General features: G+C 29.1%; 53 protein-coding genes, 1 rRNA gene, 1 riboswitch and 1 other annotated feature (1 of these 56 running past the window's edge). Of the genes, 51 read left to right on the top strand and 3 right to left on the bottom strand.

Going from position 1 to position 57671, the window contains the following annotated elements:
• The 9 genes from rrf (at window position 1) to IC175_RS16670 (ending at window position 7004) form a co-directional block, all read left to right on the top strand.
• A 5S ribosomal RNA gene (gene rrf, locus IC175_RS16630) occupies window positions 1-117 on the top strand.
• A 121-nt stretch (window positions 118-238) separates the two neighbouring features.
• Window positions 239-430 (top strand): DUF378 domain-containing protein, encoded by a 192-nt coding sequence (locus IC175_RS16635; RefSeq protein ID WP_227436395.1) that lies wholly within the window; start codon window positions 239-241, stop codon window positions 428-430.
• Between the two features lie 159 nt (window positions 431-589).
• The gene (locus IC175_RS16640) at window positions 590-1999 is read left to right on the top strand and encodes an aminotransferase class I/II-fold pyridoxal phosphate-dependent enzyme (RefSeq protein WP_227851744.1); all 1410 of its coding nucleotides are present in this window, start codon (window positions 590-592) and stop codon (window positions 1997-1999) included.
• A gap of 97 nt (window positions 2000-2096) precedes the next feature.
• The gene (locus tag IC175_RS16645; RefSeq protein WP_227436391.1) at window positions 2097-2786 is read left to right on the top strand and encodes a dTMP kinase; all 690 of its coding nucleotides are present in this window, start codon (window positions 2097-2099) and stop codon (window positions 2784-2786) included.
• A 2-nt stretch (window positions 2787-2788) separates the two neighbouring features.
• Window positions 2789-3724, top strand: a complete 936-nt coding sequence (locus tag IC175_RS16650) for a DNA polymerase III subunit delta' C-terminal domain-containing protein (RefSeq protein ID WP_227851745.1) — start codon at window positions 2789-2791, stop codon at window positions 3722-3724.
• Complete coding sequence (locus IC175_RS16655; protein ID WP_227436386.1) at window positions 3721-4614, top strand: stage 0 sporulation family protein; 894 nt, start codon at window positions 3721-3723, stop codon at window positions 4612-4614. The genes IC175_RS16650 and IC175_RS16655 overlap by 4 nt, the downstream gene beginning before the upstream one ends.
• A gap of 76 nt (window positions 4615-4690) precedes the next feature.
• Entirely contained in the window at window positions 4691-5443 is a 753-nt protein-coding gene (locus IC175_RS16660; RefSeq protein WP_227436384.1) for a tRNA1(Val) (adenine(37)-N6)-methyltransferase, read from the top strand.
• Window positions 5444-6277: a 16S rRNA (cytidine(1402)-2'-O)-methyltransferase gene (gene rsmI, locus IC175_RS16665; protein ID WP_227436381.1), complete on the top strand. Its 834-nt coding sequence runs from the start codon at window positions 5444-5446 to the stop codon at window positions 6275-6277.
• Between the two features lie 22 nt (window positions 6278-6299).
• Window positions 6300-7004 carry an HDIG domain-containing metalloprotein gene (locus IC175_RS16670; protein ID WP_227436379.1) on the top strand — a complete coding sequence of 235 codons (705 nt, stop codon included), beginning with the start codon at window positions 6300-6302 and terminating at the stop codon, window positions 7002-7004.
• A 186-nt stretch (window positions 7005-7190) separates the two neighbouring features.
• On the opposite strand, the gene IC175_RS16675 is transcribed toward IC175_RS16670, so the two are convergent.
• Window positions 7191-7619, bottom strand: coding sequence for an Lrp/AsnC family transcriptional regulator (locus IC175_RS16675; protein ID WP_021386461.1), 429 nt, complete (start codon window positions 7617-7619; stop codon window positions 7191-7193).
• A gap of 37 nt (window positions 7620-7656) precedes the next feature.
• On the bottom strand, window positions 7657-9087 hold the full coding sequence (locus tag IC175_RS16680; protein ID WP_227436377.1) for a nicotinate phosphoribosyltransferase: 1431 nt from the start codon (window positions 9085-9087) through the stop codon (window positions 7657-7659).
• A 131-nt stretch (window positions 9088-9218) separates the two neighbouring features.
• Here IC175_RS16680 and IC175_RS16685 point away from each other — a divergent pair, with 131 nt between their 5' ends.
• The 21 genes from IC175_RS16685 (at window position 9219) to IC175_RS16785 (ending at window position 30629) form a co-directional block, all read left to right on the top strand.
• Window positions 9219-9803 (top strand): nucleoside recognition domain-containing protein, encoded by a 585-nt coding sequence (locus IC175_RS16685; RefSeq protein ID WP_227436375.1) that lies wholly within the window; start codon window positions 9219-9221, stop codon window positions 9801-9803.
• Window positions 9804-9818: 15 nt separating this feature from the next.
• Window positions 9819-10340: a spore maturation protein gene (locus IC175_RS16690; RefSeq protein WP_227436373.1), complete on the top strand. Its 522-nt coding sequence runs from the start codon at window positions 9819-9821 to the stop codon at window positions 10338-10340.
• 65 nt (window positions 10341-10405) lie between these two features.
• Window positions 10406-10654: a binding site (T-box leader), on the top strand.
• Between the two features lie 82 nt (window positions 10655-10736).
• Window positions 10737-12674, top strand: a complete 1938-nt coding sequence (metG, locus tag IC175_RS16695) for a methionine--tRNA ligase (RefSeq protein WP_227436371.1) — start codon at window positions 10737-10739, stop codon at window positions 12672-12674.
• A gap of 29 nt (window positions 12675-12703) precedes the next feature.
• Window positions 12704-13474 carry a TatD family hydrolase gene (locus tag IC175_RS16700; RefSeq protein ID WP_227851746.1) on the top strand — a complete coding sequence of 257 codons (771 nt, stop codon included), beginning with the start codon at window positions 12704-12706 and terminating at the stop codon, window positions 13472-13474.
• Between the two features lie 265 nt (window positions 13475-13739).
• Window positions 13740-14171 carry a phosphonate C-P lyase system protein PhnG gene (phnG, locus tag IC175_RS16705; RefSeq protein WP_227436367.1) on the top strand — a complete coding sequence of 144 codons (432 nt, stop codon included), beginning with the start codon at window positions 13740-13742 and terminating at the stop codon, window positions 14169-14171.
• 14 nt (window positions 14172-14185) lie between these two features.
• Window positions 14186-14761, top strand: coding sequence for a phosphonate C-P lyase system protein PhnH (gene phnH / locus IC175_RS16710; RefSeq protein ID WP_227851747.1), 576 nt, complete (start codon window positions 14186-14188; stop codon window positions 14759-14761).
• Between the two features lie 2 nt (window positions 14762-14763).
• Window positions 14764-15849 carry a carbon-phosphorus lyase complex subunit PhnI gene (locus IC175_RS16715; RefSeq protein ID WP_227436363.1) on the top strand — a complete coding sequence of 362 codons (1086 nt, stop codon included), beginning with the start codon at window positions 14764-14766 and terminating at the stop codon, window positions 15847-15849.
• Between the two features lie 18 nt (window positions 15850-15867).
• Window positions 15868-16737, top strand: a complete 870-nt coding sequence (locus IC175_RS16720; RefSeq protein ID WP_227436361.1) for an alpha-D-ribose 1-methylphosphonate 5-phosphate C-P-lyase PhnJ — start codon at window positions 15868-15870, stop codon at window positions 16735-16737.
• Window positions 16730-17602 (top strand): ATP-binding cassette domain-containing protein, encoded by an 873-nt coding sequence (locus IC175_RS16725; RefSeq protein ID WP_227436360.1) that lies wholly within the window; start codon window positions 16730-16732, stop codon window positions 17600-17602. Before IC175_RS16720 ends, IC175_RS16725 begins: the two co-directional genes overlap by 8 nt.
• A 40-nt stretch (window positions 17603-17642) precedes the next feature.
• Window positions 17643-18356: a phosphonate C-P lyase system protein PhnL gene (locus IC175_RS16730; RefSeq protein WP_227436358.1), complete on the top strand. Its 714-nt coding sequence runs from the start codon at window positions 17643-17645 to the stop codon at window positions 18354-18356.
• Entirely contained in the window at window positions 18357-19526 is a 1170-nt protein-coding gene (locus IC175_RS16735) for an alpha-D-ribose 1-methylphosphonate 5-triphosphate diphosphatase (RefSeq protein ID WP_227851748.1), read from the top strand.
• A gap of 3 nt (window positions 19527-19529) precedes the next feature.
• Window positions 19530-20366: a PHP domain-containing protein gene (locus IC175_RS16740; protein ID WP_227851749.1), complete on the top strand. Its 837-nt coding sequence runs from the start codon at window positions 19530-19532 to the stop codon at window positions 20364-20366.
• Window positions 20367-21362, top strand: coding sequence for an ABC transporter ATP-binding protein (locus tag IC175_RS16745; RefSeq protein ID WP_227436351.1), 996 nt, complete (start codon window positions 20367-20369; stop codon window positions 21360-21362).
• Between the two features lie 17 nt (window positions 21363-21379).
• The gene (locus IC175_RS16750) at window positions 21380-23068 is read left to right on the top strand and encodes a putative 2-aminoethylphosphonate ABC transporter permease subunit (protein ID WP_227851750.1); all 1689 of its coding nucleotides are present in this window, start codon (window positions 21380-21382) and stop codon (window positions 23066-23068) included.
• 11 nt (window positions 23069-23079) lie between these two features.
• Window positions 23080-24147, top strand: a complete 1068-nt coding sequence (locus IC175_RS16755; protein WP_227436348.1) for a putative 2-aminoethylphosphonate ABC transporter substrate-binding protein — start codon at window positions 23080-23082, stop codon at window positions 24145-24147.
• 357 nt (window positions 24148-24504) lie between these two features.
• Window positions 24505-25035, top strand: a complete 531-nt coding sequence (gene rnmV, locus IC175_RS16760; RefSeq protein ID WP_227436345.1) for a ribonuclease M5 — start codon at window positions 24505-24507, stop codon at window positions 25033-25035.
• 161 nt (window positions 25036-25196) lie between these two features.
• Window positions 25197-26066 (top strand): 16S rRNA (adenine(1518)-N(6)/adenine(1519)-N(6))-dimethyltransferase RsmA, encoded by an 870-nt coding sequence (gene rsmA, locus IC175_RS16765; protein WP_227825271.1) that lies wholly within the window; start codon window positions 25197-25199, stop codon window positions 26064-26066.
• Window positions 26067-26131: 65 nt separating this feature from the next.
• Entirely contained in the window at window positions 26132-27418 is a 1287-nt protein-coding gene (locus IC175_RS16770; protein ID WP_227851751.1) for a hypothetical protein, read from the top strand.
• Between the two features lie 149 nt (window positions 27419-27567).
• Window positions 27568-28683 carry a M20/M25/M40 family metallo-hydrolase gene (locus IC175_RS16775; RefSeq protein WP_227851752.1) on the top strand — a complete coding sequence of 372 codons (1116 nt, stop codon included), beginning with the start codon at window positions 27568-27570 and terminating at the stop codon, window positions 28681-28683.
• A gap of 185 nt (window positions 28684-28868) precedes the next feature.
• On the top strand, window positions 28869-29765 hold the full coding sequence (locus tag IC175_RS16780) for a cation diffusion facilitator family transporter (protein WP_227436337.1): 897 nt from the start codon (window positions 28869-28871) through the stop codon (window positions 29763-29765).
• Between the two features lie 69 nt (window positions 29766-29834).
• Window positions 29835-30629 carry a hypothetical protein gene (locus IC175_RS16785; RefSeq protein ID WP_227436335.1) on the top strand — a complete coding sequence of 265 codons (795 nt, stop codon included), beginning with the start codon at window positions 29835-29837 and terminating at the stop codon, window positions 30627-30629.
• 77 nt (window positions 30630-30706) lie between these two features.
• Here the strand turns inward: IC175_RS16785 and murC are convergent, their stop codons facing one another.
• Window positions 30707-32059, bottom strand: coding sequence for a UDP-N-acetylmuramate--L-alanine ligase (gene murC, locus IC175_RS16790; RefSeq protein WP_227436333.1), 1353 nt, complete (start codon window positions 32057-32059; stop codon window positions 30707-30709).
• Between the two features lie 218 nt (window positions 32060-32277).
• On the opposite strand from murC, the gene purR reads away from it, so the two are divergent.
• The 21 genes from purR to mazG all read left to right on the top strand — a co-directional run.
• On the top strand, window positions 32278-33156 hold the full coding sequence (purR, locus tag IC175_RS16795) for a pur operon repressor (protein ID WP_227436331.1): 879 nt from the start codon (window positions 32278-32280) through the stop codon (window positions 33154-33156).
• Window positions 33157-33311: 155 nt separating this feature from the next.
• On the top strand, window positions 33312-33590 hold the full coding sequence (spoVG, locus tag IC175_RS16800) for a septation regulator SpoVG (protein WP_003421453.1): 279 nt from the start codon (window positions 33312-33314) through the stop codon (window positions 33588-33590).
• Between the two features lie 210 nt (window positions 33591-33800).
• Entirely contained in the window at window positions 33801-35180 is a 1380-nt protein-coding gene (gene glmU, locus IC175_RS16805) for a bifunctional UDP-N-acetylglucosamine diphosphorylase/glucosamine-1-phosphate N-acetyltransferase GlmU (RefSeq protein ID WP_227436330.1), read from the top strand.
• A gap of 94 nt (window positions 35181-35274) precedes the next feature.
• Complete coding sequence (locus tag IC175_RS16810; protein WP_054271950.1) at window positions 35275-36225, top strand: ribose-phosphate diphosphokinase; 951 nt, start codon at window positions 35275-35277, stop codon at window positions 36223-36225.
• Between the two features lie 827 nt (window positions 36226-37052).
• Window positions 37053-37138: riboswitch (cyclic di-GMP riboswitch) on the top strand.
• Between the two features lie 157 nt (window positions 37139-37295).
• Window positions 37296-37787 (top strand): type II secretion system protein, encoded by a 492-nt coding sequence (locus IC175_RS16815; protein WP_227831530.1) that lies wholly within the window; start codon window positions 37296-37298, stop codon window positions 37785-37787.
• A 154-nt stretch (window positions 37788-37941) separates the two neighbouring features.
• Window positions 37942-39618 (top strand): GspE/PulE family protein, encoded by a 1677-nt coding sequence (locus IC175_RS16820; protein WP_227831529.1) that lies wholly within the window; start codon window positions 37942-37944, stop codon window positions 39616-39618.
• Between the two features lie 11 nt (window positions 39619-39629).
• Window positions 39630-40838: a type II secretion system F family protein gene (locus IC175_RS16825; protein ID WP_227436325.1), complete on the top strand. Its 1209-nt coding sequence runs from the start codon at window positions 39630-39632 to the stop codon at window positions 40836-40838.
• A 15-nt stretch (window positions 40839-40853) separates the two neighbouring features.
• The gene (locus IC175_RS16830; RefSeq protein WP_227436323.1) at window positions 40854-42566 is read left to right on the top strand and encodes a PilN domain-containing protein; all 1713 of its coding nucleotides are present in this window, start codon (window positions 40854-40856) and stop codon (window positions 42564-42566) included.
• A complete protein-coding gene (gene pilO / locus IC175_RS16835) occupies window positions 42559-43467 on the top strand; it encodes a type 4a pilus biogenesis protein PilO (RefSeq protein ID WP_227831528.1) in 909 nt (302 codons plus the stop codon). Before IC175_RS16830 ends, pilO begins: the two co-directional genes overlap by 8 nt.
• Before the next feature lie 26 nt (window positions 43468-43493).
• Window positions 43494-44060 carry a prepilin-type N-terminal cleavage/methylation domain-containing protein gene (locus IC175_RS16840; RefSeq protein ID WP_227483599.1) on the top strand — a complete coding sequence of 189 codons (567 nt, stop codon included), beginning with the start codon at window positions 43494-43496 and terminating at the stop codon, window positions 44058-44060.
• Between the two features lie 38 nt (window positions 44061-44098).
• Window positions 44099-44626, top strand: coding sequence for a prepilin-type N-terminal cleavage/methylation domain-containing protein (locus IC175_RS16845; RefSeq protein WP_227436318.1), 528 nt, complete (start codon window positions 44099-44101; stop codon window positions 44624-44626).
• Between the two features lie 20 nt (window positions 44627-44646).
• Complete coding sequence (locus IC175_RS16850) at window positions 44647-46185, top strand: hypothetical protein (protein WP_227483598.1); 1539 nt, start codon at window positions 44647-44649, stop codon at window positions 46183-46185.
• A 105-nt stretch (window positions 46186-46290) separates the two neighbouring features.
• Window positions 46291-47373 (top strand): type IV pilus twitching motility protein PilT, encoded by a 1083-nt coding sequence (locus IC175_RS16855; RefSeq protein WP_227835014.1) that lies wholly within the window; start codon window positions 46291-46293, stop codon window positions 47371-47373.
• On the top strand, window positions 47354-48136 hold the full coding sequence (locus tag IC175_RS16860; protein ID WP_227851753.1) for an A24 family peptidase: 783 nt from the start codon (window positions 47354-47356) through the stop codon (window positions 48134-48136). Before IC175_RS16855 ends, IC175_RS16860 begins: the two co-directional genes overlap by 20 nt.
• A gap of 198 nt (window positions 48137-48334) precedes the next feature.
• Window positions 48335-48889: a prepilin peptidase gene (locus IC175_RS19730; RefSeq protein WP_413927253.1), complete on the top strand. Its 555-nt coding sequence runs from the start codon at window positions 48335-48337 to the stop codon at window positions 48887-48889.
• Between the two features lie 13 nt (window positions 48890-48902).
• Entirely contained in the window at window positions 48903-49463 is a 561-nt protein-coding gene (gene pth, locus IC175_RS16865; RefSeq protein ID WP_227436306.1) for an aminoacyl-tRNA hydrolase, read from the top strand.
• Between the two features lie 16 nt (window positions 49464-49479).
• Window positions 49480-52866, top strand: coding sequence for a transcription-repair coupling factor (mfd, locus tag IC175_RS16870; RefSeq protein WP_227436304.1), 3387 nt, complete (start codon window positions 49480-49482; stop codon window positions 52864-52866).
• A 30-nt stretch (window positions 52867-52896) separates the two neighbouring features.
• The gene (locus IC175_RS16875) at window positions 52897-53892 is read left to right on the top strand and encodes a peptidylprolyl isomerase (protein ID WP_227436302.1); all 996 of its coding nucleotides are present in this window, start codon (window positions 52897-52899) and stop codon (window positions 53890-53892) included.
• Between the two features lie 123 nt (window positions 53893-54015).
• Window positions 54016-54555 carry a stage V sporulation T C-terminal domain-containing protein gene (locus tag IC175_RS16880; RefSeq protein WP_227436300.1) on the top strand — a complete coding sequence of 180 codons (540 nt, stop codon included), beginning with the start codon at window positions 54016-54018 and terminating at the stop codon, window positions 54553-54555.
• 119 nt (window positions 54556-54674) lie between these two features.
• Complete coding sequence (locus IC175_RS16885) at window positions 54675-56288, top strand: polysaccharide biosynthesis protein (RefSeq protein ID WP_227436298.1); 1614 nt, start codon at window positions 54675-54677, stop codon at window positions 56286-56288.
• A 106-nt stretch (window positions 56289-56394) separates the two neighbouring features.
• Window positions 56395-57671: the 5' portion of a nucleoside triphosphate pyrophosphohydrolase gene (gene mazG / locus IC175_RS16890; RefSeq protein ID WP_227436296.1), read on the top strand. The gene runs 172 nt beyond the window's last position; 1277 of the gene's 1449 nt are visible here — the first part of the coding sequence; its start codon is at window positions 56395-56397; its stop codon lies beyond the right edge, outside the window.

A 57671-nucleotide genomic window follows, 5' to 3' on the forward strand; every position in this document is an offset into this window, starting at 1 on the left:
TGTGGTTACAATAGCAGAGAGGATACACCTGTTCCCATTCCGAACACAGAAGTTAAGCTCTCTAGCGCTGATGGTACTTGGTGGGAAACTGCCTGGGAGAGTAGGACGTAGCCACGTAATTTTTTTTATTTTTGTCAAAAAAAACAAAAAAATTACGTATTTCTTTTTTCATTTTGGGAAAACTAAACACAGGAATTATGGATTATCATAAAAATTTAATTCTTAAGGAGTGATATGAATGAAGAAAGTTGCTTTAGTTTTAGCTATAATTGGTGCACTTAACTGGGGAGCAATTGGTATTCTAGGAACAGATTTAATAGGTAGCATTTTCGGTGGAACATATGAAATGATAAGTAGAATAATATACTTTGTTGTGGGTCTAGCTGGATTGTATTTAATACCAAGTTTAATGTCTGATGACAGAGAATAATTCAATTTTTACTTTTTTATATTAAATACCTCATTCTAAATATTTAGAATGAGGTATTTTATTTTATAAAAATATTAATTTGTATCTTTTTTAATGGTAAAATAGATAGGAATCGAAGTTTTCAAACAAGTGGTAACAATAGGGAAAAAGGAGTAATATATGTTTATAATTAATGAACTGAGTGAAATTGTAAATAAAGAAATGATATCTTTTCATATGCCTGGACATAAAAAGGGAAAAATATATGAAAAATTAGGATATATAAATGTATTAGAAAATTTGTATAAAATGGATACAACTGAGATAATAGGGACAGATAATTTACATTCCCCAGAAGGAATTATAAAAGTCTCTCAAGAAAATACTGCAATGGTATTTAAAAGTGATTATACATATTATTTAATCAATGGAAGCAGTTGTGGCATCCAATCTGCAATAATGTCAGTGTGTAATCCTAAAAGTAAAATAATTGTGAATAGAGACTGTCACCAATCTGTTATAAATGGATGTATTTTGGGTGATGTAGATATAGAATATATTCCTTGCGAAATATGCAAAAATACTAATATTTTAAAAGGTGTGAATGTAATAAATGTAATTGATATAATAGATAAAAACTTAGATGCAAAAGCAATATTGCTTACATATCCTACATACTATGGAATGACATATGATTTGGAATATATCTGTAATTACGCACATAGCAAAAATATGGTAGTAATAGTAGATGAAGCACATGGTGCACATTTAGGACTTAGTGAGAAACTTCCTAAAACAGCTCTTGAGCAAGGTGCAGACGTGGTTATACAAAGTACTCATAAAACACTTCCATCTTTTACTCAATCATCAATGATACATGTACAGGAAGATAGAGTTGACTTAGATAAAATTTCAAACATGTTAAGAATTACTGAATCTTCAAGTCCTTCTTACTTATTATTATCTTCACTAGAATTAGCTGTAGATATATATGAAAATAAAGGCAAGGAATTAATGGAAGAGCTTTTAGATAATATCCAAAATTTCAAAAATAATGTTAATAAAAATCTTGAAATATATAGTACAAATGATAAAACAAAAGTGTTCATATCTGCTAAAAATATAGGATTAACAGGATATGAATTAGAAAATATCTTAAGAAAAAAATATAATATACAGGTAGAGTTGTCTAATTATTATGGCGTTCTATTAATCTGTACAATAGGAAATAGTACTCAAGATTTCATTAGTTTAGAAACGGCATTAGATGATATTGTAATAAAAGAATTTAAATCTACAAAGCTAGATAACATAAAATATCCTGTTGATATTCCACAGAAAATATTAACACCTAGAGAAGCATTTTATAAAACTAAAAAAAGTGTTAAAATATATGACAGCATAGGTAAAGTATGTGGAGAATCTATAGTACCATATCCACCAGGGATAAATATAATATCTCCTGGCGAAATAATAAGTAAAGAAATAATAGATTATTTAAAGTTTTGTAGTTCTAAAGGTATGGTTATAAGTGGACTTAAAGATATGACTTTAAATTTTATAGAAATAATAGATTTAGAACATATATAAAGTAGGATTACTATGAAAAATCTATAGAATATTTATATATAAATTTATTTGAATAATATACTAAAATAGGCAAAATGTTTAGATGGAGGATATTAAAATGAGAGGTAAGTTAATAATTATAGAGAGTGGTTCAGATGCGAGTGGAAAGGCAACTCAAACAAAAAAATTATATGAAAGACTAAAAAAAGAAGGCTATATGATTAAGAAGGTAGAATATCCAAATTATGAGTCTCAATCATCTGCTTTGGTAAAAATGTATTTGAGAGGGGATTTTGGTAAAAATGCCTCAGATGTAGACCCATATATAGCATCAACTTTTTTTACAGCGGATAGATATGCATCATTTAAAACCGATTGGGAGGAATTTTATAATAAAGGTGGAATAATTATCGCTGATAGATATACAACCTCTAATATGGTGCACCAAGCTTCTAAAATGGACATTGCTGATAGAGAGGAATATCTTAACTGGCTGGCTGATTATGAATTTAATTTATTTAAAATACCTCAACCTGATTGTGTTGTATTTTTAGATGTTCCTATTGAGTTTAGTGAAAAACTTATGGAGAATAGAAAAAACAAAATTACAGGAGAAAAAGAGAAAGATATTCATGAAAGTGATATAGAGTATTTAAAGAAATCTTATAATAATGCTCTATATATAGCAGATAAATATGATTGGAAAAAAATAAATTGTGTTTCAAATAATAAATTAAGAAGTATTGAAAGTATACATAATGAAGTTTATGAAATAGTTCTTGATTCAATAAAATCTATGGAGAGATAAATATGTATTTTGAAAATATTATAGGACAAGATTTTGCAAAAAAATATTTAATAAATTCTATAAATAAAAATAAACTTAATAATGCGTATATGTTTGAAGGAATAGATGGAATAGGAAAAAAGAAATTTGCTGATGAGCTATCAAAATTGTTACTTGACTATGTAAATCTAGAAAATAGTCCAGACTATGTACTTATAAATCCAGATGGAAATAGTATAAAAATAGCTCAGATTAGAAACTTACAATCAGATATAGTAGTACGACCTCATAAAGACTATAAAATATATATAATAAATAATGCTGAAAAGATGACGGTAGAAGCTCAAAATGCCCTTTTAAAGACATTAGAGGAGCCTCCAAGTTACGCTATAATAATTTTAGTCACAAATAATAAAGAATCATTATTAGAAACGATAAAATCTAGATGTGACATAATAAAGTTTTCGCCTATACCAATAGCAGATTTAAAAACTTATTTAATAAATAAGGGCATAGAAGAAGAAAGAGCCCAAATATTGGCCACTTTTTCAAGAGGTAGTATTGAAAATGCTTTAGGCTTATCTCAGTCGGCTGAGTTTTCAGTAATGAGGGACGATATACAACAATATATCCAAATAATGCTAGATAAAAATATAGTAGAGATTCTAAATATACCAAATAACATGGAGAAATATAGAAATCAGATTATAAGTTTATTGGATATTATGATAAACTATTTTAGAGACATTATTTTATTAAAAGAAAATGTAAATAGAGATATGTTAATAAATATAGATAAGCTAGTTTTTATCCAAAACATGAGTGGAAAAATTAGTTATTCTCAATTATCTAAAATTATTGATATAATAGAAGGTACAAAGACTAAAATTAAAAGTAATTGTAATTTCAATATAAGCATACAAGTTATGTCTTTAAATATATACGAGGTGATTAAATGATAAAAATAGTAGGAATTAGGTTTAAAAGTGCGGGGAAAATATATTATTTTGACCCTGTTGATTTTAATATAGAGCAAGATATGGATGTAGTTGTAGAAACTGCAAGAGGTTTAGAGTATGGTAAAGTAGTGGTTGGGCCAAAAGAAATGGACGAGAGCGAATTAGTTTCTCCTTTAAAGCCAATTATAAGAATAGCTACAGAAGAAGATAAGAAAATATATTTAGAAAATAAGGAAAAAGCAAAAGAGACTTTTGAATTATGTCAACAAAAGATAAAAGAACATGAGTTAACAATGTTTTTAATAGATTGCGAATATACATTTGATAGAAATAAATTGATTTTTTACTTTACAGCAGAAGGTAGAATAGATTTTAGAGAATTAGTAAAAGATTTAGCTGCCATATTTAAGACTAGAATAGAACTTAGACAAATCGGTGTTAGAGATGAGGCAAAGTCTATAGGAGGTCTAGGACCTTGTGGTAGAAAGCTTTGCTGTTCTTCTTGGTTAGGTGATTTTCAACCAGTTTCAATAAAAATGGCAAAAGACCAAAGCTTATCTTTAAATCCAACAAAGATATCTGGTATATGTGGAAGATTATTCTGTTGCTTAAAATATGAACATGATGTATATAGTGAAGCAATAGAAAAAATGCCTGTTGTGGGTGCATTGGTGCAATCAGATGATGGAAAAGGAAAAGTTGTAGAGGTAAATCCTTTGCTAGAACAAATCAAAGTGGAATTCCAAGACAAAACAGTAAAAATATATACAAGAGAAGATATAAAAATACTTAAAGAGCCTAAAAAGTGTGAGGGCTGTGGTGGTAAATGCAAGGGCAATGATGGATTAGATGAAGCTACACTAAAGGAGTTAAAGAAATTAGAAGATTAAATTTAAGGTAGGGCTTCTCCTACCTTTTTTAAAGCAATTAATGCTTAGAGCTACTAATATTTGAGGAGAGTTATATATGGGCATACAATTAAAAGATTCAGAGAGAATCGACGATTTACAATTAAAAGGTCTTAAAATTATACAAGATACTAATGGGTTTTGTTTTGGTATAGACGCTGTTTTATTAGCTAATTTTGCAAAAGTAAAAAAAGATGCTAAAGTTGTTGATTTAGGCACTGGTACAGGAATTATACCAGTTCTAATTGCAGGTAAAAGTGAAGCTAAGAAAATTATTGGTGTAGAAATACAAGATGATGTATATGAAATGGCAACTCGTTCTATAAAACTAAACAATTTGGAAGAAAGAGTTGAGATTATAAATGGAGATATAAAATCAATAGACAAAGTTTTGGAAGTTAATGGATATCATGTAGTTACATCAAATCCTCCATATATGCATATTGATGGTATAAAAAATCCAAATGATAAAAAAGCAATATCAAGGCATGAAGTAAAATGTAATCTAGAGGATGTAATAAAGACCGCATCTAGATTAGTTATGCCTAGAGGTAAATTTTTCATGATACATAGACCAACAAGATTGGTTGATATAATAACTTTAGGGAGAAAATACAGATTAGAGCCAAAAGTTATTCAGTTTGTTCATCCAAGACCTAAAAAAGCACCTAATTTGGTTTTGGTTCAATTTGTAAAAGATGGCAGACCAGAGCTTAAGATATTAGACCCACTATATGTCTATGGAGAAGATGGTAATTATACAGAAGAATTAAAATCAATATATAATAATGAAGATATAGGAGAGTTATAGATGAGTGGAAAATTGTACATATGTCCAACACCAATTGGAAATTTAGAGGATATAACGTATAGGACTTTAAGAATCTTAAAAGAAGTAGATTTAATTGCGGCAGAAGATACAAGACACAGTATAAAGCTTTTAAATCATTTTGAAATCTCAAAACCTTTGACTAGCTATCATGAGCACAATAAAGATTCAAAAGGCGATTATTTAATCAATAAATTAATTGATGGAGAAAACATAGCTTTAATAAGTGACGCAGGTATGCCTGGTATATCTGACCCAGGAGAAGAGATAATAAGACAGTCCATACAAAATAATATAGAGATAGAAGTATTACCAGGAGCAACAGCATTTGTAACAGCGTTGGTTGGCTCTGGTATGGATACACATAAATTTGTTTTTGAAGGTTTTTTGGATAGAGATAAAAAAGTTAGAAGACAACAGCTAGAAGAAATAAAAGAGGAAAGCAGAACTATAATTTTTTATGAATCACCACATAGATTGAAGGATACACTAAAAGATATGCTTAAAATTCTTGGAAATAGAAAAATTTCTGTAAATAGAGAGCTCACAAAAAAATATCAAGAGATAATAAGAGAAGATATAGAAACTGTTATAAAAATATTTGAAGAAAACGAAGTAAGAGGAGAGTTTGTATTAATAGTAGAAGGTTTCTATGGTGAAAAATCAGAAAAAAGAGATTATGATGCTCTTACAGATAGAGAATATGTTTTAAAGTTAATTGAAAGTGGTATGAACAAAAAAGATGCAATAAAAGTAGTTTGTAAAGATAGAAAATTAAAAAAGGATATTGTTTATAAACAAGTTCTGGATTTATAAAACCTGAATCTGAGGTGATTTTATGGAAATAGGAAAAATTATAATAGAGAGTTTAAAAAGGAAAGATACACATAAAACGTTTATAGAGTTGGATAAAAAGAATGAACTAGAAAAAGCAATCCCTAAAGTAAAAGCAATGAAATCTGTAGGAGAATGTAAATATCATGTTGTTAACTGTTTTGAACATTCTATAAATGCATTAAAAGAATTAGAAGTAGTGCTAAATGACAAAGAATTTTTTCCAAATCATTTGAGAGAACATGTGTCAAATTATTTGAATTTATATATTGATGATGAAATAAATAAGTCACAAGCATTAAAGTTAGGAATCTTTTTACATGATATAGGAAAGCCAGATAGTGTAACTTTAGATGAAACAGGTAGAGTTCATTTTACAAATCATGAAAAAATAGGTGCACAAATAGTAAATAATATGGGTACAAATTTAGAGTTATCAATACAGACATATAAACTTATAAGTAAATATGTAAGATATCATATGACACTTTTATCTTTATATAAGAAAAATGATTTGAGTAAAAAAGAGTTAGCTAATGTATTTAATTTAGTAGATGAAGATACTATAGGTATAATATTACTTGGATATGCAGATATAGTATCTACTATAAAATTATTAGGCAAGGATGAAGAAGTAGGTGTATTAAAGACCTATATGGAATATATTCTAACAAATTACTTATATAAGAGTAATTATACAAATGTATAAAGTTAGTTAATATAATTTAAGACTTATACAATTGATTTAAATTTAAAATATACAAACTTTAAAAACCTAAAAGAAGTTGTCTTTAATAGAATTAAAAAAGACAACTTTTTTTACATCAAAACTTAAAATTTTATTAAAAATATTTAATGGTGTATTAGCGAATAAGCCATTAATGTTCAATTTATCTTACAATATTGATTTTGCTTGTATCGGTGTTGATAATATAACAGATGTCTTGGTAGAACCTATTTTCTTTATAGTATCAATCACGTTTTCTAATTCATACATATCTTTTACAATAACTTTTAAAAGTAAGCAATCATCACCTGTTATGTGGTGACATTCTACAATTCTAGGGTCCTTTCCAGCAGACTCAATGAATTCTGTATATCCATTACTTGGAAGAGATATGTGAATAAACGCTTTTATAACTCTACCTAATGAATCTGGATTAACAATTGCTTTATATCCTTCTATAACACCAGATTCTTCTAATCTCTTGACTCTTTCTGAAACTGCAGGAGAAGTTAAACCAACTATTTTTCCTAAGTCCTTCATAGAAATTCTCCCATCATCCTGTAAAATTTCTATGATTCTGTAATCTGTAACATCCATAAATAAACAGTCCCCCTTAAATAAAAATAATTAATGCCTATAAAACTTTTTTAGAATCTATCATTTTTGTTTTTAAATACCAAAGATCTCTAGATAAATCAACCTTGTAAATGTGTGGATTCGAAAGTCTTTTGTATTGTTCCCAGATAGTACTTAATTCATATTGTACATGATTTCTTATTTCAAGAACAGGTTTTTTATTATATTTGCATATTCCTTTTATATACAATGGCTTAAGAAGCTCTTTAACTTTATAATTTGTAAACGTCTTCGTTTTCCATGTATATGTAGGATGGAAGATTTCTAAAGGTTTAGATTCATCTATAACTTCATCATGTAACATAATTAAATCTGCCTCTGCTTTATTGTCCTCGTTATATATTCTTATAACTTTCTTGTAACCAGGATTATTTATTTTTTCTGGATTTTCAGAAATCTTTATCTTAGGTTCAAGAGTTCCTTTTTCACAAGATGCAGCTAATTTGTAAACTCCTCCAAGAGAAGGTGAATCGAAAGATGTAATGAGTTTCGTACCTACTCCCCATGAATTTATAGTAGCTCCTTCTGCCTTAAGTGATGTTATAGTGTATTCATCAAGGTCATTAGATGCAGTTATACTAATATCTGAAAAACCAGCACTATCGAGTTGTTTCTTTGCTTCTTTAGATAGATAAGCTAAATCTCCAGAGTCTAGTCTTATACCCATAGGTTTGTATCCTTTTTCAGAAATATTTTTGAAGACTTTTATTGCGTTAGGTACACCACTATTTAATACATCATAAGTATCCACAAGTAGTAGGCATTTATCTGGATAAACATCAGCATATGCTTGGAATGCTTCAAGCTCAGTATCAAATTTTTGTACCCAACTATGAGCATGTGTACCAATTATAGGAACATCAAACATCTTTCCAGCTAATACGTTTGCAGTTCCAGAACAGCCACCAATTACAGCAGCTCTAGCTCCATATATACCTGCATCTGGACCTTGTGCACGACGTAATCCAAATTCAAGTACAGTATCTCCTTGAGCTGCAAAGCAAACTCTAGATGCTTTCGTAGCAATAAGAGATTGAAAATTGACTATTGTCAACAATGCTGTTTCAATAAGTTGAGCTTGATACAAGGGTGCTTTAACAGTAATCAATGGCTCATTAGGGAACATTATAGTCCCTTCTTCAACAGCATAAATATCTCCTGTAAACTTAAACTCTTTCAAAAATTTTAAAAACTTGTCAGAAAATAAATTTAAGCTTTTTAAGTACTCCAAATCTTCATCTGAAAAATGAAGGTTATCTATGTATTCAACAACCTGATCAATACCACAAACTATAGTATACCCTCCATCACAAGCGTTTTTTCTAAAAAACATATCGAATACAACAATGTCTTCGTGAATATTTTTTTCAAAATAGCCATTTAACATAGTAAGCTGATATAAATCAGTAAGAAGTGTTAGATTTCTCATTATTTCTCTCCTTAATTATTATTAAATATTAAAAATTATAAAAACTCCCACACTTATACTAAAACATAATATAGTACAACTTTCAAGTATAAAGTATTACCTAACTATCATAAAATTATTTAAAGAGGAGGTTGATTATAATAGGAAAAATATGGTTTTACATGGTATCAATAGGAATAATAGGAAGTTTGATTTCTAAAAATATGGGAGAATTAAATAAAGTTATATTGAGTGAAACATCAAAAGGTATAGAATTTGCAATAAGTCTAGCTGGTATTATGGCACTCTGGATGGGTATAATGAATATTGCAAAAGAGTCAGGCTTGATTGAAAAAATAGGTCAGAAATTAAATCCTATAATGAGAAGATTGTTTCCTTCTATTCCAAAAGGTCACAAAGCAATGTCTTATATAGTTATGAATATTGCCTTGAACATGTTGGGTGCTGGTAATGGTGCAACAGCATTTGGCTTAAAAGCAATGAGTGAGCTTCAGACTTTAAATAACAAAAAAGATACAGCTACCAATGATATGATTATGTTTATGGTAATAAACATATCATCTATACAGATAATTCCATTTACTATAATTAAATTAAGAATGGATATGGGAGCTCAAAACCCAAGTGAAATAATTTTTACAACTTTATTTGCAACCATAATATCTACAGCAATAGCAATAATAACATGTAAATTTTTTCAAAGAAGATATAGATAAAGGGGATGTAGATATATGGAAGTATTTTCAAACTTACTTATACCAGTAATAATTTTGTACATAGTAGTTTATGGTAAATATAAAAAAATAGATGTATATGATAGTTTTGTAAAAGGGGCAATTGATGGTTTAAAGGCTGCATGGGATATTTTACCTTATATAATAGGTATATTTTTAGCAATAGGAATATTTAAAACTGGTAAAGGCCTTGATATGTTAGAATGGTTATTTACACCAATAGCAAATATGATGAGTATACCAAAAGAATTAATAGGTTTAATAAGTGTAAAACCTTTATCTGGAAGTGGTGCCTTGGGAATGTATAGCGAACTTGCACATAGAGTTGGAATAGGCAGTTTAGTAGAAAAAATGGGTGCTACAATTGTAGGCTCTTCTGAGACTATTTTTTATACAATGGCAATCTATTATGGGAGTTTAAAGATAAAAAATACTAGACATACATTGTCATGCGCTATGATTAGTCATGTTGCAGGAGTTATAGCAGCAGTTTTTATTTGCTATGTAATATTTGTATAATTTGTTGACAATGTGGGAAAAATTTTATAATATAGTGATTATATAGAAATAAATTGTAATATGAATTATAAGCTATGAAAAGAAGAGTAGATAAGGATTTTTTCTATCAGAGAGCTAGGTTAGGTGAAAGCTAGTGTAAAAAGATTTATTGAAGATGGTCTTGGAGCTTTTTATCTGAGCATATATGCTAGGGTAAAACGGTTGGGCACGTTATAGTCTACTAAGGTATCTATAAAGTTAATTTCTACATTTCATGTGAAACATAATCGTTATAGATGAATTAGGGTGGTACCGTGAATAATCTCGCCCCTATGTTAAATCATAGGAGGCGATTTTTTATTATTTTAAATGAAATATATATAATTATGAACGATAAAAAATTAGGAGGTAAGTAATATGAGCAAACCGAGTTTTTATGTAACAACACCAATATACTATCCAAGTGGAGGATTACACATAGGTCATACTTACTCAACAGTAGCTGCAGATACAATAGCTAGATTTAAACGTTTCTGTGGATATGATGTAAAGTTTTTGACAGGAACAGATGAACATGGTGAAAAAATACAAAAGAAAGCAATAGAACAAGGAATGTCAGAAATAGAATACCTTGATGGAATGATAAAAGATATAAAAGCATTATGGAATACTATGGATATATCTTATGACGATTTTATAAGAACAACAGAAAAAAGACATACAGATATAATACAAAAAATATTTACTAAGTTATATGAACAAGGTGATATATACAAAGGAGAGTATGAAGGTAGATATTGTACTCCTTGTGAGAGTTTCTGGACAGAATCACAGTTATTAGAAGGAAACAAATGTCCTGATTGTGGAAGAGAAACATACTTAGTAAAAGAAGAATCTTATTTCTTTAGATTATCTAAATATGAAGATAGATTAAAAGAGTTATTTAAAGACGATAGTTTCTGTTTCCCAGCTGCTAGAAAAAATGAAATGGTGGCAAATTTCTTAGATAAAGGGCTGGAAGATTTAAGTGTAACAAGAACAACTTTTGACTGGGGAATAAAAGTTCCTTTTGATGAAAAGCATGTAATTTATGTATGGGTAGATGCTTTATGTAACTATATAACAGCATTAGGATATATGACAGATAATGATGAAGAATTTAAAAAATATTGGCCTGCAAATGTTCAAATAGTAGGTAAAGAGATAGTGAGATTCCATACAATAATATGGCCAGCACTTTTAATGGCTTTAGGTTTAGAAGTTCCAAAACAAGTATTTGGTCATGGATGGATATTGTTTGCTGATGATAAAATGAGTAAATCAAAGGGTAATGTTGTTTATCCAGAGCCAATAATAGAAAGATATGGAATAGATACTCTTAAATATTTCTTATTAAGAGAGTTTGCATTTGGTCAAGATGGAAGTTATACTCATAGAAATTTTGTAACAAGAATAAATTATGACCTAGCAAATGATTTAGGAAACTTAGTAAGTAGAACTGTAGCAATGGTTGAAAAATACAACGGTGGTATAATACCAACAGTAAAAACTTCAACTGATTTTGATGCTGATTTAAAAGAGCAAGCTGTATCAACTAGAGAAAATTTTGAGGCTGAAATGGATAAAATGCAATTCCATGAAGCATTAGAGAGTGTATGGAAACTAGTTAGAAGAACTAATAAATATATAGATGAGACTATGCCTTGGGTGCTTGCTAAAGATGAAAGTAAAAAAGATGAATTAGATACAGTTTTATATAATTTATGTGAATCTATAAGAATAATTGCAACACTAATAAATCCTATAATGAATGAAACTGCTAATAAGATATATGCACATATAGGAATACAAGGTCAAGATGATATAACTACATGGGAAAGCACAAAGACATTTGGTCTTATTGGAGAAAACGTAAAAGTGTTTAAAGGCGAACCTTTATTCCCAAGACTAGATGTAGAAAAAGAAATAGAAGAATTAACTAAAATGTTTTCTGGGAAACCTCCAGTAGAAGAAAAACCTTTAGAGCATAAAGAAGAAATTACTATTGATGATTTGGATAAAATAGAGCTTAGAGTAGGAAAAATAATAAGTTGTGAAAAGCATCCAAAAGCAAATAAATTATTAGTATCACAAGTTAAGATTGGACCAGAAACAAGACAAATAGTGTCTGGAATAGCTGAATACTATAAACCAGAAGATTTAGTTGGTAAAGAGGTTACAGTGGTATGTAACTTAAAACCAGTTAAGTTAAGAGGTGTAGAATCTCAAGGGATGATATTAGCAGCAGGAGATGATGGTGACCCTTATGTTCTACCATTTACACAAGGTGCCAAGGATGGATGCGAGGTTCGCTAATAGGCAATTAAACAGTAAGGAGATAAAAAATGTTATTTGACTCACATGCACATTTAAATGATGAAAGTTTTGATGAAGATAGAGATGAACTTATTGGTTCATTAAAAGAAAAAGGTGTAGATTTGGTTGTAAATCCAGGAGCAGATATAGAAACTTCTATAACAGCAATTGAACTATCAAAAAAATATGACTTTATATATTCGGCAGTTGGGGTACATCCACATGATGTATCAAAACTAGATGATACATCAATAGACACTCTAAGAAGACTTGCAACTGAAAATGAAAAGGTTGTGGCTATAGGAGAGATTGGGTTAGATTATTATTATGATTATTCTCCAAGAGAAGAGCAAAAAGAGTGGTTTAAGAAACAAATTGAACTAGCTAATGAGTTAAAGCTTCCAATAATAATACATGATAGAGATGCACATGCGGATACTTTTGAGATAATAAAAAACACTAAGAGTCCTGAAATAGGTTGTGTGCTTCATTGTTATAGTGGTAATGTGGAATTAGCTAGAGAATATGTTAAAATGGGATGCTATATATCAATTCCAGGAACAGTTACTTTTAAAAATAATAAAAAAACTAGAGAAGTTGTAAGAGAGATACCTCTAGAAAGACTGTTTATAGAAACTGATTCACCATATATGTCACCAGAACCACATAGAGGAAAGAGAAATAATCCTTCTCAAGTAGCTTTTGTTGCAGATAAAATAGCTCAAGAAAAAGGAATATCTTATGAGGAAGTGTGTAAAATTACTAAAGAAAATGCGAAGAAGTTCTTTAATATAAAATAAGTAAATTAAAAATAAAATTTACAATTATACAAAAATAATAGTTATAAATATAGAAAAAGCATACCATTCAGTTTGAATGGTACGCTTTTTTTATTTGTAATATTATAATTTTTTATTAGTTTTACAACATACTTCTTAACATTGTTAAAAAAGAATTTACAAGATATTCACTAGAATTAACTCAAACATAATATCCATTTAACTTAGATTGTATATTATATTCTTAGAAATAAGTAAATAAAGGAAAGATTAAGGAGGCAAAATTTTGCATACAGTTGATAGTACTAAGATATTGATAAATATGAACTATGAGAAATTAGAGCAAATATATTTAATGATAAAAAATACATCAAGCATTTCTATAATTAAAGCCCCTAGCTTAGCTACAGTGATGGTGAGAGCCAACGAAAGTGTAAAAAATACTACATTTAATTTAGGAGAAATACTAGTTACAGAGTGTAGTGTTAAGGTAGATGAAAGCTTAGGTTATGGTATAGTTGCAGAAAATAATGAAAAAAAAGTTATTTGCTTGGCAACTATAGATGCAGTTTTACATAGCAATAATAATAAATTTGATGAATTAAAGAACTACATAAATAAAAGTATCTGTGAAGAAAGTTTAAGATATGAGCAAGAACTTATTAATGAATTTAGTTTAATTAATAAAACAAAAGTCCAATTCAATACTATGGATTAAGTAGGAGGAGAATCATGGTAAGTTACACGCAAGAAATATATAGAAAGTTGCTAGATAGTGCTTCATTTCCTGGGAAATTAAATAACATCAATAATATAAATATAGAAAATAATACAAAATTATCAAATGGAGCAATTGGTATAGCAATTACTTTATTAGACCAAGAAGTTACCTTCTATATAGAAAACTGTACTAAAGAAGATATAAAAAATATAAGAGCGCTGACAATGTCAAACCAAGTAAATTACAATAAATCAGATTATCTGTTTTTAGATATTAATTCAGAATTAGATATACTACAAATTAAAATAGGTTCTTTTGAATATCCTGATGAAAGTACAACTATAATACACCAAGTAAATGAACTATCAACAGATTATAAATATAAATTCATAAGACTTTATTTAAGTGGTCCTGGTATAAAATCTAAAAAGAATTTATATATAGATGGAGTTAAACAAGAATTCTTAGAAAGATTACTTATGATAAATAAAGACTATCCGACAGGGGCAGATTTGATTTTAATAGATAACAAAGGAGAACTTGCATTTATACCAAGGTCATCAAAATTAAGTTGGGAGGTATTATAATAATGGCTTATGTGGCAGTTAAAGGTGGAGAAGAAGCTATATTACAGGCTAAAAATATACTTGAATTTTATAGAATAAAAGGAGAAAGCCTACCAATAGATGTAAAACAAATTAAAGAGCAAATGTCTTATGCTGTGGACAAAGTGATTTCTGAAGGAAGTCTATACAATAAGGAATTATCTGCATTAGCTATAAAACAGGCTCAAGGTGATATATTAGAAGCATCTTTCTATATAAGAGCATTAAGGTCAACAATGCCTAGAGTAACCTATTCAGAACCTATAAATACAGAAGAAATGAGAATAGGTAGAAGAATATCAGCTACATTTAAAGATATACCAGGAGGGCAGTATCTTGGAGCAACTAGAGATTATGAAAATAGAATACTAAATGTAGAGTTGCTTAAAGAAGATGAAGAAAAAAATAGAGATTTTAAAGCTAACTATATAAATGACTTAGAAAAAGTGAATGAAATACCTAAATTCACAAAAGTATCTAATATATTTAGAAAAGAGAATTTGTTGGAAGAGGATACTTATGAAGATAAATTAGAAGAAGTAATAGATGATATTACAAGAAACAGCCTAAGATTTCCAGTTTCTAGGTCAGCTAAATTGCAGGCACTTACTAGAGGTGAAAGTGGAGCCGTATCAGGGTTTGCTTATTCTATTGTAAGAGGTTTTGGTGATGAACATCCATATATAAGTGAACTTAGGACAGGAGATGTATATATAAAAATAAAACATCCTATTTATGAAGATGAGCAAATAACAATCGGAGAAATGTTAGTTACTGAGTGTGAAATAGTATCAAAAGCATCACAAAGTAAGTCTGAAAATTCTAAAAATAAATCGGGAGATATAAATAAAATGTCTTTAGGATATGGTCTTTGTATGGGAAATAATGAAAATAAGGCTATATCTATGGCTATACTAGATAAATCTTTGGAACCAAATAGTGAAAAATTAGCCCAAGATGAAGAATTTGTATTACTTCATATAGATGGTATAGATTCATTAGGGTTTATATCTCACTTTAAGCTTCCTCACTATGTAGATTTTAAAGCAGATGTAGAAAGAATAAAATAGGATATGGAGGGAAATTAAGTGATATATAACTATGGTTTTTTAGATGAAAATACAAAAAAAGAAATCCGAAGAAAAATACTAAAAGCAGTTTCAATACCTGGTTATCAAGTACCTTTTGGTTCAAGAGAATTACCTATTGCTAAGGGATGGGGGACTGGAGGACTACAACTAACCCTATCATTGCTTGGTGAAAGTGATGTAGTAAAAGTGATTGACCAAGGAAGTGATGATTCTACAAATGCTTGTAATATAAGAAATTTTATTTCAAGTGTAAGTAATGTAGAAACTACAAAAGATACATTAAAATCTACATTGATTCAAACAAGACATAGAATACCAGAAGAAAAATTAATGTCTAATCAAATACTGATATTTCAAGTGCCAATACCAGAGACACTTAGAATAGTAGAGCCTAGTGAAGTAGAGACAAGAAGAATGCATTCAGAAGAAGATTATAGTAGGATGTGGGTATATCTGTATGAAGATATAGTTAAATTTGATGATATATCAATAGCAGCAGAGTATCCATGTAAAGTAAATGATAGATATTTAATGAATCCATCGCCAATACCAAGATTTGATATAAAGAAATTAAACATGTCAGATAACTTATTTTTATTTGGTGCAGGTAGAGAAAAGAGAATATACGCTATACCTCCATACACAAAGGTAGAACCTTTAGAATTTGATGACTATAAATTTGAAGAGGAAAAATTTGAAGGAAAACATTGTAGTTTATGTAAAAGTTCAAATACATTTCTAGATGAAGTATATGATGGTGATACTAATGAAAAGTACTATAGCTGTTCTGATACAAGTTATTGTGAAAAAGTTAGGTTAAGAAATGATGGCGTAGATGTGGCAATTGGAGGTGCTTGGAATGAGTAGTGCAAAACTAGGCGAAGACAAAAAAATAGAAAATATAGATAAACAAGTGTTAATAGGAAAAAATATTAATCTTATTTATGGAGATGGATGTGAAAATTGTTTTGAGAGTACAGGATATGAAAGTAATAATATATGTAAATATTGTGGTTCTATAGTTGCATGTAATAATGTAAATCTTGAACTTTATGAAGGAGAAGTTCTTGGTATTGTTGGAGAATCTGGTTCAGGAAAAAGTACATTGTTAAAGATTTTGTTTTTTCAAGAGAATGCAAATAGTGGAGAAGTGTACATGTCAAATTATGACAAGTGTACAAATATATTAGAACTCTCAGACCAAAAAAAGAGGTACATAAAGAATCATTTTATGGGTATTGTATATCAAAATCCCCACCTTGGTTTAAATTTGAATTTTAGTAGTGGTGGGAATATAGCAGAGAAATTATTAATGGCTAATATATATAATGTTGAGAAAATAAGAGATAGGGCTAAAGAGCTTCTAGTAAAGACTAATATACCTGTAGAAAGAATAGACCACAAACCGAAATATTTTAGTGGGGGAATGCAACAAAGAGTTCAAATAGCAAAAGCACTTTCTAATAATCCTCCAATACTTTTATTAGACGAAGTTACAACAGGACTGGATGTTTCTGTACAAGCTGAGGTATTAGATTTAATAAGGGAAATACAAAGAGAGCTTAAAATCTCTATGATAGTAGTATCTCATGACTTTGATGTTATAAAAATGCTTGCTGATAGGACAATTGTTATGAAAAATGGAAGTGTAATCGAATCTGGTTTAACAGACCAAATAATGGAAGACCCACAGCATCCATATACTCAGCAACTTATAAATTCACTACTATAAATAATATTTGTAAATAAGTAAAATGGGGGTTTTAAATAAAATGGAAGAAATTATACTTGAAGTAAATAATTTTAGCAAAGATTTTGAATTACATGCATTAAATAAAACTATAAAAGCGTGTAGTGAAATAAATTTTACAATTTCCAAAGGTGAATTTTTAGGAATAATAGGAAAATCTGGAGCGGGAAAGTCTACTATATTAAAAAGTATTTATAAAACATATATCCCAACGACTGGAGAAATAATATTTAACTCAGAAATATATGGAAAGATAGATTTATCTACAATTGGTGACAGAGAAATGATAAATCTTAGAAAAAAGGAAATAGGATATGTATCACAGTTTTTAAAAACACTTCCACGAATAACGGCTATTGAGCTAGTAGTACATTCTTTAATTGAGAGTGGATTTGAAAAAGATTGTGCATATGATATGGCAAAAGATATACTAACTCAGTTTGAAATAAAGGAAAACTTGTGGGATGCTTATCCGAATAATTTTTCTGGCGGAGAAAAATTAAGATTAAATCTAGCACAAGCTATGGTCAAAAAACCTAGGCTTTTGTTACTTGATGAACCAACTGCATCACTTGATAATCAATCTAAAATATACGTAAAAGAAAAAATGTTGGAACTTAAAAATCAAGGAACTACAATGATAGGGATATTTCATGATATAGAATTTATGGAGACCGTTATAGATAAAACATTTACTATGACAAAAGGCACTATAAGTGAAAGTGGGGTAGCTTAGATGGTAAAATTAATTCATAATGCAAATATTGTATTGGAAGATAAAATATTAGAAAATGGCCATTTAATTATAGCAGGAGATACAATAAAGAAAGTCTCAAATGATAAGATTGATTATTTACTAGATTTCAATGAGATAGATGAAATAATAGATGCAAAAAACTTATATGTTATACCTGGTATCATAGATATTCATAGTGATGCTATTGAAAAGGAAATAGAGCCAAGACCAAGTACATTATTACCATTTAATATGGCATTTTATGAACTAGATAAAAAACTACCTGCAAATGGAATAACAACAGTTTATCATTCTATATCTTTGGGTGATGGAGTAGGAGTTAGAAGTATTGATAATTCTTTGGAAATGATTGAAAATATCGATTCGTACAAAAATATAAATAGTAAGAATATAAATCATAAAGTTCACTTAAGGTATGAAGTGTTATACCATGAAGGTTTAGAGAAGGTGTCAGAGTTGTTAGAAGAAGATAAAATAGACTATTTATCTATAATGGACCATTCTCCAGGACAAGGTCAGTATACAAATCCAAAGTTCTATAGAGAGTATGCTACTAAGGTATGGGGAGTAACAGAAAATTATGTAGATACATGGTTAGATGACTTAGTAGATTTACATGATAATTTAGATTGGAATAAAATAGCCAGTGTTATAGGAGTGGCAAAAACTAAAAATATAAATGTTGCATCACATGATGATGATACGTTAGAAAAAATGAATTTTATAAAAAATATAGGAGTTAATGTATCTGAATTTCCTATAACTCTTGAAGTTGCAAAATATTCAAAGAAATTGGGTGTTTTAACTTGTCTAGGTGCCCCAAATATTGTAAGAGGGAAATCTCATAATAACAACTTAAAGGCAATGGATGCTATATTGGAAGACTGTTGTGATATTGTTTGTTCAGACTATCTTCCATCAGCAATGATAAAGTCCATGTGCATAGTTGCACAAGAAACTAACAATCTAAATAAAGCAGTTAACCTATTTACTTCAAATCCAGCTAAAGCAGTTGGTATATATGGTGAAAGAGGTAGCATAAAAGAAAATAAAAAAGCGGATTTAGTTTTATTGGATATTGATAGTGAGTATCCAAGAGTTGTAAATACTATTGTAAATGGAAAAACAGTTTATAAAAGGGAGGTATAAAGATTGTTAACAGATTTACATTGTCATACAAGCATATCAGATAATAACTTCACTACAGAAGAAATAATTAAGAGAGCATCAGAAAATAATATAAGTGTTTTAGCAATAACAAATCATGATACATTGTCTGGATTAGATGAAGCTATCATATTGGGAGAAAATTATGGAATAACTATAATACCAGGTATAGAAATATCAGCATACGATTATAAAAACAGAAAAAGAGTTCATATCTTGGGCTATAACATAGATTTAAATAGTCAAGAAATAAAAAATTTATGTAATCCAATGGTTTGTGATAGACATAAAGCATCTGTTAAGATGGTAAATAAAATTATAGATTTAGGATATAAAATATCTCTAGAAGATGTAAAGAAATATACATCAAAGACTGGAATATTTAAACAACATATAATGAAAGCGCTTATAGATAAAGGATACACAGATAAAATATATTCAAGTTTATATAAAGAGTTGTTTCATAGAGGAAATGGTAAGGCGTATGTATCTTTAAAATATGTAGATTATAAAGATGCAATAAGAGCTATAAAAAGTTCTGGTGGAATTTGCGTACTAGCTCATCCTGGGCAAATGGACAATTTTAATGCTATTGAAGATATGGTGAATGTTGGATTAGATGGGATAGAAGTGTATCATCCATCTCACAATAAAGACTTAGAAAAAGAGTCACTTTCTTATGCTAAGAAATACAACTTAGTTGTTACAGGAGGCTCAGATTATCATGGGCTTTACTCTCAGCATGAGTGTGACCTAGGAAGTAAAAGCTTAAATAGAGAAGATTTATTTAAGTTTAGGTTAGCCTTAGGAGGGGTTTTATAAATGTCTTTTTTACAAGTTAAAGATGTAAGTAAAAGTTATGGACAAGCTAAAGTGCTAAAAGACATATCTATTGATATTGAAAAAGGAGAGTTTATTTGTTTATTGGGACCAAGTGGATGTGGGAAAAGTACTTTGCTTAGGATAATTGCAGGGCTTGAAGACAAACATGATGGAAAAATAATAATAAATGATAAAGATATGACAAACTCACCACCTGAAAGTAGAAATTTTGGTATAGTTTTTCAGTCATATGCACTATTTCCAAATATGACTGTTTACAAAAACATAGCTTTTGGCTTAGAAAATAAAAATATAAATAAATCTAATATTGATAAGAAAGTTAATGAAGTTTTAGAGGTAGTAGAATTAAGTGGATATGAGAAAAAGTATCCCTCTCAATTATCAGGAGGGCAACAACAGAGAGTCGCACTAGCTCGTGCAATTGCTCTAGAGCCAGATTTTTTACTTCTTGATGAACCATTATCTGCATTGGATGCAAAAGTAAGATTGAAACTTAGGGAACAGATTAGAAGCTTACATAGAAAACTGGGTATTACTACTATAATGGTAACTCACGACCAAGAAGAGGCACTTTGCTTGGCGGATAAAATGGTTGTTATGAATAGTGGAGAAATAATACAGGTTGGGACTCCAAAAGAAGTATATAAAAATCCAGAGACCCCTTTTGTAGCTGATTTTATAGGAACAATAAACTTTATAGATGATGGTATTAATAAGATAGCTATCAGACCAGAAGATATAAAAGTAGAATTTAATAGAGATTCTAAAGACAATGATATCAAAGTTGGAGAGATTTTAGATATTGAATTTAGAGGATTTAACTATAGAATTACAGTTGAGTATTGTTCTAAGAAAATAAAATTAGATATAGTTTCAAAAGTTGCAGAACAAATGAAACTGTGTATAGGGTCTAAAATAAATTTTAAAATTCCCAAAGAAGGAATTGTAGAATATAAATCAGAGGGATGTGCTTAATAGCTAGGGGTGAATAAATGATAACAACAAAAAACAAAAGAAGGATAAGTGGTAGTACAATACAAAAATGTTTTTTAATTTTTTCGCTAATTATACTAATAGTATTTATATTGTTTCCTTTAGTATCATTATTAAAAAATGCATTTTTAGATACAAGTGGAAACTTCATAGGTATTTCAAATTTTAGTAAATATGCTGAAAATCCAAGTCTTATAGCATCATTTAAAAATTCAATTTTTGTATCTACAGTTTCATCTTTAATATCACTATGTTTAGCATTTATCTATTCATATGCAATAACAAGAACAAATATAAAATTTAAGAATTTTTTTAAAACTATGGGAATGTTTCCCCTTTTTGCACCAACTATGTTATATGGTATTTCACTTATATACCTATTTGGAAATAAAGGAATATTTACAACAATGGGATTTGAGATACCATTATATGGACCATTAGGAATAATTGTCTCTCAAATACTGTTTACATTTCCACAAGCTTTTTTAATACTATCCGTTGCTCTTTCAATGGCAGATTATAGACTTTATGAGGCAGCAGATAGCTTAGGGGCTAGTGATTTTAAAAAGTTTTTTAAAATTACAATTCCAGGCATAAAGTACTCACTGGTAAGTTCTTTCTTTGTATCCTTTATACTTGCATTTACAGACTTTGGAGCAGCAAAAGTAGTCGGAGGAAACTATAATGTGTTAGCTACAGATATATATAAGCAAGTAGTGGGGCAGTTTAACATACCAATGGGAGCAACTGTTTCTATGGTAATGTTGATTCCTGTACTAATAGCTTTTACATTAGACAAGGTGGCAAGTAAAAAACAAGGAATGACTATAACAGCAAAATCTATGCCTTATAAAATTAAAGAAAACAAATTTAGAGATAGAGTATTTTTAATAGCATGTAGTTTTATAACTTTATTAATCTTCATTTTGATATTTGTTTCAGTTATAGGTTCAGTCATAAAATTATGGCCATATAACCTAAGTTTTACAATGGAACATTATACATTTAAAGGTATTTTAGGAAGCGGATTAAAAACCTATTTAAGCAGTTTAAAAATATCAACATTAACAGCTATATTTGGAACTATATTTGTGTTTTTTAGTGCATACATGATAGAAAAAGTAGATAAGTTTCCACGATTAAGACAAACAGCTTACTTTTTATCTATGATACCAATGGCATTACCAGGTCTAGTGCTAGGAATATCATATATAACTTTTTTTAACTCAGCAAGTAATCCACTAAATTTCCTATATGGTGGTACAGCTATACTTGTCATAGTAAATATAGTACATTTTTACTCTGTTTGCTTTATAACTTCAAATTCGTCACTAAAAATGTTGGATAGAGAGTATGAGTTAGTTGCAAAATCTATAAATATTCCCTTTTATAAAGTGTTTTTCAACATCACAGTACCAATGTCTATAACATCAATACTTGAGATAGTAGTATATTATTTTGTAAATTCAATGGTTACTGTTTCAGCATTAATATTTTTATATACTCCTCAGACTCAGACTGCATCAATATCCATATTGAAGTTAGATGAGATAGGATATATAGGACCATCAGCAGCTATGGCAGTATTAGTGCTTTTAACAAATATAATAGTAAGACTTTGCTATGAATTCGTAACAAAAAAATTAAAAAATAATACACAAAAATGGCAACAAAAAGATGTTGCATAGGGGAGGTAAAGATGAAATTTAAGAAGCTAGTTTCTTTAGGAGTATTATCAACACTTTTATTGAGTGTAATAACAGGATGTAGCACTGCCTCATCAGGTGGAGACTCAAAGTCTGATAGTAAAACAAAAGGTGATTTAACAGTTTACACAGCAATCGAAGAAGACAGTATAGACCCATATTTAGCTACATTTAAAGAAAAATACCCAGATATTAAATTAAATGTTGTTAGAGCATCAACAGGAGATATAACAGCAAGACTATTAGCAGAAAAAGATAACCCTCAAGCAGATATTGTATGGGGGATTGCTGCCACAAGCTTGCTAGTTGCAGATGACCAAGGAATGTTAGAACCATACGCTCCAGAAGGGTCTGATAAGATAGACCCTGCATTTAAAGATGATAAAGAAGTACCTTCATGGGTTGGAATAGATGCTTGGATGACAGGTATAACAGTAAATACTAAAGAATTAAAAGATAAAAATATACCAGTTCCTAGTTCTTATGAAGATTTGATAAAGCCAGAATATAAAGGTCTTATATCTATGCCTAATCCATCTTCTTCTGGTACAGGATATTTAACGGTATCAGCGCTTATACAAATTATGGGAGAAGAAAAAGCATGGCAATATATGGATAAGTTACATGAAAATATTGGTGTATATACTCAATCAGGTTCAGCTCCAGCTACATCAGCAGCTTCAGGAGAGTATCCTATAGGGATATCTTTTGGATACAGAGGCATAAAATTAAAAGAAGAAGGTTATCCAGTAGAAGTAGTGTTTCCAAAAGAAGGTTCTGGATGGGATATAGAAGCAAATGCTCTTGTAAAAAAAGATAATATAAAAGAAGCTTCTAAGGTATTTTTAGATTGGGCAATAAGTAAAGATGCAATGAATGAGTATTCTAAGAACTATGCAGTTACTACAGTTGATACAGGAAATCCAATCCCAGAAGGATTCCCTAAAAAGCCATTAGAACAAATGATAGATAATGATTTAAAATCAGCAGCAAAAAATAGAGAAACTATATTAAATAAATGGATATCAAAATATGATGGAAAGACAGAAAAGGAAAGTTAAATTCATTAATAAAATACAATAAAAAAGAGCCTAGAATATAAAATTTATATCTAGGCTCTTTTAATGTATATTTGTCCTGAGTTCTACATCTTTTTCTATAAATCATTAATATTAAAAAAGAAAATTGTATGGATGATATAATATTAATACAGGTAATGCTACATGGGACTTATTGTTGCTTATAGGTGATTCAATAGAATATAATAGTGAATATATTTATCTAGTAGGAATAAATTTTTCTTAAACTATAGATTTCTAAATAAAAATAAATAGGTTAGTGCCTTGATTAAATTAAATAAAAACCTTAAAATAAAGAGATGTAAACAAAAACTAAAAACAAATAAAAGGTGAATTTATATGATAAAAGAGATAATAGTAGTAGAGGGAAGAGATGATGTTACAGCTGTTAAGAGAGCAATAGATGCAGAACTTATAACCACAGGTGGATTTGGATTTCCAAAAGGAGTAATGGAGCGTATAAAATCAGCTAATGAAAGACGAGGAGTTATAATATTTACCGACCCAGATTTTGCAGGTGAAAAAATAAGAAAAAAAATAGCATCAGAAGTTCCAGGATGTAAACATGCGTTTTTACCAAGAGAAGAAGCTAAAAAGGATGGAGATATAGGTATAGAAAATGCTACTCCTAAAAGTATAATAGCAGCTTTAAATAAAGTTAGAACTGAAAGTACAGAGAAAAGAGATGAATTTAAACAAGTTGATTTGATTAGAAATGGTCTTATAGGAAATGAAGATGCATCATCTAGGAGAGATGCACTTGGTAAAATACTTGGGATTGGTTATGGAAATGCAAAGCAATTTTTAAATAGATTAAATAATTATGGTGTTGAAAGAGAAGAATTTATAAGTGCATTAAAACAAATTTAAATGTAAGCATATATGATATGAAAAAAATATATAAAAAATAAATATAAAATTATGGAGTAATTTAAAATAAATTATCTTTAATAAATATTTTGCTTTAAACACATGTAAATAAGTATAATTAATAGGATAAAATCTTAAAATAAGTTAAAAAGGAGTAAACGATGGATAGACTATCTTCACACAGTGCAACGAAAGAAGTAGTACAAAAACATAATTTTAAATTTTCAAAGTCTTTAGGTCAGAATTTTTTAATAGATAGTAATATAATAGATAAAATATTGGATGGAGCTAGAGTTACAGAAGGAGATAACATAATAGAAGTAGGTCCTGGGATAGGTACACTTACTCGTGAAATGGGTAAGGTAGCAGAGAAAGTGGTAGCTATAGAAATTGATAGAAACTTAATTCCTATATTGAAAGATACCTTATCAGATTTAGAGAATATAGAAGTTATAAACCAAGATATATTAAAAGTAGATATACAAGAACTAGTAAAAGATAAATTAAATGGTGGACCAGTTAAGCTTGTAGCAAATCTTCCATATTATATAACTACACCAATAGTTATGAAATTTTTAGAAGAGGATATACCTGTAACGGATATAGTAGTTATGGTTCAAAAAGAAGTTGCAGATAGAATGAATGCTGTTCCAAGTACAAAGGATTATGGAGCATTGTCCATAGCTGTTCAGTACTATTGTGAAACAGAAATTGTAGCAAAGGCTCCAAGACATATGTTTATACCACAACCCAATGTAGATTCAACGGTTATAGGTTTACATGTCAGAGCTGAAAAGAAATATGATGTTCATAATGAAGAACTATTTTTCAAGACAGTAAAAGCATCTTTTGGACAAAGAAGGAAGACTTTACTTAATTCATTGGGAGGCCTTGGTTTTCTTAATAAGGACGAAATAAGAGAAATATTAAAAGAAGCTAATATAGATGAAAAAAGACGTGGTGAAACTCTTAGTATAGAAGAGTTTGCAGTTCTTTCAAATATAGTAAATACAAAAGTATCTTCTAAATAGGAGGTACTTTTTTTTATTTTATTAACATATATTGTTTAGAGAAACTGTGTTAAGGGGGGATTGCAGTGGGTTCTAAAAGAAAGTTTAAAAGAGACTATATAATACTAGAAGCTAAAGACATAAACTTTAGATACAAAGAACGAGTACTGCCAAAAGCTTTTGCAAAAGTCGAAGTAAATGATGAAAAATCAATCATTGCATTATATGTAGAAAATCTAAAATATGTTAAAGATGGGTATAAAGCAGTAGCAATAAAAGGTGACCATGGATTAATAGACTTAGGAAATATAATTTTAAATGAACAAGGAAGAGGTGAATTTGTTTTAGATTTAGAGGATTATGATGAAGAAATAAAAGGAATTGCCTTATTGTATGAAAGAAATATTCCTCTAGTTGGGTTTAAGGGAAATAAGATTGAAAATTATGAGGACATATTATTCCAAGATGTAGAAGATGAAGGGTTAGCTGAAAGTGAAGAAGAGTATTTAGAAGAAGATATAGAGGTTGAAAGAGAAGAAGAGTACTTAGAAGAAGATGCTGATAATGAAGAAAACAGTGATAGTGACGAAGAATATATTATAGAAGAATATGATGAAGATGAATATGAAGATTATTGGGAAGATGATGAAACCGAAGAGGGAGAATTAAAGATAAGAGCAGATGTAGAAGATTCTAGTGATGATGAAATTGAAGAATTTAATAACTATAAGGAAATAGAAAATTATAACAAGGCTAAAGAAAATGAATTCTATGACGATATAGAATATGAAGATGAATATGATGAGGATGAAGAAGATTTTGAAATAAGACATGAAGAAAAGGTAGTTGCTTCTCAAAAAACTACTAAGTCAAAGAAAACTCAAAAAGAACAAAATAATGTTGAAAAAGTAAAAAGAGCCAATGGAATAAATCAAATAGATAGTGGGAATAAGCAAGCTGGAACATTACTTATGCCTAGACAAATAAAGAAAGGGTTAAAGCTATTTAGAGAAGTTAAGCCTTTTACAGCAGATTATATAGACAATACAAGATGGTGGAAAATAGAGGTAAACCCTACAACATTGTGTGGATATTCAATGCCTTATTTAGGATATTTAAATGTATTGAATTATACAATGTATAGTGATGCAGTTTTACATTCATATAAATATAGACATTACTTATTCGGAGTACAATATGATGAATATAATAAGAGAAAGCATTATATTTATGCTATTCCAGGTAATAGAAATGAACAACCAGATAATGGAAGTACAGGATTTTTGAGATATCAAGCTTGTGACCACAGAACCAATAGTTTAGGCTACTGGTTATGCTTTATAGATTCTAGACAGAGAAGTATAGTTAGATAAAACAATAAGAATGAAAGAATTTAACTTTAACTTTCATTTTAGTAAAGAAACTTAACTAAAATGATATAAAAGTTTAAAAACTATTGATAATATTTAAATATTACACTACAATATATGTTGAAATACCTATTATATTATGGAGGAAGATTATGATAAACGAGCAAAGAATTTTAAATGAGTTCCTTGAATTAATACAGATAGACAGTTTATCTTTAAAAGAGGGGAACGTAGCCAAAGTATTAGTTGAAAAGTTAGAAGAAATAGGTTGTTCAGTTGTAGTAGATAATGCTGGTGAAAAAGCAAATGGAGAAACAGGCAATATAATAGCTACTTTAAAAGGAAATAAAGAAGGAAAGAAAATATTATTTAGTTCACATATGGATACAGTAACTCCAGGAATAGGGGTAAAACCTATAGTGGATGAAGTAAATGGAATAATAAAAAGTGATGGGACTACAATATTAGGATCTGATGATAAAGCAGGTATAGCAGCTATATTAGAGGGATTAAGACAAGTAAAAGAAAATAATATAGAACATACTGATATTCAAGTTGTATTCTCTATATGTGAAGAATGTGGATTAGTTGGAGCTAAAAATTTAGACTATGCAAAAATAGATTCTAAATATGCCTTTGTATTAGATAGTGGTGGTTCTCCAGGAGAGATAATAGTAAAAGCTCCTGCACAAGATGTAATAAATGTTAAGATATTAGGAAAGACAGCTCATGCAGGTCTTGAGCCTGAAGCTGGTATAAGTGCTATAATGGTAGCTGCTAGAGCAATAGATAATATGAATTTACTTAGAATAGATGAAGAAACAACTGCTAACATAGGAATTATAAATGGTGGAACAGCTACAAATATAGTAACAGGAGAAGTTAACATAGTTGCAGAAGCTAGAAGTCTAAAAGAAGATAAATTAGATGTTCAAACTAAACATATGGTAGAAACTTTTGAAAAAGCTGCTAAGGATTTTGGAGCTAAAATTGAAATAGATGTAAATAGAGCATATACTCCAATAGATGTGAATGAAAATTCAGAAATAATACAACTTGCAAAAAAAGCATTTTCAAATTTAGGAATAGAAGGTCATACTGAATCTACAGGAGGAGGTAGCGATACTAATATATTAAGTAAAAATGGTATTGAAGCTATAACTCTAGGAATAGGTATGAAAAATGCGCATACATTAGATGAACATATAGCTATAAAGGATTTATATGATTCTGCCAAAATGGTAATAGAGATAATAAAAGAAGCATAAATTTAAATAATAGTGTATAATATATATATCGCCTAGCTCAAGCTAGGTGATTTTTCATTTTATAGAAGATTGATAATCTCTATTGAAAGTAAAAGATATACATTTGAATATAATAATAAATTTAATTTATGTTTAAGTATATGTTTTTAATAATATTTAGATTTGGTTTGTTAGGAGGAATAACAATGGAAACAAGGTATGAGGAAGCAAATAAAATAACAATACAATCAATAATTTGGAATATAGTCTTAACAATAATTAAGGTGATAGCTGGTATTATTGGTAATTCGAGTGCTATGATTGCAGATGGATTACATTCAGCCTCAGATATTATAAGTTCTATAGGTGTACTGATAGGTAATTATGTATCTTCTAGACCAGGAGATAAGGAACATAATTATGGTCACGAAAAGGCAGAGACATTGGTATCATTCGTATTATCAATATTACTTATATTTGTTTCTATAACAATAGGTATAGGGGCTATTAAATCATTATTTAACTTAGATGCATTGAGTGTTCCATCAATACTTCCGTTAATAGTGTCAGTCATCTCAATTTTGATAAAAGAGTATCAATATAGAATAACAATCAAAGTTGCTAAAAAGATAAATTCACCAGCTTTAAAAGCAGATGCTTGGCATCATAGGTCAGATGCTCTATCTTCAGTGGCTGCATTTATAGGTATAGGAGGTTCTATTTTAGGATTTAAACCATTAGACCCAATTGCGTCAGTTGTAGTGGCAGTATTTGTGGCTAAGGTAGGAATCGATATACTTAGAAGTTCTGTAAATGAATTGATGGATGTTTCAGTTGATGAAGAAGAAAGAAGAGAATTAAAGTTTATTGTAGCAGATACAGAAGGTGTTAAAAATCTAGGAGATATAAAGACTAGAAAGCATGGAGCTATGGCATATGTGGACTTGACTATATGTGTTGATGAAAATCTCACAGTAAAACAGGGGCACGATATTGCTACTAAGTTGGAAAAACATATAATAAAACATATGGAATTTGTAAAAGGGATAACAGTTCATGTTGAACCATGCACTAATTGCCAAGGAAATAAGTGTATAAAATAATTATAGCTTAAAAAAAAGTGTAAAAAGTTATATAATTGTTTTATGACTATAAACTCTAGGGGTGGTTAAATGAGTAAGAAAAGAAAACTAAAGAAAAAAGCTGCAATATTAATAGGAGTAGTTGTTTTCTTTATAATATACTTTATATCCTTTAAAATAGGTCTAAACATGGAGAAGGATAAGAGTGAAGTTCCAAAGAAAGTAGAAACAGAGACAGAAGATAATAGGTCTTTAATGACTCAAATAAAAGAGAAAAAGAAAATTTATGTATCAGATAAAAATGTAGAAAACATAAAAATCGAAGAAGATATGTGGAACGAGATAAAGTTCTTTTTCTCAGAATTTAAGAAGGTAAGAAATACTACTTCTTATGAAGCAATTTATGAAGGGTATTCTGATGATGGAATTAAATTTTCTACAGACCTTAATTTTTTTAGAGTCTATACTGTAAATAAAGAGGAATATTATAAAGTTCCAATTGATTCCAAAAATTCTTTTAAGAAACTTTTAGATGAGAGTATATATACTTCATTTGACCTTTTGAGTCACTATAAAGACTGGAAAGAGGTCACTATAACTTATGGAAAAGAAACTAAGAAGGTTCATAAATGGAAGTTTGATGATTTAGCACATAAGATGATTTCAAAAAGAGTTGTAGGAAAGGTTCAGCCAGAAAAAAGCAAGGAAAGAAGTGATTATAATTTCAGTATAAATATAAAAGGTGAAAATTTTGCTGTGAAAGTAGATACAATGGGCAAGGATTATGTAAAAGTTACTTCTAAAAAAACTGTCTCTTACTACGAGGTTCATACAAGTTTATTTGATTATCTTAAAAATGAAATATTTGAGATTGGAAAGAAATAAAATATTAAGAAGGCTATCAAGCGATTATATCATTTGATAGCCTACATTAATTTTTATATGTTATTTTTAGTTACATACTATTTTTCAACTAGTAAGTCTGCAACCTTATATATTGGACCAGCACCAGCAGTTATTACTAAATCATTATCATTAACATTTTCACGTAAATATTTTACTATATCTTCAAATTCTTTTATGTAGATAGCATCTACGTTGTTTTGATATAATTTTTCAACTAAATCTTTAGAGTGTATATCTCCTGGATCATCTTCTCTTGCAGCATATATGTCTGTTATGATAACTTTATCAGCAGCATAGAAAGCTTCTGAAAATTCTCCTAAAAGAGATTTTGTTCTAGTGTAAGTATGTGGCTGGAAGATGCACCATAAAGTTGATTTTTTTAACTTTTTAGCAGCAGCTAAAGTAGCCTTTAATTCAGTTGGATGATGTGCATAATCATCTATTACTAAGGCATTTTTGTAGTATCCTTTAGATTCAAATCGTCTTCCTACACCTTTATATATTTTTAAATTTTTTCTTATAGTCTCTAAATCAATACCAGAAACAAGAGCTGCCATTATAGCAGAAGAAGCATTGTATATATTATGAAGACCATATACAGAAAGCTCGAATTCTCCCAAATCTTTTCCTTGATACTCTATTTTAAATATCCCATGACCACTATTATCAAAATGTATGTCTTTTATTACAGCATCATTGTCAGAATCTCTACCATATTTTATAATAGTAGCTTTGACATCATATAATATGTCATCTACATTTTCATCATCACCATTTATTATGAAATATCCATCTGGAGGTAAAAGTTTACCAAATTTATTAAAAGAAGCTTTGATTTCGTCTATACCTGAGAAATAATCAAGATGGTCTTCCTCAACATTTAAAACTATAGATATCTTAGGATTAAAATTAAGGAAACTATCTACATATTCACATGCCTCAGTTATAAAATGGTTAGAATTACCTATCTTAACATTACCACCTATCATGCTTAAGTTACCACCAACTAGTATAGTTGGGTCTAAGTCTGCATATTCAAAAATTGTAGACAACATAGATGTTGTAGAAGTCTTTCCATGTGTACCAGAAACTGCTATAGAGTTTTTATATTCTCTCATAATCTGGCCTAAAAAAGTAGCTCTGTTCATTATTAATTTATTCTTTTCTCGAGCAGCTATAAGTTCTTCATTATCTGGGTGAACTGCTGCAGTATAAACAACCATATTTACATCATCTGATATATTTTCTTTTTTTTGACCGATATAGATGTTTGCCCCTTGATCCCTAAGTTTGTCTAATAGATATGATTCGTTTGAATCCGAACCTGAAACCTGATAACCCTTATTGATACATATTTCGGCTAATGCACTCATGCTGATACCGCCAATTCCTATAAAGTGTATATTCATAATAAAACCACCTTTCTTTTTAATTAAGTCCTACAATATGAACTATTTTTGTGGTATAATAATATAATGTTCAATATTTTATAATTAATATGCATATAATATTATATGTATTTTATTTTTGAATATAATAAAACATAAGTAATATTATACCACAATACGAATTGTTATGCATTATTTAGTTTAAGGTTATATAAAGGTATTTGTAGGAGGAAATAGTAATGAAATTTAAAAGAACAGAGAGAATTGGAGCAATAGTTAAAATACTATCTGATAATCCAAATAAAATATATACATTAAGTTATTTTACAAATCAATTTAATGCAGCAAAATCCACAATAAGTGAAGATTTATTAGTTGTAAAAAATGTATTTGAAAAACTACATTTAGGGAAAGTTATAACTATCTCAGGTGCAGCAGGAGGAGTAAAATATATACCTAAAACTTCTATAGCAGAAAATGCAGAGTTTTTAATGGAATTATGTGAGAAAATATGTGATACATCTAGAATACTATCTGGTGGTTTTTTATACTTAATTGATTTAATTTATGACCCTACAATAGCTGCTAAGATAGGAAAAATATTTGCTTCAAACATTGAATATGTAGATGCAGATTATGTTGTAACAATGGAAACAAAAGGTATACCTATGGCACTTATGACTGCAAAGGCTATGAATTTGCCTTTAGTTATAATAAGGAAAGACATAAAAGTATCAGAAGGTCCTACCCTTAGTATGACATATGTAAGTGGAAATAATTCGAAGGTTGAGAGTATGAGTTTACCAAGAAGGGCTCTTAAACCAGATAGTAAAGTTATAATTATAGATGATTTCATGAGGGGTGGAGGTACTATAAAAGGAATGGTAGACCTTATGAATGAATTTGGAGCAGAGGTTATAGGTACTGGAGTATTTATATCTACAACAAATCCTTCAGAAAAAATGGTAAAAGATTATATATCACTAATTCAGTTAGATGTTACTGGAGATAAAATAGTAGTTGAACCAAATTTAAAAACTTTTAAAGATGAATATAGAAATGAAGAATTAGATGAAGAAAATGATTCAGAATTTGAATTTGAAATAGATGAAGATTAATAAAAAAAATATTTAGAAAAATATGTAAAAATAAAAAGAGGATATCCCTAGTTGTCCATAGAATTACTTAAAAAACAGTTTATATTAATTTATTCCAACAATAATAATTTTAATATAAATTAATTTCTGTCAAAATCAAAGGGGGATATATTGGTATGAAGATAACTGACGTAAGAGTAAGAAAATTAACAGAAGAAGGCAAGATGAAATGTATAGTTTCAATAACTTTTGATAATTTGTTTGTAGTGCATGATATAAAAGTTATAGAAGGCCACAATGGGTTATTTATAGCAATGCCTAGCAGAAAAGTAGGCGAAGGAAATTTCAGAGACATAGCTCATCCAATAAATGCAGAAATGAGACAAGTTTTAGAAGATGCAGTTTTACAAGCGTATCATGAAGCATTAGTTCAATGGGAAGTAGCTGCTGAATAACAATAAATATAAAATGGAGAGAGCCCGAACATTTAGGCTCTTTTTAAATGTAGAATTTGCATTAAAATATGTACTTTTTAGTAAAAAAGTGCTATATTATTAGTGATAATGTATATGTTGTATACAAATTGTTAAATAAATGTATTATAATGTATATTGATTGAGATAATAATACGAATAAAATTAAATTAGATTGAATGGAGTGTATCAATGAACTTTAAAGCTATAATCCTTGCCGCTGGCAAAGGAACAAGAATGAAGTCTAAATACCCAAAAGTTATACATAAAGTATGCGGAAAAGAAATGGTCAACCATATTATAGATGTTTCAAAAAAATCAGGTGTAAAGGATACTGTTGTAATTTTGGGGCATGAAGCGGATGTAGTAAAAGAAAAACTTGCAGAAGAAACTATGATAGCTATGCAAACAGAACAGCTTGGAACAGGACATGCTGTAAAAATGGCTAAAGAATATATAAATGATGACGATATAATAGTTGTACTTTGTGGAGATACTCCACTTATAAAGGAAGAAACATTAAAGAAATTATTTGATTTCCATATAGAAAATAAATATCATGCCACAGTTCTTACAACAAAAGTTGGAAATCCAACAGGTTATGGTAGAATAATAAGAGATAAGAAGGGTGACCTTCTTAAAATAGTGGAACAAAAAGATGCAAATTCAGAAGAAAAAATGATAAGTGAGATAAATTCTGGGATATACTGTTTTAATGGAAAGAGTCTTAGAGAAGCATTAGATTTGTTAAATAATAACAATGCACAAGGTGAATATTATTTAACTGATACTGCTAAAATAATGAGAGACAAGGGCTTAAAAGTTGGTGCATTTGCAGGTTCAACTATTGAAGAACTTATGGGTGTTAACTCAAGAGTGGAATTATCAAAGGCAGAAGAAATTATGAGAAGAAGAATAAATGAATCTCATATGGTAAATGGAGTGACTATAATAAACACTAACTCTACCTACATAGAATCTGATGTTGAGATAGGTAATGATACTATAATATATCCAGGGGTTATGTTACAAGGAAAAACAAAGATAGGTTCAGATTGTATAATTGGAATGAACTCATCTATAACAAACTCAGAAATAGGAAATGGGACAGAAATAAAAAATTCAACGATACTTGATAGTAAAGTTGGAGATAATACTACTGTTGGACCATATGCATATTTAAGACCGAAAACTAACTTAGGAAACAATGTAAAAATAGGTGATTTTGTAGAGGTAAAAAATGCTGTTATAGAAGATGGTTCAAAAGCATCTCATCTTTCTTATATAGGAGATGCGCATGTTGGAAAAAATGTGAATATTGGATGTGGAGTAGTATTTGTAAACTATGATGGTAAAAATAAATTTAAGTCAATAGTTAAAGATGATGCGTTTATAGGTTCAAATTCTAATTTAGTTGCACCAGTAGTTGTAGAAGAAAAAGGATATATAGCAACAGGTTCAACAATAACACATGATGTCCCAGATGGAGCTTTAGCAATAGCAAGACAAAGACAAGTTGTTAAAGAAGGATGGGTAGAAAAGAAGAATCAAAAAGATAATCAAGGTAAGTAGTTATTTAGTTTATTATTTTGGCTAATAAAATTAGCTCGAAATTATTATAAATTATATTCATTAGGATTTTAAAATTTTCAGGAGGGTTACATAAATGAATACTAGCGGAAGCGAGATTAAAATTATTGCAGGTAATTCATCGAAAGAGTTAGCACAAAAAATAGCTGACTATATAGGTGTATCAGTGCTAGACTGTGAAGTAGGTACATTTAGTGATGGTGAAATATGTGTAAACATGAATGAGACAGTAAGAGGTTGTGATGTGTTTGTAGTACAATCTACTAATAGTCCAGTAAATGATAACTTAATGGAGTTATTAATCTTAATTGATGCATTAAAGAGAGCATCAGCAGGAAGAATAACAGCAGTTATTCCTTACTATGGATATGCAAGACAAGATAGAAAAGCTAAGGCAAGAGATCCAATCACTGCTAAATTAGTTGCAAACTTAATAACTGCTGCTGGAGCAGACAGAGTATTAACAATGGATTTACATGCAGCTCAAATACAAGGATACTTTGATATACCACTAGACCACTTATTAGGTGGAACAATATTAGCAGATTACTTCAATGAAAAGAAAATAGAAGATTTAGTAGTAGTATCTCCAGATTTAGGAAGTGTTACTAGATCAAGAAAGTTTGCTAATACTTTAAATGGAGAAGTTCCAATAGCGATAATAGATAAGAGAAGACCAAAAGCTAATGTATGTGAAGTTATGAACTTAATAGGTGATGTTAAAGGTAAAAATGTTATACTATTAGATGATATGATAGATACAGCTGGAACAATCGTTAATGCGGCAAATGCACTTAAAGAGTTTGGAGCAAAAGATGTTTATGCTTGTTGTACTCATGGTGTATTATCAGGACCAGCTATTGAAAGAATTTCTAATTCAGAAATAAGTGAGTTAATAGTTCTTGATACTATACAACTTCCTGAAGAAAAAAGAATAGATAAGATAAAAATAAAAACAGTAGCTCCTTTATTTGGAGATGCTATAAGAATGATATTCTCTAATGAATCAGTAAGTAAATTATTTTAATTAATTAGATTTATAAGAGTTGCTTAAAGTAAGTTTTTAAGCAACTCTTTTTTAATATCTAATTTATGTATTAGTATAATTTATTGGAGTTGTATGTGTGTATATAAAAGTAAATGTTTCTTGTAAAACATGTGGATAAGTAATTAAAAACTAAATTTAATAAAAAATATAAAATTATGAATATTACGAATATAAAAAATATTTGGAAAAAGCATTGAAAAAGTTTGAATTATGTAGTATTATGTAAATATAAATTAAAGAAAGAGGTGTTTCCAATGGGAAGGATTGAAGATGAACCCCTAATAATTAATTGATTCAGCCACAATCTAAAGTAAATATAAAAATCTATTGAAAGTTTATTTATAAGAATTGAAAATAGTATCTATTCTATATCTTTAGTGTTTGTGAGAGGGTTCTGGATTATATAAAGTTACTGTAAAGAAAGTAATTTTGTACGATAAGCATATATATAGATGAAGAGTTTCATTTATATAGTGATTGTGGCTGAATCATAACTGCAAGAATATAGATGTTTTTAATAAAATACTATATTGTAATAGCTTTTAGCTTTCAAATAAATATTAGCAAAGGATGGAAATGACAATGATAAAACTAAATGATAATTTATAAATATCTCCTTACGATATATGATAATTGTAGGGAGATGTTTCTTTTTTGTATAGTATAATTACTTTCGGAAATTATGTTTGAATATGTTAAAGTTTGGTATATATAAATAATATAAACTGTATTGCTAAAATGTGGTAACTATTATATAATATAAGTGGATATGTATCTCTATTATGAGTTATATATCATTCTAAATTTAATAAAATAGAAACGTTGATGTATGTTCTGTAATGTGGGCACCTTGGAACATATTGAGTTAGTGGTGCAACCGGCTATGAAATTGTATTTATGATACTTTTATTTTCATAGTTTTTTTTGTTCAAAAAAATGGTTATATGCTAGAAATAAATCTGGTTAGTACGTGTAAATAATTTTACTTAGATTTTTAACCAGATATATTATAATTAAGTATTAATTAAAAAAATTGAGGGGGAATAAAAATGAAGTTAAGAAAGAATAAAAAAGGTTTCACTTTAGTGGAATTATTGGTAGTAATTGCAATTATAGGTATATTAGCAGTAGTGGCAGTTCCAGCTTTATTTAGTAATATAAACAAAGCTAAGGTAGCAAGTGTTGAGTCTGATTATAGTTCAGTTAAAAGTGCAGCATTGTCTTATTATGCAGATACTAACACATTACCTACAGATATAAAAACGCACTTAAAATCATACTTGGAATCTGATATAGAAAATTCTGATATTGGTGGAACTTATGATTTAGTTAAAGTTAGTAATAATAAAAAATTAGCATTATTGATAGATGGCGCAACAATAACAAAAGAACAAGCGAACAAACTAGTATCTGATATAGGGGAAGATAAGGTTTATACAGATGAAAATCTTTCTAGTAAGTTAACTAGTGCTTTAGATAAAGGTGATATATACATCATTCTTATAGATAATTTAGAGGATAATGGTAGTAGTGGTAATTAATAGTAAATAATATATTTATTATTTGATTATATTTAAGTTTAATTATAAATTTAATGAAAAAGGCAGGAAGAAAATCTTCCTGTCTTTTATACTATTTTCTTTAATGTCCAATCACAAATGATGATATAATTGAGATAGTAAAGGAGTGAAATCTGTGGCTAAAAAAGTTAGAATAGGAGACAAACTGGTTGAAAAAGGATACATAACAGAAGACCAGCTTAAATGGGCATTATCAGAACAAAAAAACAGTGGAAAAAGACTAGGAGAATTTCTAGTACAAGAAGGTCTTATAGATAGTAACTTATTAATAAGTGTATTAAAAGAACTTTTGGATATAGAAAGTGTATTTTTAGAAGGAACAGAAATAGACACATTAGCTACAAAAATGGTTCCAGAAAATATATGTAAAAGATATGCGATATTTCCATTCAAAATCGATGGAGACAAGATATGTCTAGCCATGTCAGACCCACAAGACAGAGAAGCAGTTCAAGATGTAAGACGTATGTCAGGTAAAGATGTCGAAATATTTATATCAAGTGCAGAAGATATAAACAAAGCAATAGGTCATGCTTATGCACATTCAGAAATAAATAAAGCAATGACTGAATACAACAAAAACAAGACTGGTGGAATTAGAGAAACAGTAATCCTTGAAGAGGATGTAAATGCTGCTCCAATAGTAAGACTAGTAAATAATATACTAGAAAATGCTGTTAGAATGGAGGCCAGTGATATACATATAGAACAAAGCGAAAATTACATGCGTGTTAGATTTAGAATAGATGGAATGTTAAGAGAATATATGAGAATGAACTCTGCTCCATACAAAGCGGTAATAAGTCGTATAAAAATAATGTCAGATATAAATATATCTGAAAAGCGGATTCCACAAGATGGTAGAATATATTTAAAAGTAGATAATAAACCTATAGATTTTAGGGTTTCTACAATGCCTACTAATAGGGATGAAAAAATAGCAATGAGAGTACTTGATAAGAGTAATTTTATGGTAAGTAAAGAAGTACTAGGAATAGATGAACATGGCTCTAAGATATATGATGAGTTAATAAATACTCCTTATGGGCTTATATTGGTAGTTGGACCTACTGGAAGTGGAAAAACTACTACATTATATTCAATGCTAAATCAATTGAATACGGAAAATAGAAATTTATTAACGATAGAAGACCCTATAGAGTATGAACTACCTGGTGTAAATCAATCTCAAATAAATGAGAAGGCAGGACTTACTTTTGCCAGTGGGCTTAGAGCCTTTATGCGTCAAGACCCAGATATAATAATGGTTGGAGAGATAAGAGATACAGAAACTGCTGAAATAGCAATTAGAGCTTCTCTTACAGGACATTTAGTTTTAAGTACATTACATGCAAATACAGCAGTCGGAGCGATTTCACGTCTTTTAGATATGGATGTGGAAAGTTTTTTGATAACTTCATCTCTTTTAGGGGTAATATCTCAAAGGCTGACACGAAAAATATGTGAACATTGTAGAATTTCATATGAGGCAGACACTGGAGAAAAAAAGGCTCTTGGCATTGATGTAAACGAATCAGTGACTATCTATAAAGGACAGGGATGTGAAAGATGTAATAATACTGGATATAAGGGTCGTCTAGGTATATTTGAAATGCTTGAAATTACACCAGAAATAAAAGAGCTAATAGATTCATCTGCAAATCAAAGAGAAATTTTAAAGTTAGCTAAAAAACAAGGTATGATTAGTCTAAAAGAGGATATAGTTAAAAAGGTTTTAGGTGGAAAGACAACAGTAGAAGAAATGATTAGAATAATTTTGATGACTGATTAAGGGATGATATTATGAAAAGTTTTAAGTACACAATAATAAAAGAGGATGGGAAAAAGCAAACTGATGTGATTGAAGCTAATGATTTTAATGAAGCTAAAAGTCTTCTTAGAAAAAGAAATCTTAGAGTTCTTGAAATCAAAGAAAGTAAAAGTAAAAATATAAATATATCTTCTAGAAAGAGAAAAAAAGACTTAGGGGCTGACCAAATAAGCCATTTTTGCAGACAGTTTGCTATTATAGTATCTTCTGGTATAAATAGTATTTCTGGATTAGAAACATTAGCAGGAAGGTCAACTAATGTTACATTAAGAGAAGAAATAAATCGTATAGTAGCAGAGATAAAAATAGGTTCTACTATTGCTGACTCAATGCTTGCACCAAAGTCTAAGTTTCCAAAGTTACTTGGTGCTATGGTGGCTACAGGTGAGGCTACAGGTAAACTAGATGAAGTATTAAAAAGTATGGCTTCATTTTATTCCAGTGAGCATAGAGTTAAGCAAAAGCTTAGAAATGCAGCTACATACCCATTAATAGTTTTGATTTCTTCATTTATAATGATTTTTATATTTACAGCATTTATGGTACCTAAGATGATTAATTCAATCACAACAGTAGGTGCCACTCTTCCACTTGTAACAAGGATTGTTATGGGATTTGGTACATTTATGAAGACATTTTGGCCAATAGTACTTTTAGTTATTATACTGTCTATTTACCAATTTAAGAAGTATCTAAAAACACCAGTGGGTAGAGCTCAAAAGGATAGAGTTATAAATAAAATTCCTGTATTGGGAAAAGGTATAAACTGTATGGTGGCTACACGATTTTCAAGAGCATTGTATCTATTTGTATCAACTGGGTATCCATTAGTTCAAGGGCTCGATTATATTATAGATAGTGTAAATAATACTATGGCAGAAAAGATTTTAACATCAGCAAAAGATGGAATAACAAGAGGTGAAAGTCTAGCAGAAAACTTAGAAAGATATACGTATTTTGATTCAGTTTTAGTGCAGATGATAGCTATAGGGGAACAGACAGGGGAATTAGAGAACATAAGTAGACAGATGGCTGAATTCTATGAATATGAATCCGAAATTTATCTAAATAGAATGGCATCAATGATAGAACCTGTTTTAATAATTGCAGTTGGTATTATAGTTGCGGTACTGGTTGTATCAATATTCATGCCAATGCTTAGTATATATGATGCTATGTAGGAGGGAAAACAACAAATGAATAAGGTTTATGTATCATATTATGGTGATTCTATATCCATAGTTGAAGGCAGATACAAACATGATAAAGATAAATTTTATATAAAAAACTTTAATGTATTTTCAATAGAGGATATTGCTCAAGATTTTTCTAAAGAAAAGTATGCTCTATTGAGATATGCATTAGAAAATGTAAAGTTAAAATCAAAACATATAGTGTTTTGTTTGAATACGAGAGATGTAATTCTAAAACCTCAAAAGTTGCCTAAGATGGATAAAAAAGATTTAGATGGATTTATGAAGCTAGAAATGGATGAAATGATGGCCCTGGAATCAGATGAGTATGTATTTTCATATGAAGTATCTAGTGAGATATCTGATAGGTCAGAAGGTGAAGAGGCTAGTTTAAATCTGATTATTGGGGCTATAAAGAAAGAAGAAATAAATGCAATTGTAGATATAATACATGAATTTGATTTGGTATTGGATAGAATAGATACATTATCAACAGCTTATTTAAGAATTCTCAAGAATTTAGATTACAATGATATAATGGTGACAAATATAAGCGATAATAGCACAATTATAAACATATATAAAAAAGATACTTTATTTATTAGTGATAATATACCAATAAGAATAACTGCTAAAGATATGGAAATGCAATTATTAAATGTGGTCGAAGAGTCAAAAGGACTTATGAATTACTATTCGTCAAGAAACTTTGGTAAGGTAACAGACACTATATTGATATTGGGGAAAAGGTACTCTAATAAATTAATTTATGAGGCTTTTAGTTCTGCATTTTCAAACTATGTTTCTCAAGGTCTTACAGAGATAATGGATATAGCTGATATGGTATCTGGTGATATAGATGAAGATGATATAAATTCAATTGTAGAACTTTTAGGTTGTATGATAGAGCCTAAAGACAAAAAAGATTTTGAAAATATAAATTTTCTACCAATAGATATACTTAGAAAACAAATGAAAGCTAAACAAATAAAAAGTGTAATGAAAATGGCACCTGTGGTTATTTTAGTGATTTCTATTCCATATTTATGTTTAATTTTTTCAAACAGTTTAGCTAATAAAGAACTTGAAAATGTAAATGATGAAATAAGAAATATTGAGTCTGCTTACTATCAAATTGGAAATATAGAAAAAATGATACAAAGTAAAACAGAAGAAATAAAGGTATATGATATGTTAATTGGGAAAAAGGTAAAATGGGAAAATCTATTGGATGATATAGATAAAAATACTCCAAGTAGAGTTGAACTAATGAGTTTATCAACGACTTATCAAAATCTTGGAACTACTAATAAAACTGAGAACTCAAATAACAATAAAACTACCACAAATAAATCAAGTAGTAATGAAACAAAATCAAATACAAAAAGTAGTAGTGATGGAGATAAAGCCAGCAGTGATTTAAATGAAGATAAGACTACAAATGTGTCAGAAGCATTAACTGGAGATAGTGGAACTGATAGTGCTGATACAGATAAAGATGATAAAACACCATTATATGATAAGATACCAAATGTTATAAACATAGAAGGAAATGCTAAAGATTCTTCTTATGTAGGTCAGTTTTTATATAAATTAAAGGGCTTGTATTATTTTGAAGATGTTAAACTGCATAGCATAAAAAGCAATGAAGAGAATTCCAACTATACATTTAATATGACATTATACCTGAAAGAAGGTGTATTAACTAATGAATAAGGACATATTTAAAAAAGATATAAAAGATATATTTAAAATGGAAGTTAGTCTAAAGGGAATACTTATAAAAGTTGTAATTTTACTTGCTATTTTATCCTATGGATATTTTGGACTTTATCCACAATATGAGAAATATGTTTCTACAAAAAATTCTGTAAAACAAGCTACACAAAAACTAAATACATATAAAGAGAAAACAGCTCTTATGCCAAAATATGAAAAACAACTTAAAAATATTGAAACTGAATTAAATGAAAAAAGTAAAAACCTATTATATGATATGCAAGATGGTCTGTTTCTAATTGGTTTAGACAAGAAAATGAAAACATATAATATTGACTTAACTAGCTATGATGTTGGAAATATTAGAGAATATGAACATTTTTATGGAATATCAACAACAATAAGTGTTAGAGGGGACTATAGAAATGTTAAAAAATTGATGGCTTATTTAGAAGAGCAAAAAAATGTTACTCAGATATTAGACTATACTATGACTTCATATATAGAGCCAGAAAAAGAAGAACAAGAGACAACAAGTAATAAAGACTTAATTAAAAATGTGAACATAAATAAAGATACAAAAATATATTGGGTAGAAGGCGAAGATAAATGGCATTTATATAATGACTGTCCATTGATAAAAGAAGGAGAAATTCTTAAGAATGACAAACTTTTAGATAGGTCAACAAGTTATCTATGTAACACTTGTGTACTTAGAGCTGCAACAGAAAAAGAAACAAAAAAAGAAGTAGCGACTCCAGAGGCAGAAGGTGTAGTAGAGGCTACATTTAAATTTATAATGTATACTAAAGAAAATACTACAATGGTACTTGATACAGATAATCCATCTTCATGGAGACCAGGAAAATATAATCCATTTAAATCTAGTGCAAAATAAAACCAAATAGGTTTTAAAGATAGGTGATGAGCTTGTACAAAAACAATGAAAGAGGTCTTACTTTATTAGAAATAATAGTAGCTGTATTTATATTGACTATAGTTTTAAGCATTTCTTATAAAGTATTTAATGGTATAACATCAGCAGTAAAAAAACAACAAATCATTACAGATGCTCAAGTAAATATTAATTTAATTAATAAATATTTAAATAGAGACTTAGAAAACTGTAAGGATGTAACAAAGAACAGTTCAGGTAGTGGCTATGAATACAATATAGAAACTCCAGAGAATACAGTAAAGTATGAAGTATCTATAGATACCAAAAACAATACAGGAGTATACTCTGTAACAAGAATTCAAGAAAATACCACTAATACTGAAGATGCACTTAGAGAAGAAATAATTTCTAATCAACCATTAGTTCAAAACAATAAAGAAATGAAGGAAACGCCATTTAAAATAGAAAAACAAGCTGATAAATCTATTTATACAGTAAGTGTATATTATAATGAATCAGCTCAAGAAGGCCAGAAAAGCAGTGATTTAAATAATAAGACTTATACATTTGATGTTATGTCAAGAATTGGGTAAATGGGAATTTATTTAAAAAATAAGTAGGTTGATAAAATATGAGTAAAAAGAGTAATGAAAAAGGATTTTCTTTAATTGAAGTATTAGTAGCTATGGCGATTATGGGAATTATATTATTTGCATTTTTTAATATTATCAATACTAATGAAAAGGCCAACACTAAAAATGAAGCAGATATAAGTTCCTTAAATTATGTTCAAAGTGAAATAGAGAACTTAAGAGAGAAAATAAAAAGTGGAACATTTGATTTTGACAGTCTGGATAAGCGAGAAGATGGAACAGTGGAATATGAAAAATTAATAGATAAATCAAACAAAGTCGTATATGATAAAGTACTTAACAAGGATGATGTGAGTTTATATGATACTCCATATAAAGAGATTACAACAGTAGAAGATAAAGACGGAAATATAATTGACAAGGAAAGTATTACAAACAAAGTAAAGGTTATTGTAGATGATAAAAGTGGTCAAATATACAAAATAACTGCAACGGGAAAAAGCATGAATGACTATTCAAGTAAAAAAGAAGTTAAAATTGTAACTGAAATATTTAAAGATAAATAATTTTACTTGGGGGTGAGATTTTGAGGAAGTATAATAAGATAAAAAACGAAAGAGGGGCGGCATTAGTTTTAGTTTTGGTTGTAGTAGCATTGCTTTCTATTGTTGGATTGACATTTTCAAATCAGATAGCTAATAGAATAAAATCTACAAAGACTACTAATGAGGGTATACAGGCCAAGTATCTAGCAGATACATGTGTGGAAAATAGTGTTGATAAAGCATATGAAAAATTGTATGATGAGCTTGAAAAAATAGATAATGAACTTAAAAGTGAAAATCAAGAAAAATCAATATCAAGGTCAGCATTAAGAAATATATCAAGTTTGGAACTTAATAATCAAGATGAGGAAAATCTTCCAGTGGAGAGACTTGGGTATATGAATAATATAAAGTTCTATTTAAATAAAGCTGCTCCAGATTTAGAAAAAGCTAGTATAGAGTTAAAAAAATTACAGGGTTTAAATATATTTGAGGATAGGGATATTGAAGATATAGCTGAAACTATTCTTTCACATAGAGATTCTACATTAAGAATTTGTAAGACTTATACTTCTGGAGATATCAGTAAAATAAATGAAAGTATTTTGGTTGGAGATATAGATTCAACTACATTACTTCAGGCAAAGTTAGTAAATAATGATATTCTTTTAAAAATGTTTTTAGAAGGAAATAAAGTTGAAAATGAACATTTAAATGGGACATTTTCATACACTTATAAAGCTTTAGATAGTATTTCTTTGGCAATGCAAAATATGATTGAATACAGACATACATTTCATATTGATGAACCAAAAGTAGAAATATCTGATGGAATTCCAGATTCTCAACAATATTATGACTTAATACAAAATCCTATAATAAATGGGAAGAGATATGGTTGGAATAGTAACTGGGATACATTAGAAAACTTGTTAAAACTCTTACCAAATCAAACTGAAGGATTTAATGCTTTGAGGGTTCACTTGAGAAATAATGTAAGGAAATTTGAAAAATTAAGTGAGAATATATATAGTGGAAATAAAAATACAGCAGAAGATTTTTTGGAATATAAAGAGTTACTATATGAGATATCAGACCAATGTAATCAGTTAAAAAGTATGTCTTATGAGAAAATACCTGTTAAATATGATAATATGACTTTGATAACAACTTTTGATTATATACAAAATGAGCTTTTAGCGGAGATAAAATGTAGACTGAAGGAATTAAAACCTCAAGAAGTTGATAAAACAGAAGATGCTACTATAAAAATACCTTTTTATAAAGCTGACTACGACATGACGAAAGAAAGCTGGCCAGAATTAAAAGAAAATGGCTCAGGGGCAGAGTTAAGTTTAGTAGTAACTGGTGATAAAGATGGAATAAAAGAGGTAGAAGTTAAAGATGGACAAAAAAATATTCTTGGATTAGGTGTTGAAGAAAACTCAAATTCAAAATATGAAGTTGAAGCTAAAGTTAAATTTAATATAAATGTAGATTCAAATATATTAGATAATTATGACATAAAAGATAAAATTTCAATTAGTCATGACATAAGTTCGTACAAAAAAGTAAACTAAACACAAAACTATAACTTAGTATAAACTAATAAGTAATAAAATGACTTTGTATGTTTATTACTAAAAAAGTAAGTAAATTAATAAAAGATATGGAGAATAAATATTATGTATATTTATGATTTATTAGAGCAAGCAATAAGTTTAAAGGCATCAGATATACACATAACAGTTGGTACAAATCCTGTAGCTAGAGTAAAAGGTGGATTTGTAAAGCTAAGTGAACAAATCTTGACACCAGAGATAACGATGCAAATGGCAAAAGACATAGCAGGGGAATCTATGTTTAAAGTAATAGAAGAACATGGAGAAGCTGATTTTTCAGCTTCTCTAAAAACTGGAGAAAGATTTAGGGTAAACTCCTATAGACAAAAAGGAAATTATGCAATAGCAATAAGAACTATAACAGCAGAAATACCAACTTTTGAGAAACTAGGACTTCCAGAAAACATAAAATCTTTTACTGAAAGACATAAAGGATTGGTTTTAGTTACAGGACCTACAGGAAGTGGTAAAAGTACAACACTTGCAAGTATGATAAATATAATAAATGAAACGCAACAAAAACATATAATTACACTAGAAGACCCAATAGAGTATGTCCATCACCATAAACAAAGTTTAGTAAACCAAAGAGAAGTAGGAACTGATACAGAAAGTTTTCACTCAGCTCTTAGAGCTATTTTACGTCAAGACCCAGATGTAATACTAATAGGGGAAATGAGAGACCCTGAGACTGTGTCAATAGCGTTAACAGCCGCAGAAACAGGACATCTAGTATTTTCAACACTACATACAGTTGGTGCTGCTAAGACAATAGACAGAATAGTGGACATGTTCCAGCCAGCCCAACAACAACAAATAAAAACTCAATTGTCTACAGTGTGTGAAGGGGTAGTATCACAACAATTACTTCCTACATCAGATGGGAAGGGTAGGATAGCTGCAATTGAATTGATGTTTGCAACACCAGCAATAAAAAACCTAATAAGAGAAGGAAAAACATATCAAATTCCAAATATGATACAAACTGGAGTTAAAGCAGGTATGAAAACTATGGATCAAGATTTAATGGAACTTTATAAAAATGGAAAGATTACAAAAGATATGGCACTTAGTAGATGTACTGACCAAGAATTTATGACTAGAATGATAGGTGGAGTAAGTTATAATGGAAATTATAGTCGTTAATTTATATGTATTTGTAGTTGGGCTAGTATTTGGAAGTTTCTTTAATGTTTGTATTTTTAGGATTCCAGAAGGTATATCTATCTCTAGTCCCCCATCTCATTGTATGAGTTGCAATACTAGATTAAAGACTATGGACTTAATACCAGTTTTTAGCTATTTAATGAGTGGGAGAAAATGCAGATATTGTGGTGAGAAAATTTCTAGTAGATATGCTATAGTAGAGTTAATTACAGGAATTTTATTTTTAACAGTATTTATGGTTTATGGAATATCCATATCGACTATTTATTATTTGGTTCTTGTATCTTTATTAATTGTAATAACATTTATAGATATTGACCACTTTATAATACCAGATAGGATACTAGTTTTTGGGGCTATATTTGCTATAATTTTTAATCTTCTACTAAAAGAAGTTTCAATTAAAGATTCTATTATAGGTGCTTTTGTATGTGGAGGAAGCATTTGGCTTATAGTAGTTCTAATTGAATTCATAATAAAAAAAGAATGCATGGGTGGAGGAGATATTAAACTATTCGCAATGTTAGGCTTATATATGGGTGCTAAAAATGGTCTTTTAACAGCTTTACTGAGTGTTTATGTAGGAGCAGTATATGGAATTTGTGTGATAGTTTTGAGCAAGATAAAGGGAAAGAAATACAATTCTGTTATACCTTATGGGCCATTTATATCAATTGGAGCATTAATAACAATTTTATTTGGAAGACAATTACTTGAATTTTACTTTTCTATACTTATGTAGAGGATAGTTAAATTTAATGTAATTTTAATTTTTATAAAAGTGAATTAAAGTAATCAATAAGGACAATATTATTATTAACCCTACTACATAGTACTGTAGACTATGGAGTATATAATAATAATTTCCTTATTTTTTGCATATTTGATAAATAAATCCTTATATATTTTTTGTGATGGATTAAAGAAAAGTTCGTATAATATGCTTTTTATTTACATAGTAACTGTAGTTTTATCTGTATTAATATATCTAAAATTTGGGATTAGTACAGAATGTGTACAATATATAGTATTGATTCCATTTTTAATAATTATATCTATTATAGACTACTACACAATATATGTATATGATATAACAATAGTTAGTGGTATAATAGTTCAAGGTGTAATTTTTTTAATCTTTTGCAATATAGTGCAAATTGACTATATAACTCATATATTTGGACTGGCAATAGGTTTTATTATACCTTATATTATTGCTAAATTTACAAAAGGATTAGGCTATGGAGATGTAGGTCTCTATAGCTTATGTTGCTTTGCATTGGGAAATAACTATGGATTTTATGTGATAATTTTATCATTTATTTTAGCATTTTTATTTTTTGTTATTTTATATGTAATTAAAATTTTTAAAAATATAAATATCAAAAAACAAATTCCTTTTACACCATTTATTTCTCTAGCGACAATTATAATAATATTTACAGAGTATAATATATTTGATTTTTATTATAGTTTGTTATATAAATTTCTATAACAGGAGGTAAAAAATGTACGTAGTAGTAGGGTTAGGAAATCCAGGAAAAAAATACGAAAAGACTAGACATAACGTTGGATTTGATGTCATAGATATTCTTGCAAAAGAATACAACATTAGTGTTACTAAAATAAAACACAAAGCTTTAATTGGCGAAGGTAGAGTAGGTACTGAAAAAGTATTACTAGTAAAACCACAAACTTATATGAATTTAAGTGGAGAAACATTAATAGATATATATAAATATTATAAGGTAGATTTAAATAATATAGTAGTAGTGTATGATGATATAGATTTAGATGTTGGAAAGATACGCATAAGAAAAAAAGGAAGTGGTGGTACTCATAATGGAATGAAATCTATAACGAAGTGTTTAGGTTCAAATGATTTCCCAAGAGTAAGAGTAGGTGTATCTAAGCCAGAAGTTGGCCAAGACTTAGCAGATTTTGTACTTTCTAGATTTAGAAAAGAAGAATCTGATAATATAAATGAAGCACTAGAAAAAGCGGCGTGTGCTGTTGACTCAATAATAAGAGAAAATATAGACATGTCTATGAACAAATACAATGGATAGTGAGAGGGAGATTTAAATGAATGATGTTTTTTTATATCCTTTGCAGAACTCAAAAGAGTATAAAGATATAATAAACTGCATAAAAAATACAAAAGGCTCATTATTGGTTAATGGACTTTTACCAGTACAAAAACCTCATATATCATATTCTATGTTTAATGATTTGTCACGACAAATGATTTTTATCACAAGTAGTGATTTAGAAGCAAAAAAAGTATATGAAGATTTAAATTTTTATGTTGGGGATAAGGTCGAATATTTAGGGTTTCAAGATATTTACTTTTATCATTTAGATGCAAAGGACAGAAACGAAGAAGCAAAAAAATTAAAGGTGTTGTTAAAACTAGCAAAGAAAGAAAAAATAATTTTAGTGACTTCTATTGAAGCCGTTTTAAGAAAATATATACCAAAACAAGTTTTACTTGATAGTGTGTCTCATTACAAAGTGGGGGATAGTTTAGATTTAGAAAAATTAACTGAGAAGTTAGTTTCCTTAGGATATGAAAGAGTTTCAAAAATAGAGGGGTTTGGTCAATTTAGTATAAGAGGTGGAATTATTGATGTGTTCTCGCTTGAGTATACAAATCCGATTCGTATGGAATTATTTGATGATGAGATAGATTCCATACGAACTTTTGACGTATTTTCTCAAAAATCAATTGATAAATTACAACAATTCTCTATAACCCCTTCAAGAGAATTTATTTATCCAGAAAAAACTACAGATGCATTAGTTAGATTAAAAAAAGAAACAACTAAAAATACTGATGAAGGAACCTTTCAAAATATAGAATATATATCAAGTAAGACCTATTTTGAAGGTGTAGAAAACTATATAGATTATATCTATCCAGAAGAAAACAAAAGTATATTTACTTATCTAGCAGATGATGCAATAGTATTTATCAATGATATAACAAGACTTAAGGAAAGGTGTGAAAATTACTTAAATGAGTTTAGAGAAAATTACAAATTAAACCTTGAAAGAGGTTTAGCTATTAAAAATCAAGGAAAACTATTATACCACTATACAGATTTAGAGTACCTAGTAAAAGACAAGTCTGTAGTCTTAAATTCACTATTACCAAAGTCTATAAATAACTTTTCTGTAAAATCCATAATAAATTTTGAAAGTAGAGAAGTACCTACATTTAATGGAAAAGTAGACTTACTTGTAGAAGAATTAAATCGGCTGAAATACAATGGCTATAAAATAATTTTGGCTACAAATACATTGGAAAGAGCAAATAAATTAGGAAAAGATTTATTGGATAAAGGCTTAGAAACAACTGTTTCTAAAGATAGAGATATTGAAATTAAATCTTCTCAAATTGTAATTGTACCTGCACATATAAATAGTGGTTTTCAGTATAAATCCATAAAATTTGTTGTTATAACAGATAATGAAATGATAGGGGTCTATAAGAGAGCCTCTAAGACTAGTAATAAAAAAGCCAAAAAAGGAAAGAAGATAGAGTCATTTTTAGATTTAAGCGTTGGAGATTATGTAGTACATGAAAATAGTGGTGTAGGTAGATACACAGGAATTGAACAGATTACAGTTAACGCCATCAAAAAAGATTACATGAAAATAGTTTACCAAGGTGGAGATAATTTATATGTACCAATAGATCAGATGGATAAAGTACAAAAATATATTGGTGCAGAGGTAGAAAAAGTTAAGTTAAATAAGCTTGGAACAAATGAGTGGACAAAGGCAAAGGCAAAAGTCAAAAAAGAAATTGAAGATATGACAAAAGACTTAATTGAACTCTATGCAAAACGTGAAAAGATACAAGGGTATAAGTTTTCAAAAGATACACCTTGGCAGGCAGAGTTTGAATCCTTGTTTCCATATCAAGAAACAGAAGACCAATTAAAAGCAATAGAGGAAACTAAACATGATATGGAATCAAGTAAAGTAATGGATAGACTTGTTTGTGGAGATGTTGGCTATGGAAAAACAGAAGTAGCAATTAGAAGTATTTTTAAGGCATGTATGGACCAAAAGCAGGTTGCAGTATTAGTACCAACAACGATACTGGCTCAACAGCATTACAATACATTTAAAGAAAGGTTTGAAAATTATCCTTTGAGAGTGGAAGTTTTGAGTAGATTCAAGACTCCAAAGCAACAAAAGCAGATTATTGAAGATGCTAAAAAAGGGTTAGTAGATATTTTAATTGGTACTCATAGAATAATATCTAAAGATATAAATTTACCAAACTTGGGTCTTGTAGTTATTGATGAGGAACAAAGATTTGGTGTAAAACACAAAGAAGCTTTAAAGAAAATTAAATCTACAGTAGATGTTCTTACACTTTCAGCAACTCCTATACCAAGAACTCTACATATGTCTTTAAGTGGGATAAGAGATATGAGTGTTATAGAAGAACCCCCGCAAGAAAGACATCCTGTAATAACGTATGTTACTGAGAGTAAGGAAAGCGTAATTCAAGATGAAATAGAAAGAGAATTAAGCAGAGGTGGACAGGTATTCTTCGTATACAATCGAGTTGAACATATTGAAGAAATGGCAAGTATGATTCAAAAGCTTGTGCCAGATGCTAGAGTAGCTGTTGCACATGGAAGAATGACTTCTAAATCACTAGAAAATATAATCTTAGGATTTTTAAATAAAGACTATGATGTGCTAGTATGTACTACAATAATAGAAACAGGCATGGATATATCCAATGCAAATACCATGATTATATACGATGCAGATAAAATGGGATTAGCTCAGTTATATCAGTTAAGAGGTAGGGTTGGAAGAAGTTCCAGACAAGGATATGCATATCTCATGTATGAAAAAGATAAGACTTTAAGTGAAATAGCAGAAAAAAGATTAAAGGCTATTAGAGAATTTACAGAATTTGGATCAGGCTTTAAAATAGCGATGAGAGACCTTGAAATCAGAGGGGCTGGAAATATTTTAGGTTCTCAACAACATGGTCATATGGCAGTCATAGGTTATGATTTATATGTCAAAATGCTTAATGATGCAATTAAAAAGGTTAAAGGTGAGCCTATTGTTGAGGAAATTGATGTTGAAATAGATTTAAGTGTAAATGCATATATTCCAGACAATTATATTAAGGATGAATTGATTAAGATTGAAATGTATAAGAAGATTGCTTCTATTGAAAATAGGGAAGATATGTTGGATATACAAGAAGAACTTGAAGATAGATTCTCTGATATACCTAAACCAGTACAAACACTACTTACAATAGCTTATATAAAATCATTGTGTAAGATATTAAAAATAGAAAAAATTAGACAAGTGAAAGATGAAATATTATTAGTTCCAATAACAAAGTATAGAACTAAACAAAAAATAGGTTATAATATAGTTACAGAATTAGAAGAACTGTTAGAAAAAATGTGCAAGGTCAAATAACTTGTAAATTTAAGAAGGGATGTTTTAAATTTGAAAAAAGTAATAACGTTAGTAATAGCTATGATAGTTGTAGTATCAATAACAGCTTGTAGCGCAAGCACAGATGGAACTGTAGCAACAGTAAATGGTACAAAAATATCATCAGATGAATTTAAAAAAACTATAGCTCTTTATAAAGATTCTATGGAACAAACTTATGGAAAAGACATTTGGGACAAAGAAGTTGAAAAAGGAGTAAAGTATAAGGACAAGTTTAAAGACTTAATTCTTGAACAACTTATAACTACAGAAGTCATATATTCACAAGCTAAAAAAGATAACTTACTTCCTAAAAAAGAAGATGTTGAAAAAAGTTTTAAAGATTTAAAAGACGCTATGAGTAAAGATGAAAATTATAAAAAACAACTTGAAAAATTAGGTATAGATGATACATTTTTAAAAGACCAACAAGAAAAAGATTTAGCTATGCAAAACTATCAAGCTAATTTTACTAAAGAAACTAAAATATCAGATGAAGAAATGAAAAAATACTATGATACACATAAAGATGAATTCAAAAAAGATGAAGTAGAAGCTTCTCATATTTTATTAAAAACAGTAGATGATAACAATAAGCCGCTTTCAGAAGCGAAGAAGGCAGAAGCCAAGAAAAAAGCTGAAGAAGCCCTTAAAGAAGTTAAATCAGGTGAAGATTTTGCAAAGGTTGCAAAGAAATATTCACAAGATGCTTCAGCAAGTGATGGTGGTAAATTAGGATTCTTCTCAAGAGGTCAAATGGTAGCTGAATTTGAAGAAGCAGCGTTTTCTATGAAAAAGGGTGAAATATCTAACTTAGTTGAAACTCAATATGGATACCATATAATTAAAGTAACAGACAAAGTAAATGAACAAACACCATTTGAAGATTCTAAAGAAACTATAAAAGAACAATTATTAAAAAATAAATATCAAGAGAAAATAGAAAAATTAACTAAAGAAGCTAAAGTAGAAAAAGATGAAAAAGTAATAAATACAATCACAATATAAAAACTAAAAAAATAGTAATATGCTTAAAAAAGCTATATCTGGAGAAGATATAGCTTTTTTTGTATATTTTTCTTAACAATGGTAAAAATAAACTTAAAGTAATTTATGGAGGGATTAAAAAATATGAAAGCAACAGGTATAGTTAGAAGAATAGATGATCTTGGAAGGGTAGTTATCCCAAAGGAGATAAGAAAGACATTAAGAATTAGAGAAGGAGATCCTTTAGAGATATTCACAGCAAAAGATGGAGAAGTCATACTTAAAAAATACTCTCCAATAGGAGAATTAAATGAATTCTCTCAGGAATATGCTGAAACATTAGCAGAAGTACTAGGATATGGTGTATTAATAACAGATTTAGATTCTATAATAGCTGTATCTAAACTTCCTAAAAAAGATTATAAAGAAAAAAGTATAAGTGATGAGTTAGAAGCAATAATAAGTGAAAGAACAGTAAAATACTCAAAAGATAAAAATATTTTACCTTTATTTAAAGAAGACCAAAAGGAATATATTAGTCAAGTTATTATGCCTATAATTAGTGCATCTGGTGACTGTATAGGTTCGATTGTAGTTGTTTCAAAAGATAAAGATACAATTGCAGAAAGTGAAGAAAAATCTTTAAAAATAGCTGCTAACTTTTTAGGAAAACAAGTTCAATAATTTTATCATAAAGACCTTTTACGTGAAGGTCTTTTGAAGTTTTTGTTTAAAATATTGAATATAGCATTAAAAATATGGTATATTAAAGTTTGTTATATAAACAGTATGGAGGTTATGTTATGAACAATAACAAAAACAAAGACTCCTTTTTAAAAGGAGCCCTTATACTTGGGCTAGCAGGTGTAATTGTAAAAATAATGGGTGGATTTTTTAGAATTCCCCTTGGAAACATGATTGGTTCAGAAGGAATGGGATACTATCAGGCTGCTTATCCTGTGTACACTCTATTTTTAACATTAGCTACTGCTGGATTCCCAACAGCTGTGGCAAAGTTGGTTTCGGAAAAAGTTGCCATTGGAAATTATAAAGGTGCAAATAAGATATTTAAAGTATCACATACAGTTTTATTTATAACTGGTATAATATCATTTTGTATATTGTTTTTTGGAGCCGACTACATAGTAACAAACATAATGAAAAATCCTGGTGCATTGTACTCTATGAAAGCTATTGCTCCAGCTTTATTATTTGTTCCAGCAATGTCAGCATATAGAGGATATTTCCAAGGGAGACAAGACATGACTAAGATTGCTGTGTCTCAAGTTGCAGAGCAATTTTTTAGAGTTGTATTAGGTCTTACTTTGGCTTACCTACTTATGAAAAGCTTTGGGCAAACTTTAGGAGCAGCGGGTGCTATATCAGGAGCTACAATAGGTTCAGTAGCATCTATGGTTTATCTGATGTTTGCTTATATGTTAGGAAGAAGAGAACGTAGAGCTGAGATAGATGCGAGTCAAAGGTTTAAGGATGAACAAGTTTCTTATATCTTTAAAAAGCTTTTAACAGTTGCTATTCCGATAACAATAGGTGCATCAGTAATGCCACTTGTAAATATGATAGATAATGTTATTGTAATAAGAAGACTTATGGAAGCAGGCTTTACATATAAAGTAGCAAATTCAATGTTTGGTCAATTGACAGGTATGGCAATGGCAACAATAAATTTACCAGCCGTTATAACAACTGCAATGAGTATGAGCTTAGTTCCAGCTATTTCTAAAGCATATGCATTAGGTAATAAATCAAAGGCTAGAAAAGATACTAAAAGTGCTGTTAAGGTGACTTTACTTATAGTATTACCTTGTGCGTTTGGTATGGCATCATTAGCGATACCAATAATGGGTCTTTTATTTCCACATGAGCCATCATCTGTAGGAACTATCTTGTTTACTCTTACTCCATGTGTACTGTTCTTAGGATTAATACAAACATTGACTGGTATAATTCAAGGAATGGGAAAACCAATAGTTCCCGTAATTGCTTTATGTGTGGGTATGTTATGTAAGATTGTTATAAGTTATACATTGACAGGTATTCCAGATATTAATGTATTAGGTTCAGCTTTTGGAACAGTTACAGCATACTTTGTGGCAGCTATGATTAACTTATTATATGTTAAGAAATATATGAATGTAAAATTTCCTAAGAAGGAATTTATAATAAAACCATTTATAACAGTTATGACAATGTTTATAATGGTTAAATTGAGTTATGGTGCTTTAGTTGGATTATTGGGTAATAGTATATCTACAATAATCGCAATAGGTGTTGGTGGTATTGTATATGTAGTAGTTATACTTGGAATAGGCGGAATTAAAAAAGAAGAGATACTAACTATGCCAAAAGGTGATAAATTATATAAATTGTTAAAAAAAGTTAAACTTATAAGATAATATAGGAATATATATGCAAATAAAGGAAATACTATACAAATAGTAAAGCTCCTTATTTGTATAACAATACAAAAATAAAGTGAAATTTGCTAATGGGAGTGATGTTATGGGTAAGATAAGTATTGTAGGGCTTGGACCAGGAGACTATTCTCTTATAAGTCAAGGTGTACTGGAATCTTTAAAAAATAGCCCTAGAGTCTTTTTTAGAACAGAGAAACATCCGATAATTGATAAGCTTAAAGAAACTATACAATACACTTCTTTAGATTACTTTTATGAAAATGAGGAAAACTTTGAGAGTGTTTACTTAAAAATATCTGAATTTATTATAGAAGAATCTACAAAAGGTGACTTAGTATATGCGGTTCCTGGTCATCCAAGGGTCGCAGAAAAGACTGTAAGTATAATAGAGAGACTTGCCAATGAAAAGCACATAAAAGTGGAGATAGTACCTTCTATGAGCTTTGTAGACGCTATGTTTAACTATTTAGCTATAGACCCATCTGATGGATTTAAATTGATAGATGCTTTTGAGATAGAAAACTCATATATAGATTTAGATACAAGTATGATAATAACTCAAGTGTATGATAAATTTATAGCATCAAATGTAAAGTTAAAACTTATGGAATATTATGATTATAATCAAGAAATATGTATAGTAAATGGAGCAGGTGTCAAAGATTTAGAAAGTAAAAAGTTTATAAAATTATGTGAATTAGACAGAAATGAAAACTTTTTTGACTATTTAACTAGCTTATATATACCCAAAAGTTCTAAAAAGATGTATAATACAGTACATGACTTAGAAATAATAGTTAATACATTAAGAAGCCCATCTGGATGTGAATGGGATAAAAAACAAACACATCAATCATTAAAAAATTCTGTTATAGAGGAAGCATATGAACTTTGTAATGCAATTGATAATAATGATATAGATGAAATGGTAGAAGAGCTAGGAGATGTTCTTTTACAAGTTATATTCCATTGTCAGATAGGTAATGAGGAGGGCTACTTCGATTTAAAAGAAGTGGTAAATGGTATATGCAAAAAATTAATTCATAGACATCCTCATATATTTAATGGTGTAAAATTAGATATGTCTAAGTTTGAAAAAACTTGGGAAGAGTTAAAGAAAGAAGAAAAAGGCGAAAGCACTGTAACAGATGGCCTTAGAAGAATACCAAAACATTTACCAGCTCTTATGAAGGCTAGTAAAGTTCAACATAAAGCAGCTCTTGTTGGCTTTGATTGGGACAATGTAGAAGATGTATTTAAAAAAATTGAAGAAGAATATCAGGAATTACTTGACGAACACAGGGTCGGGAATATAAAATACATAAAGGAAGAACTAGGCGATTTATTATTTTCGATAGTAAA

The sequence above is a fragment of the Clostridioides sp. ES-S-0123-01 genome (assembly GCF_020658415.1).
Taxonomy (GTDB): domain Bacteria; phylum Bacillota; class Clostridia; order Peptostreptococcales; family Peptostreptococcaceae; genus Clostridioides.

Bases quoted from the DNA above. Each gene is read 5' to 3' on its own strand.
- IC175_RS16635 (WP_227436395.1), top strand. From the start codon at position 239: ATGAAGAAAGTTGCTTTAGTTTTAGCTATAATTGGTGCACTTAACTGG.
- IC175_RS16640 (WP_227851744.1), top strand. From the start codon at position 590: ATGTTTATAATTAATGAACTGAGTGAAATTGTAAATAAAGAAATGATA.
- IC175_RS16645 (WP_227436391.1), top strand. From the start codon at position 2,097: ATGAGAGGTAAGTTAATAATTATAGAGAGTGGTTCAGATGCGAGTGGA.
- IC175_RS16650 (WP_227851745.1), top strand. From the start codon at position 2,789: ATGTATTTTGAAAATATTATAGGACAAGATTTTGCAAAAAAATATTTA.
- IC175_RS16655 (WP_227436386.1), top strand. From the start codon at position 3,721: ATGATAAAAATAGTAGGAATTAGGTTTAAAAGTGCGGGGAAAATATAT.
- IC175_RS16660 (WP_227436384.1), top strand. From the start codon at position 4,691: ATGGGCATACAATTAAAAGATTCAGAGAGAATCGACGATTTACAATTA.
- rsmI (WP_227436381.1), top strand. From the start codon at position 5,444: ATGAGTGGAAAATTGTACATATGTCCAACACCAATTGGAAATTTAGAG.
- IC175_RS16670 (WP_227436379.1), top strand. From the start codon at position 6,300: ATGGAAATAGGAAAAATTATAATAGAGAGTTTAAAAAGGAAAGATACA.
- IC175_RS16675 (WP_021386461.1), bottom strand. From the start codon at position 7,619: ATGGATGTTACAGATTACAGAATCATAGAAATTTTACAGGATGATGGG.
- IC175_RS16680 (WP_227436377.1), bottom strand. From the start codon at position 9,087: ATGAGAAATCTAACACTTCTTACTGATTTATATCAGCTTACTATGTTA.
- IC175_RS16690 (WP_227436373.1), top strand. From the start codon at position 9,819: ATGGAAGTATTTTCAAACTTACTTATACCAGTAATAATTTTGTACATA.
- metG (WP_227436371.1), top strand. From the start codon at position 10,737: ATGAGCAAACCGAGTTTTTATGTAACAACACCAATATACTATCCAAGT.
- IC175_RS16700 (WP_227851746.1), top strand. From the start codon at position 12,704: ATGTTATTTGACTCACATGCACATTTAAATGATGAAAGTTTTGATGAA.
- phnH (WP_227851747.1), top strand. From the start codon at position 14,186: ATGGTAAGTTACACGCAAGAAATATATAGAAAGTTGCTAGATAGTGCT.
- IC175_RS16715 (WP_227436363.1), top strand. From the start codon at position 14,764: ATGGCTTATGTGGCAGTTAAAGGTGGAGAAGAAGCTATATTACAGGCT.
- IC175_RS16725 (WP_227436360.1), top strand. From the start codon at position 16,730: ATGAGTAGTGCAAAACTAGGCGAAGACAAAAAAATAGAAAATATAGAT.
- IC175_RS16730 (WP_227436358.1), top strand. From the start codon at position 17,643: ATGGAAGAAATTATACTTGAAGTAAATAATTTTAGCAAAGATTTTGAA.
- IC175_RS16735 (WP_227851748.1), top strand. From the start codon at position 18,357: ATGGTAAAATTAATTCATAATGCAAATATTGTATTGGAAGATAAAATA.
- IC175_RS16745 (WP_227436351.1), top strand. From the start codon at position 20,367: ATGTCTTTTTTACAAGTTAAAGATGTAAGTAAAAGTTATGGACAAGCT.
- IC175_RS16750 (WP_227851750.1), top strand. From the start codon at position 21,380: ATGATAACAACAAAAAACAAAAGAAGGATAAGTGGTAGTACAATACAA.
- IC175_RS16755 (WP_227436348.1), top strand. From the start codon at position 23,080: ATGAAATTTAAGAAGCTAGTTTCTTTAGGAGTATTATCAACACTTTTA.
- rnmV (WP_227436345.1), top strand. From the start codon at position 24,505: ATGATAAAAGAGATAATAGTAGTAGAGGGAAGAGATGATGTTACAGCT.
- rsmA (WP_227825271.1), top strand. From the start codon at position 25,197: ATGGATAGACTATCTTCACACAGTGCAACGAAAGAAGTAGTACAAAAA.
- IC175_RS16775 (WP_227851752.1), top strand. From the start codon at position 27,568: ATGATAAACGAGCAAAGAATTTTAAATGAGTTCCTTGAATTAATACAG.
- IC175_RS16780 (WP_227436337.1), top strand. From the start codon at position 28,869: ATGGAAACAAGGTATGAGGAAGCAAATAAAATAACAATACAATCAATA.
- IC175_RS16785 (WP_227436335.1), top strand. From the start codon at position 29,835: ATGAGTAAGAAAAGAAAACTAAAGAAAAAAGCTGCAATATTAATAGGA.
- murC (WP_227436333.1), bottom strand. From the start codon at position 32,059: ATGAATATACACTTTATAGGAATTGGCGGTATCAGCATGAGTGCATTA.
- purR (WP_227436331.1), top strand. From the start codon at position 32,278: ATGAAATTTAAAAGAACAGAGAGAATTGGAGCAATAGTTAAAATACTA.
- spoVG (WP_003421453.1), top strand. From the start codon at position 33,312: ATGAAGATAACTGACGTAAGAGTAAGAAAATTAACAGAAGAAGGCAAG.
- glmU (WP_227436330.1), top strand. From the start codon at position 33,801: ATGAACTTTAAAGCTATAATCCTTGCCGCTGGCAAAGGAACAAGAATG.
- IC175_RS16810 (WP_054271950.1), top strand. From the start codon at position 35,275: ATGAATACTAGCGGAAGCGAGATTAAAATTATTGCAGGTAATTCATCG.
- IC175_RS16815 (WP_227831530.1), top strand. From the start codon at position 37,296: ATGAAGTTAAGAAAGAATAAAAAAGGTTTCACTTTAGTGGAATTATTG.
- IC175_RS16825 (WP_227436325.1), top strand. From the start codon at position 39,630: ATGAAAAGTTTTAAGTACACAATAATAAAAGAGGATGGGAAAAAGCAA.
- IC175_RS16830 (WP_227436323.1), top strand. From the start codon at position 40,854: ATGAATAAGGTTTATGTATCATATTATGGTGATTCTATATCCATAGTT.
- pilO (WP_227831528.1), top strand. From the start codon at position 42,559: ATGAATAAGGACATATTTAAAAAAGATATAAAAGATATATTTAAAATG.
- IC175_RS16840 (WP_227483599.1), top strand. From the start codon at position 43,494: ATGAGCTTGTACAAAAACAATGAAAGAGGTCTTACTTTATTAGAAATA.
- IC175_RS16845 (WP_227436318.1), top strand. From the start codon at position 44,099: ATGAGTAAAAAGAGTAATGAAAAAGGATTTTCTTTAATTGAAGTATTA.
- IC175_RS16855 (WP_227835014.1), top strand. From the start codon at position 46,291: ATGTATATTTATGATTTATTAGAGCAAGCAATAAGTTTAAAGGCATCA.
- IC175_RS16860 (WP_227851753.1), top strand. From the start codon at position 47,354: ATGGAAATTATAGTCGTTAATTTATATGTATTTGTAGTTGGGCTAGTA.
- IC175_RS19730 (WP_413927253.1), top strand. From the start codon at position 48,335: ATGCTTTTTATTTACATAGTAACTGTAGTTTTATCTGTATTAATATAT.
- pth (WP_227436306.1), top strand. From the start codon at position 48,903: ATGTACGTAGTAGTAGGGTTAGGAAATCCAGGAAAAAAATACGAAAAG.
- mfd (WP_227436304.1), top strand. From the start codon at position 49,480: ATGAATGATGTTTTTTTATATCCTTTGCAGAACTCAAAAGAGTATAAA.
- IC175_RS16880 (WP_227436300.1), top strand. From the start codon at position 54,016: ATGAAAGCAACAGGTATAGTTAGAAGAATAGATGATCTTGGAAGGGTA.
- IC175_RS16885 (WP_227436298.1), top strand. From the start codon at position 54,675: ATGAACAATAACAAAAACAAAGACTCCTTTTTAAAAGGAGCCCTTATA.